Raw genomic sequence first — 57,671 nt, 5'->3', positions numbered from 1 at the left:
CCATCTGCTCGATGTCGTTGTCCGAAAGGCCGCCCGAGGCCTGGATGCGGATCTGCTGTTCCTTGCCGGTGCCCTTGTCCTTCGCAGAGACATTCACGATGCCGTTGGCGTCGATGTCGAAGGTCACCTCGATCTGCGGCACGCCGCGCCGCGCCGGCGGAATGCCGACGAGGTCGAACTGGCCGAGCAGCTTGTTGTCCTGCGCCATCTCGCGCTCGCCCTGGAACACGCGGATCGTCACCGCCTGCTGGTTGTCCTCGGCGGTCGAGTAGACCTGGCTCTTCTTGGTCGGGATCGTCGTGTTGCGGTCGATCATCTTGGTCATGATGCCGCCCAGCGTCTCGATGCCCAGCGAAAGCGGGGTCACGTCGAGCAGCAGCACGTCCTTGACGTCACCCTGCAGCACGCCGGCCTGGATCGCCGCGCCCATGGCGACGACTTCGTCCGGGTTCACGCCGGTGTGCGGATCCTTGCCGAAGAACTCCTTCACCACTTCACGCACGCGCGGCATGCGGGTCATGCCGCCCACGAGCACGACGTCGTCGATGTCCTTGGCGGTCACGCCCGCGTCAGCCAGCGCCTTGCGGCAGGGCTCGAGTGTGCGCTCGATCAGCTTGGCGACCAGCTTTTCGAGGTCCGAACGCGTCACCGTCTCGACGAGGTGCAGCGGGGTGGTGCTGCCACCTTCCATGCGCGCGGTGATGAAGGGCAGGTTGATCTCAGTCGTCTGCGCGCTCGAAAGCTCGATCTTGGCCTTTTCGGCAGCTTCCTTCAGGCGCTGCAGAGCCAGCTTGTCGGTGCGGAGATCCATGTTCTCCTTCGACTTGAACTTGTCCGCGAGGTGCTCGACCAGCACGTTGTCGAAGTCTTCACCGCCGAGGAAGGTGTCGCCGTTGGTCGACTTCACCTCGAACACGCCGTCGCCGATCTCGAGCACCGAGATGTCGAAGGTGCCGCCGCCAAGGTCGTAGACCGCGATGGTCTTGCCGTCCTGCTTGTCGAGGCCATAGGCGAGCGCGGCTGCGGTCGGCTCGTTGATGATGCGCAGCACTTCAAGGCCCGCGATCTGGCCGGCATCCTTGGTCGCCTGGCGCTGCGCGTCGTTGAAGTAGGCGGGTACGGTGATCACCGCCTGCGTCACGGTCTCGCCGAGGTAGCTTTCGGCGGTTTCCTTCATCTTCTGGAGGATGAAGGCCGAAATCTGCGAGGGGCTGTAGTCTTCGCCGCCCGCCTTGACCCATGCGTCGCCGTTCTTGCCCTTGACGATGCCATAGGGAACCAGCGCCATGTCCTTCTGGGTCATGGGATCCTCAAAGCGGCGGCCGATCAGGCGCTTCACCGCGAAGATCGTGTTGTCGGGATTGGTCACGGCCTGGCGCTTGGCCGGCTGCCCGATCAGGCGCTCGCCATCCTTGGTGAAAGCGACGATCGAGGGCGTCGTGCGCGCGCCTTCGGAATTTTCGATGACCTTCGAAGTGCCGCCGTCCATCACCGCGATGCAGCTGTTGGTCGTGCCGAGGTCGATACCGATAACTTTAGCCATGTCGTCCTGTTTCCTTGCCCTTTGGACGCTGCGGGTGCGGCCCCCCGAACCGGGCAAGCCTTCGTCTATGCAGCTCCTTCACAGGGCGATATAGGTCGCCTTCTTTCCGGGACAAGGCCTGCGCCTGCGCCTATATTACGTCTCGTTTCAAGACTGGAGAGAGCCTCGATGCCCCCCATCCGTTCCGCCGCCCTCATCCTTGCCGCCAGCGTGAGCCTGCTGGCACTGGCAGGCTGCAGCGGCAATGCCCCCGATGCCGCTGCATCGGCGTCGGCTTCGGCCTCGGCAAACGCCCTGGCGCCCGACAACGCGCCGAATGTCAGCGTGATCGAACCGGTGATCAAGCTGCCCGCAGTGCCCGGCAACCCGGGCGTGCTCTACTTCACCATCCAGCAGACGGCGGGCAAGGCCAACACCCTTGTCGCCGTCCACGTCGACGGCGCCGGCCGCGCGCAGATGCACCAAAGCAAGACCGAGAACGGAGTCTCCACGATGGAACCGGTCAACGCGGTCGAATTCAGCGAAAGCCAGCCCGCCGAGTTCAAGGCCGGTGGCTATCACGTCATGCTGTTCGATCTCGCCAATACGGTAAAGCCGGGCAAGGATGTCGAAGTCACCTTCACTCTCGCCAACGGCGACAAGGTCAGCACCTTCGCCAAGGTTGAAGAAACCGGCGCAATGGAAGGCATGATGGACCACATGTGAGCGTCCACACGCTTCCGCCCGGCGCCGAACGGTCCCTCACGCCGGACGAGCTGGTCTTAGCGCACAGCGTCTTCGGCGATGCCATCGATCTCGCGCCGGTGCGCATCCGCCGCCGGCGCTGGTTCCCGTTCCAGCCGCGCGGGACCGTCATGGCGCCGATGGGGCACATCCATTTCCATCCCGCCGGGCCGCATTACCGTGACGATTTCAGCACGGCTCCGCTCGGCCTGCAAAGCCTGTTCATCCACGAACTCGTCCACGTCTGGCAGAGCCAGCAGCGCGGCCGTTTCTACCTGCCGCTGATGCGCCACCCGTTCTGCCGCTACGAGTACCAGTTCAATCCGGCACGGCGCTTCTCCGCCTACGGTATCGAACAGCAGGCTGAACTGGTCGCGCACGCCTTTCTCGCAGCCCAAGGGGCACCGCACCCGGCGGCGCCCCCGCTTGCGTCACTGCAATCCGTCCTGCCGTTCCCAATTAGCCTCGCCTGACCAGCCTCAGCAGCGGACCTCGTACTCGTTGCCATAGCGGTCATGGCGATAGCAGCGGCCGTGCTTCTTGATCAGCGAGCCGCCCAGCGCGCCCGCCGCCGCGCCGATCGCGGCTCCGGTGCCGACATCGCCGCCGCTCGCACCGCCCAGCAAGGCGCCGGCTGCGGCGCCACCCAGCGCGCCCTCCCCGGCATAGTTGCGCGCGCAGCCCGCCGTGGAAAGCGCGGCAAGAGCCATGACTGGAAGAAGGAATTTGCGGTTCATCGTTCGGTCTCCTCAAGGCCCGCCTCAAGGTCACAAACGCCTGCCCGCAGTTCCGGTTCCGCCACGCGAAAGCCCGTCTGGCCGGATCTGGCGCGAATGCGCCCAGCCGTGGCATTTTTGCCGCGCAGGAGAAGGACCGCCGAAATGCCCCACGCCGTCGACACCCACACCATTCTCGATGCCGTCGCCGCCGCGCGCGGGGGCGTGCGCAATGTGTTTGACGACATCGACCCGACACGCCTCGCCCACATCTGTGTCGACATGCAGAACGGTTTCATGGAGGAAGGCTCGCCGGTCGAAGTCCCCATGGCGCGGGAGATCGTCGGCAACATCAACCGCATCAGCGCCGCCGTCCGCAAAGCAGGCGGGCACAACGTGTTCCTGCGCTTCACCACGCCCGATGCAGCAAGCTGGTCGGTTTTCGTCCGCCGCCTCGGTGAAGGCGCCGCCACCCACCGTGCCGCCTTCACGCCAGGCGCGCATTACCACGATTTCTGGCCCGCGCTCGATGTTCAGCCCGGCGATGCAGTCGTCGACAAGCACCGCTTCAGCGGCTTCACCCCCTGCACCAGCGACCTCGACGCCGTGCTCAAGGCGCGCGGGATCGATACCGTGGTGATCACCGGCACGCTCACCAACTGCTGCTGCGAAAGCACTGCGCGCGATGCGATGCAATTCAACTACCGCGTGCTGTTTGCAGGCGATGCCAATGCCGCGCTGACCGACGCCGAACACGCCGCCACGCTGCACAGCATGGCGTTCGTGTTCGCTGATCTTTACGATACGGACGAGGTCGTGGCGCTGCTGCGCTGAATAACCAAAGTTTTTACCCCAACCCGCTCATGCTGAGCTTGTCGAAGCATCAAGCACAACGGCAGCGCCAGCACCCTTCGACAAGCTCAGGGTGAGCGGATTGGGGGATTGGATCAAACGGAAATCAGCCTCAATCCGGCTTCTTCGCCACCGCCACCATCGCTGCGCGCAGCAGGCGGTCCTTGATCATGTAGCCGGCCTGCAGTTCCTGCAGCACCGTGCCCGGCTCCACATCGGCCGACGGAATCTCCAGCATGGCTTGATGCTGGTGCGGATCGAGCGGCAGGCCCTTGGCGGCAATCCGGCTGATGCCGTGGCTGGCGAACACCTTCTCGATCTCGCGGCCCGTGGCTTCCAGCCCCGCCACGAGGTTCTTCATCTTGTCGTCCTCGCGCAGCTCCGCCGGGATCGATTCGAGCGCGCGCGAGAGGTTGTCGGCGACCGACAGAATGTCGCGGGCGAACGAGGTCGCGGCATAGGCGCGCGTATCGGCCACTTCCTTTTCCATGCGGCGACGTACGTTCTGCGTCTCGGCCTTGGCATAGAGTACGTCCTGTTTGGCCGCCTCGAGATCGCTCTTCAGCGCCTCCACCACATCGGCCAGCGCATCGCCACCCTCCGTCAGTTCAGAGGGCACACCCTCCAGCTCGGCAGCCACTTCGGCATCCTGCGGGCGCGTGTCGTTCTCAGTCATTTTCTACCAAATCCGTCCTGGGTGATGATCCTGCTCAAGGATTGAGCCGTGAAATCAACCATGGGGACAACCCGCGCATAATTCAACCGCGTCGGTCCGATAACGCCGACAACGCCCACCACGCGCCCCTCCCCGTCGCGCCACGGCGCCGCGATCACCGAGGAGCCCGAAAGCGAGAACAGCCGGTTCTCGCTGCCGATGAAAATGCGCGCACTGTCCGCTTCGCGCGCGGCATCGAGCACGCCCGCGATGGCTTCCGCGCTTTCAAGTTCGTCGAGCAATTGCCGCACCCGTTCGATATCTCCAAGCGCGGCTTCATCGAGCAGATTGGCCTGCCCGCGCACCACCAGCACCGGCCGCTGCGCCGCGTCGCGGCTCCACACCGCAAGCCCTCTCTCGACCAGCGCAGCACTCGCAGTATCCAGCGCCGAGCGCCCACCCGCAATCTCCGCGCGGATGAGCTGCAGGGCCTCGCCCAGCGTACGGCCTGCCACGCGCGCCGTCAGGTAATTCCCCGCCTGCTCCAGCGTCACCGCACTGGCCGAGCCGGGCAGATCGATCACCCGGTTCTCGACGCTCCCGTCATCGCCCACCAGCACGACGAGTGCGCGCCCTTGCCCCAGTGGCACGAACGAAACCTGCGCCAGCCGAACCTCGCGCCGCGGCACCATGACCACGCCCGCCGCCGCCGAAAGATCGGACAGCGCCGAACTCGCCGCCGCCAGTGCCGCCTCGATCGTGCCGCCTTCCGCCAGCCCCCGCTCGATCTGCGCGCGGTCGGCCGCAGATGGCTCAGCCACTTGCATGATCCCGTCGACAAACAGCCTGAGGCCCACCTCCGTTGGCATCCGCCCCGCGCTGGTATGCGGCGCCGCCAGGAGCCCCGCATCCTGCAGTTCCTGCAAGACCGAACGGATCGAGGCAGGCGAAAGCGCCACGCCGCCGCTCCCGGCAAGGGTCCGCGAACCGACCGGATGGCCGCTGGCGATATAGCCTTCGACCACCAGCCGGAAGATTTCGCGAGCGCGCGTGGAAAGTTCGGTCAGACCGGGTCCTGCCATGCCCCATATCTAGGGCAGATTCGCCGGCCATGAAAGGGATCGGCGTCCCCGCCTTTTCGTGAGGAGGGGCCTTCCCTTCCACTACCGGCTGGCTAAAGGCTGCGGAAACATTGAGCAAAGGAAGTTCCCATGCGTCCCTCAGGCCGCGCCGCAGATGAAATGCGCGCCATCACTGTCGAAACCGGCTTCACCAAGCACGCCGAAGGCTCCGTGCTGATCGGCTTCGGCGATACCAAGGTGCTCGTCACGGCCTCGGTGGAAGAGCGCGTGCCGCCGTTCATGCGCGGCAAGGGCGAAGGCTGGGTCACGGCGGAATACTCGATGCTCCCCCGCGCCACCCACACGCGCGGCAGCCGTGAAGCGGCCAAGGGCAAGCAATCGGGTCGCACGCAGGAAATCCAGCGCCTGATCGGCCGCTCCTTGCGCGCCGTCACCGATCTCAAGAAGCTCGGCGAACGCCAGATTACCTTGGACTGCGACGTCATCCAGGCCGATGGCGGCACCCGCACCGCCTCGATCTCCGGCGCATGGATCGCGCTGCGCCTTGCCGTGCAGAAACTGATGGACGCGGGTGCGATCTCCGAAGACCCGCTCACCCGCAAGGTCGCCGCGATTTCCTGCGGTATCCATCAGGGCACCCCGGTGCTCGATCTCGACTACATCGAGGACAGCTCGGCCGATGCCGACGCCAATTTCGTGCTGATCGAGGGCGGCCATATCGCCGAAGTCCAGGCGACGGCGGAAGGCGCGACCTATGACGAGGAAGGCCTCCTGCGCCTCCTGCGCCTCGCCCGCATCGGCTGCGCCGAAATCTTCGCCGCGCAGGAAAAGGCCGTCTCGCGGTGACACGCCTGCTAGAGCCCGGAAAACTCGTCATCGCCACACACAACGCGGGCAAACTGCGCGAGATCCGGGCCCTGCTTGAACCTTACGGCATGGACTGCATTTCGGCCGGCGAACTCGGCCTGCCCGAGCCTGCCGAAACCGGCACGACTTTCGCCGAGAACGCGCTCATCAAGGCCCATGCCGCTGCAAGCGCGGCAGGCCTGCCCGCACTCGCCGATGATTCCGGCCTCTGCGTCGCGGCCCTCAATGGCGCCCCCGGCGTCTACACCGCCGACTGGGCCGAAGCCGCGCCCTTCGAAGGCGGTCCGGGCCGCGATTGGTACATGGCCATGGGCAAAGTCGAGGGCAAACTCGCCGAGCTCGGCGCCGATACCCCGCGCAACTGCTGGTTCGCCTGCGTCCTAGCGATCGCATGGCCTGATGGCCGCGAGGCCGTGTTCGAAGGCCGTGCCATGGGCACGCTCACCTGGCCGCCACGCGGCACGATGGGCTTCGGCTACGATCCCGTCTTCGTGCCCTCAGGCGATACGCGCACCTTCGCCGAGCTCGACCCCGCCGAGAAGCACAGGATCAGCCACCGCGCCGATGCTTTTTCGAAGCTCGTTTCTTCGGCGCTGACGGACTGACCGTCGCCGGAGCCGCTCCGGCTGGAGCAGTCGCGGCCTTGGCCAGCCGATCCGCCGCCTTGTAGTCGTAGACCTGCTGGCCGATGACATTGCCCGCCGGCAAGTAGCGGCAGACAAGATAATCACTGCGCGGATTGCTGGCGATCGCGCAGCCCACCTCGCGCGTGTCCTTCCACACGATCTGCGTGTAGTGGCCCACATCTGTCCATTGGCCGGTGGTCGAAACGTCGGGGAACTTGCTCCGCCTAAACAGCTTCCCCTCGTCGATGAAGAAGCCGATCATCTCCTCGGGCGTGTAATCGTCCTTGGTCCCGGTCCAGAGGTTCTCCCCCTCGCCGCCATCAGCCCCGACCGGGGCGTGCTCGAACATGTCGGAGGTTGCGAGCGTCTGCGCCCACTTCTTCGCATGCTCGGAAAGCTTCGCGCTCCACACAAGCGGCTTCAGTCCCAGCCGAATTCGCTCGGCGTTATGGGCTACGAGCAAACGAGGTCCCACTGTTTCCATCGGAGTGACGGCAACCTGCGCCGCCGCTGGCGATGCGGCAACAAGGCAAACGAAAGTAACGAGCCCAAGCGCTGCATGTTTCGGCATAACCGCTGTCCCCAAGGCTTTGGCCCTTGACTTTGCCCGCCCGACTCAGGCTGGAAAGAAGCATGGCCTTTGCCCTCTATATCCACTGGCCGTTCTGCCTCGCCAAGTGCCCATACTGCGATTTCAATAGCCATGTCCGTGAGGGCATCGACGCAGCCGAGTGGCAGCATGCGCTGCTTGCCGACATGGCCCATGAAGCCGCGCTGACCGGCGGGCGGGAGCTCACCTCGATCTTCTTCGGCGGCGGCACGCCTTCGCTGATGCCGCCAGCGCTGGTCACTGCGCTGATCGAAGCCGCAAGCCGTCACTGGCGTTTTGCCGATGACATCGAGATCACACTGGAGGCCAATCCCTCGTCAGTTGAAGCGGCCAACTTCGCGGCGCTGGCAGGTGCCGGTATCAACCGCGTCTCGCTCGGCCTGCAGGCGCTCGACGACAAGGCGCTCGCCTTCCTCGGCCGCCTCCACAATGCCTCCGAAGGCCTCGCCGCGCTGGACCTGGCGCAGCGCCATTTCGCCCGCGTCAGCTTCGATCTGATCTATGCCCGGCCCGATCACACGCCCGAATTGTGGGAGGCCGAACTTGCCCGCGCGCTCTCGCTTGGCACTGGTCACCTCTCGCTCTACCAGCTTACCATCGAGCCCGGCACCCGCTTCGCCACGCTGGTGCGCGAAGGCCGCTTTACCCCGCTCGACGACGACATGGCGGGCGATCTCTTCGCCCTCACCCGCGAGCGGACCGCTGCCGGCGGACTGCCCGCCTATGAGATCAGCAACCACGCCCGCCCCGGCGAGGAAAGCCGCCATAACCTCGTCTACTGGCGCTATCAGGACTACGTCGGCATCGGCCCCGGTGCCCACGGCCGGCGCGGCGGCTTCGCGACGGTGCGCCACAAGAAACCGGAAAACTATCTCAAAGCTGTCGCCGCCCAGCTCCACGGCATTGCCGAAATCCGCGAACTGGGTATCCGCGAGCAGGCCGCCGAAGCGATCCTCATGGGGCTGCGGCTTGGCGAAGGCATCGCCTCGGCTGTGCTGGCGCAGCGCTTCGGGCTTGCCGAAACTGACCTGATCGCCCCCGCCAAGCGCGCGTTCTACATCACGCAAGGCCTGCTCACCGAGCGCGGCGACCGCCTTGTCGTGACCGATGCCGGCATGCCGCTGCTCGATGGCCTACTCGGCGAGCTCGTCCCGGCCGGACTCGTGGCGGCATGAGCGTCGCTGACTTGCTCGAAGCCTGGGGCAACCACCTCGCCCTCGCCCGCCGCCGCTCCCCGCACACCGTCCGCGCCTATGTCGCCACTGCGGCGCGTTTTCTGGAAGTTCTGCCGCCTCCGCAGGACTGGTCCACACTCGCGAAGCTGGAAGTCGGCGACGTTCGCCGCCAGCTCGCTGAGCGCCGCGCCGATGGGCTCGGCAACGTATCAGCCGCGCGCGAACTGTCAGCGCTCAAGGCCTTCCTCGCCTTTGCCCGCACGCAAACCGGCGCGCCCGATGCGGCTACGCCCCGCCTGCGCGGCCCCCGCATCAAGAAGGGCCTGCCCCGCCCCGTCACGCCCGACGACGCGGTGAACCTCGCCGCGATGGTTGCGGACGAAGGCGTCGAACCATGGATCGGCGCCCGCGACCGCGCCGTCCTGTTGCTGCTCTACGGCGCAGGCCTGCGCATAGCCGAAGCGCTCTCGCTCACCGCCGCCGTCCTGCCATTGGGCGATGCACTCACCGTCACCGGCAAGGGCGGCCGCCAGCGGGTCGTCCCCATCCTGCCCATCGTGAAAGCGGCAGTGGAGGACTACGCCGCGAAGGTCCCCTACCCGCTCGAGCGCAGCGCTCCGCTGTTCCGCGGTGCCAAAGGCGGCCCGCTGGCGCAGGCGATGATCCAGCGCGCCGTCGCCCGGGCCCGCGTGGCCCTTGGTCTGCCGCCTACCACCACACCCCACGCGCTGCGCCACAGCTTTGCCACGCACCTGCTGGGCGCTGGCGCAGACCTCAGGAGCCTGCAGGAACTGCTCGGCCACGCCAGCCTGTCCTCGACCCAGATCTACACCAAAGTCGATGCCGCAACGCTGCTTGACGTCTACCGCTCAGCACATCCGCGCGCCTGAAACGCCGCTACTTCCCTGCCGCGCGCGGCAGCCGCAGCACCGCAAGCAGCCCGCCCAGATCTTCGCTCTCACCCAGCGTGATCGAACCGCCATAAAGCTCCGCCACGTCGCGCACAATCGCGAGGCCCAGCCCGGTCCCCGGCTTGCCAGTATCCAGCCGTGCCCCGCGTGCGAAGAGCTTGTCCTTGGCTTCGGCCGGAATGCCCATCCCGTCGTCCTCGATCCAGATCTCGCAATGCTTCGGATCATCGGGCAGCGCATCGATCGTCACGAAGACCGAACCACCGCCATATTTCGCCGCGTTCTCGATCAGGTTGCCGAGAATCTCGTCGAGGTCCTGCCGCTCGATCGCGACGCTCGCCTCGCGGTTGCCATCCATATCGAAGCGCACATGCGGATAGAGCCGCACCACCGCGCGCTCGACCGCCTCGGCGCTTTCACCCACGCTGGCGCGCGCCAGCCCCGTCGCGCGGCGCCCGACAGCACGCGCCCGCGCAAGGTGGTGGTCGACCTGCCGCCGCATCACCGCCGCCTCGCGGATCACCGTGTCCGAGAGGTCATCGGCCTTGGCCGTCGCCGCGTTCATCACCACAGTCAGCGGGGTCTTGAGCGCATGGGCGAGGTTGCCCGCATGCGTGCGCGCTTCCTCGGCCTGTCGCTCGGAGTGTTCAAGTAGACCGTTGATCTCCTCGACCAGCGGCTGGACTTCCAGCGGAAGCGGTTCGTCCACCCGCCGCGCCTGCCCTTCGCGCATGTCGGCAATCGCCCGGCGCACACGGCGCAGCGGGCCAAGGCCGTAGTACGTCTGCATCGCCGCCATCGCGATCAGGCCCAGCCCCAGCACCACGAACGACCAGATCAGGATCGCCCGGATGCGCCGGATCTGCGCGTCGAGATCGCTGCGGCTGGCGGCCACCGCGAACTGCCACTTGATCGGGCTCCCCGGTAGAATCACCGATCGCTCGATGATCCGCAGCCGTTCCTCGCCGAACTGCTCGCTGTCATAGACATGCGGATTGCCGTCGAAGTGATCGCCCTTCAGCTTCAGCGTGCGGTCCCACAGCGAGCGCGAGGGGAAGTCCTCATGCCCCTTGCCGCTGATCTGCCAGTAGAGCCCGCTGTTCGGCTCCAGAAACCGCTGGTCCCCCAAAGCGCGGTTGAAGAACACTTCGCCGTCCGGCCCTAGCTCTGCCGAACCGACCATGGCGGTCAGCATATAGCCCAGCTGATCGTCGAAGTTGCGCGTGGCGAGGCCGGTCATCGTCCGATCGAGCGCCAGACCACCGCCCAGCAACAGCACCGAAATCCACGCCACCGCAATCAGCAGCATGCGCCGCGAGAGCGAGCCTGTATGCGGGGCAGTCGATCGCGGCGCCTCGGCCTGCACGGCGGCAGTATCTTCCCCGGGGGCAATCACGCTGTGCTCCACGCCGTGCGCCCCCGGCCGGATCAGCCGCGCCCGCCTTGCGCGGGATCGTCGAGGCTGTAGCCGAGCCCGCGGATCGTGGTGATCACGTCAGGGCCCAGCTTCTTGCGGATGCGCGTCACGAACACTTCGATCGTGTTGGAATCGCGGTCGAAGTCCTGATCGTAAATGTGCTCGATCAGCTCGGTGCGGCTCACCACCTTACCCTTGTGATGGAGCAGGTACGAGAGCAACTTGTATTCCTGCGCGGTCAGCTTCACCGGCTCGCCGTCCAGCGTCACCCGGCCCGAACGCGTATCCAGCCGCACGCCGCCCGCAATCAGTTCCGACGAGGAATTGCCCGAAGCGCGGCGGATCAGCGCGCGCAGGCGGGCGATCAGTTCCTCGCTCTGGAAGGGCTTGGCAAGATAGTCATCCGCCCCCGCATCGAGGCCCGCCACCTTGTCCGACCAGCTGTCACGCGCGGTCAGCACCAGCACCGGGAACTTGCGCCCCTCCTTGCGCCACATGCCAAGCACGGTCAGCCCGTCGATCTCCGGCAAGCCCAGATCGAGGATCACCGCGTCGTAGTCCTCGGTGGAGCCCATGAAGTGCCCATCCTCGCCGTCGACCGAAAGATCGACGGCATAGCCATTGGCTTCGAGCGTGGACTTGAGCTGCTTGCCGAGGGTGGGTTCGTCCTCGACGATCAGAATGCGCATCGCTTGCCCCTTGCTGCGCCCGCTGCGGGCGGGACCACTATTCGCCCCAAGTGATGGAGCGGCAAACCTGAACGGTCAAGGAACGGGCCGTTCTGCTTCGCGCAAGACTGGGGGAATCAGTGCGATTCGCCCAGTATCTGGCCGGTGCGCGCGTCCACATCGACGAATACGACCCGTCCGTCCTGAATGAACTTGAGGCGGTAGGCCATCGCGGTCGGATCGTATTCGGGGCCGAGATACTGCATCCCGCGCTTCATCGGCAGCACGCGCGCCTCGATCTCGCGCAGCGAGCGCACGCTGCCATTGCGCAGATCGAGCCGTGCCTCGCGCTGCTCGTCGGCACGGCGCTGCTGCGCGTCCGCTGCTGGGGCAAATGAAACCAGAAGGCCAAGGGCGAAAAGTGTGGAAGTCCAACGCATGATGCGAAGCGCCATAGCCTGAGGCCTTTGAATAGCTTGTGAACGTGCGGGCTGAGGTCCCCACCCCATGACCGCTTCCCTGTGACGTCGTTATGGCAGATCAAGCGCGCCGGTGCCAAGCTCATACTGGACCTCGCGGCGCCTCCCCGCTAAGCGCGCCTCCATCATGGCAGCAGCACCGATCCTCAGCTGGGAAGGCCTCGGCCTCAACCAGGGCACCAGCTGGCTGTTCAAGGACCTCGATCTCCAGATCGGCCCGCGCGACAGGCTCGCGCTCATCGGCCGCAACGGCGCGGGCAAGACGACCCTGCTCAAGCTGATCGCGGGCCTCATCGATGCCGACAAGGGTACCCGCTCGGTCCAGCCGGGCACGCGCGTCGTCACGCTCGAGCAAGACCCGTTCTTCACCGGCTACGAAACGCTGATGGACTTCGCCCTTTCGGGCAAGGACGCCCCGCCGCGCCACGAAGTCGAATCCATCGCCGGCCAGCTCGGCATAGACCTCTCACGCCAAGCCGACAGCGCCTCGGGCGGTGAACGCCGCCGCGCCGCCCTTGCCCGCGCGCTCGCCAGCGAACCCGATCTCCTGCTGCTCGACGAGCCGACCAACCACCTCGATCTCGCCGCGATCGAATGGCTCGAAGGCTGGCTGCAGCGCTACACCGGCGCCTTCGTCGTCATCAGCCACGACCGCACTTTCCTCGAACGCCTGACCAGGGCCACCCTCTGGCTCGACCGCGGCGCGATCCGCCGCCGCGAAATCGGCTTCGGCGGCTATGAAGCGTGGATGGAAGCGGTCTACGCCGAAGAAGCCCGCGCCGCCGAAAAGCTCGACGCCAAGCTCAAGATCGAAGCCCACTGGCTCGAACGCGGCGTCACCGCGCGGCGCAAGCGCAACATGGGCCGGCTCGAAAAGCTCTGGGAAATGCGCGCCACCCGCGCCGCGATGATGAGCCCCCAGGGCACCGCCAAGATCAGCCTCGGCAGCGATGATGCCAAGAGCAAGGCGGTCATCGTCGCCGACAAGATCACCAAGCGCTTTGGCGAACGGGTTATCGTCAAGGACTTCAGCCTGCGCATCATGCGCAAGGACCGCATCGGCCTCGTCGGCGCAAATGGCGCGGGTAAGACAACGCTATTGAAGCTCCTCACCGGCGAGCTCGAGCCCGACAGCGGCAGCGTCACCCTCGCCAGAACGCTCACCCCGGTCATCATCGACCAGCAGCGCAGCCTGATGGCGCCCGACAAGCGCATTCGCGACGTGCTCGCCGAAGGCAGCGACTGGATTGACGTGCAGGGCGTGCGCAAGCACATCCACGGCTACCTCAAGGAATTCCTGTTCGATCCCGGCATGGTCGAAGCCCGCGTCGGCACGCTCTCGGGCGGCGAACGCTCGCGGCTCCTGCTCGCACGGGAATTCGCCCGCCCCTCCAGCCTCCTCGTGCTCGACGAGCCGACCAACGACCTCGATCTCGAAACGCTCGACCTCCTGCAGGAAGTGATTTCGGACTACGACGGCACCGTCCTCATCGTCAGCCACGACCGCGATTTCCTTGATCGCACCGTAACGATCACGCTCGGCATGGACGGCTCGGGCAAAGTCGACGTGGTCGCGGGCGGCTATGCCGATTGGGAAAAGCAGCGCAAGGCACGCCTCGCCGGCAAGCCCATTGCGCGCGAAACGGCCGACAAGCACGCCGCCGCACCGCCGCCTCCACCGCCGCCCAAAAAGGCCAAGCTCACCTACAAGGACCAGCGCGACTACGAGCTACTGCCAGACCGCATCGCGGAGCTTGAGAAGCTCATCGCCCGCGACGAAGCCGCGCTGGCCGATCCGGACCTTTACACCAAGAACCCCACCCGCTTCGCTGCCCTCACCGCCTCGCTGGACAAGGCCCGGGCGGAAAGGGACGCGGCGGAAGAACGCTGGCTCGAACTGGCGGAGATGGTGGAAGGTTAAGAGCACTCAGAGCAGTCGGAAGGACTGCAATCGCCGCATTTCCCCCATTCTTTATTGCGAGCTTAGAGAAGCAATCCAGAGCCGCGCAGGACCGCCCTGGATTGCTTCGTTACGTGCGACAAAGACGAAACGAGCCCCCCATCCCAGCATCGGATCGGCCGCGTACGTCTCTATTTGTCAGACAATTTTTTCCTAGCAGCCTCGCGCGCCGTCGCACGTAGTCCTGCAATACATAACGTCGCTATTAATGAGAACAAAATTGACAAAAATACCGCAACGGACCAATCTGGATTCTGCGCTTCATCGTTGTCAACGCTTCGCTTTGCTTCAACAACACTCTGCCGCATTATTTTTATAACATCGGACCGGTTTATCAGTACGGCTCCATTATCATCGCGTAGTTCAACAATATATTGCGCGCCACTTGCCAAACGAACGTAACTCAACGCGCTTATCCGGGAAGCATTCTCTTCCAGCCGCAATGGGCACCGGATGCATGACGCGGATTCGTCAGTGTAAAATGCAAGCGCTCCCCAATACAAACCATCGGGACCATATCGCCGATGAACGTAGCCAAAGTTCTTACCCTTTACACGTTGGACAGGCCCGACCTCCACCCCTTTGAGGAGAGCCAAAGCCTTAGCATATCTACTGTTATACTCTGATTGGGACGGGGAGAAAACAATCATTCCCAACCCAAAGAAAAGAATAAAGCAAACCAGATAACGCAACATACTACTACAAATCACAATGATGCAGCAAGAGCAAGTTATCAAAAGTATGGCGACTTCTATACTGCAGGAGATACCGAATTCGCGCGAATTTACCTATGGTGGGATTTTCAATCCATGTACATCTACAAGCCTCAGCATCACATGAACACCTAATTGGCCCCCTCACCCCGCCGCCAACCGCTCCGCCGTTCGCTCCTCGATCCGCTTCTCCAGCATGAACAGCGGCATCGTGCCTTCCTCCAGTATCCCATGGAACCACGGCAGGCTGAACTTGTCGCCCAAGGCCGCTTGCGCCTTCGTGCGCGCCTTCACCCACGCCGTGTGGCCGATCTTGTAACTGCACGCCTGCCCGATCAGCACGCAGTAGCGCTCAACCTCGCGCTGGCTGCGCGGCTGCGCGAAGCCGGTGGTCGCGACCATGTAGGCGGTCGCCTTCTCGCGGCTCCAGCGGTAGTGGTGGATGTCGGTATCGACCACCAGCCGCGCCGCACGGAACAGGAAGGATTGCAGATATCCGGCGCGCTCCAGCGGGGTGTAGCCGCCCAGTTCGTCCGCCAGCTGCTCGGCATAGAGCGCCCAGCCCTCGCCATGCGCCGAAAGGAAATAATCCTTGAGATACAGGGGTAGTGCGCCGCCCTTCTGCGCATAGCCGCCCTGCAGGTGGTGCCCCGGAATGCCCTCGTGATAGGTCAGTGAAGGCAGCGAATAGCGCGGCCAGTCGCCCACCGACTTGAGGTTGATCCAGTAGATCGCCGGGCGCGAGCCATCGAGGCTGGCGCTGTAGTAATAGCCGTTCGAAGCCCCGTCCTGAATCTCCACCGGCACGCGGCGGATTTCCAGCGGCTCGCTCGGATAGTTCGCAAAGGCCTGCGGCAGCTTCTTCGCCATCGCCGCGATCCCGGCATTGAGCGAAGCAATCAGGTCGCTGCGCCCCGCATCCGTATCCGGATAAAGCTGGTCCGGCGCATGGTTGAGCGCGGTCAGCCGCTCGCCCACGCTGCCCTTGGTATAGCCTGCCGCCTTGAGGATCGCATCGAGCTTGGCCGTAATGTCGGCCACCTGCTCGAGCCCGATCTTGTGGACTTCCTCCGGCGTCAGTTTGGTCGTCGTCGCCTCGGCCAGCGCCGCCGCATAGATCGCATCGCCGCCGCGCACGCGCCACGCGCCATCGCCCGCCGGGGTCTTGAGCCGCTGCGCCTTGATCAGCGCAATCTGCCGGTCGAGCGCGGGATAGACCATGTCCTTCACGATCTTCGCCGCCTGCCCGGCCCAGTCACCGGCAATGCCCTTGGCCGTCGTGCGCCGCGACAGCGAGAGCACCAGCGAACTTGCCTCGGGCGCCGGTGAACGCAGCTTGGCCAGTTGCCCCAGCGCCAGTTCAAGCGACCAGCGCGGCGCGATCAGCCCGCGCGCCGCCAGCCGCTTCTGCCCGGCGCTGTCCTCATCGAGCGCAAAGGCAAACGCCTTGAGCCGCGCCAGATAGGCCTCTGCATCCGCCGAAGTTTCCACCGGATGCTGGCTGTCGAGCATGTCAGGGACATCGAAATAGACGCCCTGCTGCTGCGTGATCGGATAGGGCTGCTGTACGCCGTCAATGCCGAAGGGCACGCCCGCCAGCCGCCGCTCGAACATATAGGCCAGGATCTCGCGCTGCCGCCGCACCGCGGGGCTGAGCGAAGCGGGATCAACGCCCCTCATCGCCGCAAGCCCTGCCCGGTCGAACGCTTCTCCCGCCGCACGCCCAGCTTCGCTCTTGTCATCAAGCCGCGAAAGCAGCGCGGCCCGAACACCCGTATCGAGTCCCAAGCCGGTCGCATGCTGCGGCGTCAGCAGCAGGTTGTCGTAAAACAGCTTGTCCGCCAGCGCGGCAAAGGCCGCGTCACCGGGGGCCGCAGCGCCCGCCGCAAAGGCCTTTGCAGGAAGCCAGGTGGCCAGCGTTGCCGTTGCTGCACCGGCCAGAAATTCGCGTCTTTCCATGGATTAGGCTCCCGTATCGGCTCATCCGATCGCTCGCACATCCCCCACGAGAGAGACAAGGTACAAGTCCTGCCGTTCTGGGGAAATCCTCATAACATGCCGTAGAACCCCGCCACCCGGTCCAGCGCCAGCTCCAGCACCAGCTTGCCGCTGCGCGCCGGCCACGCGAGCGCCTTCTCCGCCGCCGGGACGCCCTCGCCCGCACAGACCACGCGCCAGAGGATGTCTGCCAGTCCCGGTCCTGCCGCAGCAATCGCGCCATCGAAGCGCCGCTTTGCAGCAATCTGTCGTTCGCCCGGCGTCAGGCCCCGCTCGCCCCCGGCGATGCGCACCGGATCCCAGCGCATCGTGACCGACGGCGCCAGGTCCGCCCGCTCCCAGTCCGCGCGAAGCCGTTCGCCCGCAGCAAACTGGCGGTCATTCAGATGCCCGCGCGCATGGAGCCAGGACAGCGGCGATTCGGCGAGATTGACCTTGACGCTGCGCACCGCAGCACCTTTGGCACCGGGACGCACCCCATCCACCCGCCGCGGCCCTTCCTCGGTCAGTTCACGCTCCACCAGAAACTGCGCCATGGCACTCTCCCCAAGAAACAAATCAGGAACATGCGTGTTATTGCCGGAGAGTCGTTGCTGTAGGAAAGCACAAAACTTGCCGCAGCGCACAAAAGCTGTAAAAGTACGCATGAGGCCTCTGAAAGTGCCCCCAAGATGATCAACCGCATCCGCGATATCCGCCGTCAAAAGGGCCTGACCTTGGCCGATGTCGCCGCGCGCTGTGCGCCGCCGACAACAGCTCAAACCATCGGCCGTCTCGAGACGGGCATGCGCTCGCTCTCGCTCGGCTGGATGAACCGCATCGCCGCCGCGCTCGATGTCGATCCGCAATTGCTGGTAAAGGCAGAGGTTGACAGCGAGCCGCAGATCATCGCCCGCCTCGCCGCAACCGGCGCGGAAGCGCTGAGCAAGCCGATGTCCGCCGTCTTTCCGGTCGGCCCCGGATCCGCGCAGCTGGTGGTCATGACGGTCGAAGCGAGTGCCGGGGAGTACCGCGCTGGCGATCAGGTCTGGCTGCGGCAAGTCGGCCCGGATGATTTCGCCCGCGCGCTCAACCGCGATGTGCTCGCGCCCCGCCCCGGCGGCCGCTTCGCTTTCGGCCGCATGATCGACCGCGACGGCGACCGCGTCGCACTACTCCCCCCCGGCGTCGGCCAGCGGCAAGTGGTGATCGATCACCCCGCCTGGATCGGCGTGGCCGAGCTGCTCGTCCGCTCGCTCTGAACTTCGCGCATTGCCGGTGAAGCGCCGCCTGTTGTCGATTTCGACGCTCTATCCCGCGCCCGGTCGCACGGGTTTCGGCCGCTTCGTGGCGCGCCAGATGGAAACGCTCGCAGCACGCGGGGATTGGGACGTCACTATCATCAACCCCATCGGCCTGCCGCCCGCACCCTTCAGCGCGATGGGCCGCTACAAGCCGCTCGCCGCGATCCCGCCGGTCGAGGCAAGCGGACCGGTTACCGTTCATCATCCCCGTTTTCTGCTGATCCCCGGCCTTTCGGGTCGCTTCAATCCTTGGGCCATCACCCGCGCGGTCCTGCCACTCGCGCGCCGGCTTCATGCGGAAACCCCGTTCGATCTCGTCGATGCGCAATTCTTCTATCCCGATGGCCCCGCCGCCGCCGCCATCGCCGCAGCACTGGGCCTCCCCCACGCGATCAAGGCGCGCGGTTCGGACATCCACCTCTGGGGCGAGCGCCCGCCCGCCCTCATCCAGATGCGCCGCGCCGCTCGCAGCGCCGCCGCCGTTCTTTCGGTATCAGGTGCGCTTGCGCGCGATATGCAAACGCTTGGCCTCGAACCGCCCGGCGGCATCACCGTCCACTACACCGGCCTCGACCACGCGCGCTTCCAGCCGCTGCCCCGAGCCGAAGCCCGCGCGCGGCTGGCTGATCAGCTTCCCGGCCTCGCGCTGCGGCCCAACGACCGCCTTGCCGTCTGCGTCGGCGCGCTGATCGCCATCAAGGGCCAGGCCCTCGCCATCGAAGCGCTCACCGGCCTGCCGGGCGATATCCAGCTCGCGCTCGCCGGTACCGGCGCCGACCAAGCCGCACTGCGCGCCCACGCCGCCGCGCATGGTGTCGCCAGCCGCGTGCATTTCCTCGGCAACGTCAGCCACGATGTCCTGCCAGTGCTGCTCGCCGCCGCCGATGTCATGGTCCTGCCCTCGGAACGCGAAGGCCTTGCGAACGCGTGGATCGAGGCACTGGCTTGCGGCGCGCCATTGGTCATCCCGCCCGTCGGCGGCGCCCCCGAAGTGGTAGACCGCCCCGCCGCCGGCCGACTTGCCGAACGCACTCCGGCCGCCATAGCTGCCGCCATAACCGACCTGCTGGCAGCCCCGCCGGCCCAGACCGAAACCGCTGCCACCGCTGCCCGCTTCAGCTGGGACGCCAATGCCGCAGCGCTTGCTGCGATCTACGAGAAGGCTGCTTCAGGAAGCTGACGCCCCGCGAAGTGCTTCGACAGGCTCAGCACGAGCGGTGCAGGTAGAGGAAAACACCCCCAACCCCCGCTCATCCTGAGCTTGTCGAAGGATGTCCGCACGAGGGTCGAGCTCAAGCCCCCTCGCGCGCCAGCCGCTCCTGCTTGTCGAGCGCGCTCTCGGTCGGCACGAAGCTCTTGGAGGTGACCTTCAGCCAGATCAGGATCGGCGCGGCCATGTAGATCGAGCTGTAGGTCCCGACGAAAATGCCCAGCGTGATTGCCGCGGTGAAGCCGAAGATCACCCCCGGCCCCAGCAGCAGCAGCGCCGTCAGCGTGATCAGCATCGAAAGCGAGGTCGCCAAGGTGCGGTGCAGCGTCTCGTTGACCGAAAGATCGAGCAGTTCCGGCATCGGCATCTTGCGATACTTCTTCAGGTTCTCGCGGATGCGGTCGTAGACGACGATGGTATCGTTGAGCGAGTAACCGATCAGCGTCAGCAGAGCCGCGACAATCGTGAGGTCGAACTCGATCTGCGTCACCGCGAACATGCCCAAGGTCAGCGTCACGTCATGCACGAGGCTGAACAGCGCACCCACGCCGAACTGCCATTCGAACCGCAGCCAGATATAGGCCGCCACCGCCAGCGCCGCGAGGCCAAGCGACAGCACCGCGCTGTGCCACAGCTCGCCCGAAACCTTGCCCGAAACCGAGTCCACGCCGTCGACGCGCGCGTCGGCATGCTTGGCCTTGATGTCCGCCGTGATCGTGCGGGCCATCTTGTCCGAAAGACCGCTGTCGTGGTCCGCGCCTTCGGGCAGCTTCATGCGGATCGAGATTTCGTTGGGCTTGCCGTACCGCTGGATGATCGGCTCGCCGTAACCAAGCGCCTCGATCTCGCTGCGCAGCGGCGCAACGGGGGCTTCCGCGCTCTGGGTGAAGGTCACGCGGATCATTTGGCCGCCGATGAAATCGACGCCGAGGTTGAGCCCCTTGGTGAACACGAGGCCAAGGCTCGCCGCCATCAGCAGCAGGCTGATCACGTAGAACGGACCGCGCCAGCGCAGGAACTTGATGTTGGTGTTGTCGGGAACAAGCTTGAGGAGCTTCATGGCGGCTGGTTCCTTAGAGCGCGATTTCGGTGGGCCGCGCCTTGCGCAGCCACTGGGCGACCCACATGCGGGTCATGGTCACCGCGGTGAACACCGAGGTCGCGATACCGATGAGGAGTACAATGGCAAAGCCGCGCACAGGACCGGTGCCGAACGCCGCCATCGAAACCGCCGCGATCACGTTGGTGATGTTGGCATCGAAGATCGCGCGGCTGGCTTCCTTGTAGCCCATCTCGACCGCCTGGAACACGCGTCGGCCGCGGTGCCGCTCTTCGCGGATGCGTTCGTTGATCAGGACGTTGGCGTCCACCGCCGCGCCGATCGTCAGCACGAAACCAGCGATGCCCGGCAAGGTCAGCGTGGTGCCGATGAGGGCCATGATGCCAAGGATCATCAGCACGTTGAACACCAGCGCGATGCAGGCATACATCCCGAAGCGGCCATAGACCGCAAGGATGAACGCCACGAGCGCCAGCGTGCCGACCGCCATCGCGATCATGCCCTTGCGGATCGAATCCGCGCCAAGGTCCGGCCCAACGGTGCGCTCCTCGACAACCTTGAGGTCCACCGGCAGCGCGCCCGAGCGCAGCGAAATCGCAAGGTTGCTAGCCGCCTGCGTGGTGAAGTTGCCGGAAATCACCGCGCTGCCGCCCAGGATCGGCTCGTTGATATTCGGCGCAGACAGAACCTTGCCATCAAGGATGATCGCGAAGGGCTTGTTGACGTTCTGCGTCGTCAGCTTGGCAAAGCGCGCACCGCCTTCGGTATTGAAGGTGATCGCCACCTGCGGTTCGTTGGTCTGCTGGTTGTTGGTGACCTGCGCGTTGGTAAGCTGATCGCCGCGAATACCGCCGAGCCGCTTGACCGCGATCGAGCCGACCGGCGCGCCGTCCTTGCCCGCCGCGTAAGGCACGATCTCGCTGCCGGGAGGCGCCACGCCGCGCTGGATATCGCTCTGCAGAGCAGTCGTATCGACCAGCTTGAACTCGAGCTTGGCGGTCTGGCCCAGCAGGTTCTTGAGCGCCTGCGGGTCCTGCAGGCCGGGCACCTGCACCACGATGCGGTTGGGGCCCGAACGAATGATCGTCGGCTCGCGCGTGCCGAGCGCGTCGATGCGCTTGCGCACCACTTCCACGGCAGTTTCCATCGCCTGCGCGACGGCCAGATCAATGCCTTCAGGCGTCGGCGTCAGCACGAAGCGGTTGCCGTCGATCACATTGATCGTCCAGTCACGCGCTCCGGTCAGCCCTGCGCCATTGGTCAGCGGCAGGATCGCCTCGCGCACCGCGTCGACCTTGCTCGGGTCCTCGACGAGGAACGTCAGCGCGCCATCGCGGTTGGAAATGTCGCTGATGCGGATATCCGGATTGGCCTGCTTGAGCTTGTTGCGCACCGACTCGTCCATGCCCTCGATGCGCTGCTGGCGCACCTGGCTGGGATCGGCTTCGAGCAGGATGTGGCTGCCGCCCGCAAGGTCGAGCCCGAGATTGACCTTGGGCGCATAGATGCCGGCGGGGAGCGCGAGGCCCATCGTCGCTGTGATCGAGGGGATGGCGGCGGCGGCTGCCACCAGCGTGATCACCCAGAGCCAGATCACCTTCAAGCGCGAGAATTCAAGCATCGAAAGAAGTCTTCCTGAAGGGGGCCACACGCGTTCCGCTAGATGGGAACGCGGGCCGCAGCATCAATCGTTCGCGGGAGCGGTCCCGACGGGCGGGAGCACATCGCCGAGCGTCGCCCGCACCGCGCGCACGCGGACATTGGGGCCGAGCTCGAGATCGACGGTCTGGTCCTCGACCTTGATCACCTTGGCGATGAGGCCGCCTGCGGTCACCACCTGATCGCCCTTCTTGAGCGCCGCGATCTTCTCCTGCTGCTGCTTCTGACGGCGCATCTGCGGGCGCAGGATCAGGAAGTAGAAGATGCCCGCCATCGCGATCAGCGGGAGGAACTGCAGGTAGGCCGGCGGTTCGGCCTGAGCGGCGGCCGGGGCAGCAGCGGCAAGGAGGGAAAGCAGGGCAGGACCAGTCATGGCGGACACGGAAACTTTCGCTAAGGGCAGGTCTGGCGCAGGCGGCCAGCAATCGCAGGCGCGCTAGCAGTTTGGCATGGGTTAGGCAACTTTGCGCGGGCCATCTGCAATCAGCGATCAAGAAGCCTTGCGCTCCCGCCAAGCCCTGCCTATAGGCGCGCCTTCCGGTCGGGACGTAGCGCAGCCTGGTAGCGCATCACACTGGGGGTGTGGGGGTCGGAGGTTCGAATCCTCTCGTCCCGACCAATCATTTCAAGCGTCGCTCTTGCCCCCAAATGCAGCGCTTGGCCTCCCGGAACCTCCTGTTTTTTGTTGCGCTCCGCCGCAAGCGGCTACGCTGGTGGTTCGAATCCTCTCGTCCCGACCAATTTATCCCTCCCCTGAAAACAAGCCCGCAAACTGCTTGCGCAGCTCGGCTTTGAGCACCTTCCCCATCGCATTGCGCGGGAATTCGGGCACGATCCGGATCGCCTTGGGCTGCTTGAACCGCGCCAGCTTCTCCCGCGCCACGGCCTCAATGACCGCCGGATCGAGATCATCCCGCGCCGCCGTCACCACGGCGACAACGCCCTCCCCGAAATCGGGATGCGGCACGCCGATGATCGCGACGTCCGCTACGCCGTCCACTTCGGCGAGCACCATTTCCAGCTCGGCGGGATAGATGTTGAACCCGCCCGAGATAATGAGGTCCTTCGAGCGCCCCGCGATGGTCACCCGCCCGGTCTCGTCCTTGAAGCCGGTGTCCCCGGTCACGAAGAACCCATCCGGCCCGATCGCTTCCGCCGTCGCCTCGGGCCGCCGCCAGTATCCGGCGCAAAGGTTCGGTCCGCGAATCTCGATTTCACCAACCTCACCTGCGAGCAGTTCGGTTCGCGGCTCACCGCCAACAACGCGCAGTTCAACTCCCGGCAGCGGATAACCGACCGTACCCGGAATCCGTCCCTCCGGCGCATAGGGGTTGGAGGTGATCATAGCCGCCTCGGTCATCCCGTAGCGTTCGAGAATGCGGTGCCCCGTGCACGCCTCGATCTCGGCGAAGACGGAGGGTAGCAGCGGCGCCGAACCGCAGATCATCAAACGGATGTTCCGCACCGCCTCCCGCCCGAAGTCCGCCCGCTCCAGCAGCCGTGTGTAGAAAGTTGGCACGCCCATGAACACGCTGACGGTGGGCAGCAGTGTGACCACCTTGGCCGCATCGAACTTGCCCAGCAGATGCACCGTCGCAGCGCTGTAGAGCCCCAGATGCAGCGCCACGAACAGCCCATGCGCATGGAACAGCGGCAGGCTATGCAGGATGCTGTCGGCATCGCAAAACTGCCAGGTCTCGAACAGCGCCGCGACGTTTGAGGACAGGTTCCGGTGCATCAGCATCGCACCCTTGGGCCGCCCGGTCGTTCCTGATGTGAACAGGATCGCGGCCAGATCGGTTTCCGCCATGACCTCCACGCGCAGATCAGGCTCCAGCCCCGCCGCCAGCGCCGGAAGCGTCCCCGAACCATCCGGCTCCAGCGTCATCCGCATCGGCGTGTCACTGTCCGGCACCGCCGTCGCACTGCCGTGGACCAGCAGCACCGGCTCGGCATCCTCGATCAGCATGGCAAGCTCGCTGGCGGTATAGGCCGGGTTCACCGGCACCGCGATCGCGCCCGAGGCGAGCGCGGCCAGATAGGTCAGCGCAAAGCCAGGCGAGTTCTCCGCCTTGATCATCACCCGGTCGCCGCGCTGCACGCCAAGCTGCGTCAGCGCCGCGCGATATCTGCCAATCGCGGCAGGCAGCTCGCCAAACGTGCAGACCGTCTCCCCCTGCCACAGCCATGCGGGCTTCGCCTCATGCCCCGCATGGCGGCTCAGGAAAACGGCAACGAGATTGGCATTCATGGCGCGGCCCTCTCCGGCTGGTATGCCCTGCCCATAGAGCGCCGCAATGCCTGCCGCCAAGCCGGATCAGCGTTCCCCCAGCACCTTGGCCATCAGCGCTTCCATCCGCGCCACATCGACCGAGAGCACCACATCCGCCAGCCCCTCGTCCAGATGCGGCCGATAGGCATCGTGCCAGGTCAGCATGTCGCCATAGCCCGCGCCGAAATCGGTATTGAAATCATACCACAGCCGCTCGGACTTCGTGACGATCGAAGGATCCAGCCAGACCGCCACCGCAATCTCGTCCCACATCGGAAAGCCCGGCTCCATTCGCCGCAGGAACGCCGCCACCGGTGGGCGCGAGGCCTTCGCCAGCCGCTCCAGCAGCGCAGGCGAAAGCTGCGTCGCGGTCGAAGGATCGGATGGAATGATCGTCACCTTGGGCCAAGGCGCATGCGCGGCCATGCTCGCCGCCTCCGGATCGAAGCGGATATTGAACTCGCGCCGCGGCGTGTTGACGAACTCGCGCGCGAAGTCAGAGGCGGATTTGCCCTCCAGCACCTGCCTTGGCGCCAGACTGCCGCCCATAATGATCAGCTCCTTGACCAGCGAAGCGAACTCCGGATCGAGCCGCTGCGCCAGCGCCAGATTGGTGAGCGGACCCGAAGCAATGATCGTCACCGCATGCGGATGCGCGCGCACCGTGCGGATCAAGAACTGCGCGGCGGGTTCGTCCAGCGCCTTGAGCTTGGGATTGCCCCACGGCAGGTCCACTGGCTCGAACGGACCGTGATAAGGCGGCGTGGACTGCGCAGTAGGCTCGGCCCACTGCTTCATGAAGGCGCCTTTCCAGACCAGCTTGCCGTAGAGCGCTTCCCACCGTTCGGTGCGCGCCTCGCTGTTGAGCAGCGGAAAGGTCGCCCCTTCCGCCACCGGCACTTCGGTGCGCCCGAGCAGTTCGAGTCCGCGCAGCACCATCGCGGTCGCCCGGTTCGCCCAGACATTGCCCGAGACCGTCGTGATCCCCAACACCTCGACGCGGGGATCCTCCAGCAGCATCAGATGCGGGATCGCGAACCCCTCGTCATCGATGATCACCCGCCGCTTCGGCTCCGCCGCCCACGCGGGTACCATCGCCCCTAGCAACAGCGCCAGCGCGAGAAGGACCCGCCCCACGCCTTACTGCGCCTTGCTCGCGTCGGTGCGGTACTTGTCGAACCACGCGAGGATCGCCGAAGCCTTGGCCGCCGATTGCGAAGGCCGTGCGGTGAACCCGCCGTGGCTGGCGCCAGGCACCTTCACCAGCGCGGTCGGCACGCCGCGGATCTGCAGCGCGGCGTAGTACTGCTCGGATTCGCTCACCGGCGTGCGGTAGTCTTCACTCCCCACCACCACCATCGTCGGCGTTTTCACGTTGCCCACGAGCGAAAGCGGCGAGCGACTCCAGTAGGCCATCGGGTCTTCCCACGGCTGCTTGCGGAACCAGTACCGCGAGGTGAAGCCGGTGCCGTCCATCGTCAGCGCCTCGCTGATCCAGTTGATCACCGGCTTCTGCGTCACGGCTGCCTTGAAGCGGTCGGTCTTGCCGACGATCCAGCTCGTCAGCACGCCGCCGCCCGAACCGCCCGTCACGAACAGGTTGTCAGGATCGGCCACGCCCTTGGCAATCGCCGCATCCACCGCGCTCATCAGGTCGCCGTAGTCGTCGCTCGGATAGTTCTTGTCGATCGTGTTGGCGAATTCGTTACCATACGAAGTCGACCCGCGCGGATTGGTGAACAGCACCGCATAGCCATGCGCGGCATAAAGCTGATCGTCCGAGGAGAACACCGGCCCATAGGCGCTGTGCGGCCCGCCGTGGATCTCGAGGATCAGCGGCACCCGCTTGCCCGGCTGGTAGGACGGCGGGAGAACCAGCCACGCCCCGATCTTGCGGCCATCGCTCGCGGTTACATCCAGCGGCTCGACCCGGCCCATTGTCTTGCCCGCCATCAGCGTTGCGTTCAGCTGCGTTACCTGCCGCTTCCCGACAAACAGGTCCGCCGGGCGCGCACCGCCGCTCGCATCGCCGGTCCAGGCTATCACACCGCCCTTGGAAACGCTGAACTCGCCGCCGGTGTAAGGCCGGTCAAGTCCGCCGCCGGCCAGCCCCTCGGCCAGTACCGTCAGCTTGCCCGCAAGGTCCACGCGCGCCACCCTGCGCGCAGCCTTGTCGTCATAGGAGACGAAGAGCAAGCGCCCGTCCGCCGCCCATTGCACGTCCTCGATGCTGCGATCGAGCGCAGCCGTCAGCGCGCGCGGGTTCGAACCATCACGGTCCATCACATAGAGCACGTCTTCCTGATAGCTCCGTCGCGTATCGTCGTAGCCCAGATAGGCGATCTTGCTGCCATCGGGCGAGAGCACCGGGTTGTGATCCGGCCCATAGCGCTTGGTCAGTTGGCTGAGCGTCCCGTTCACCACATCGACCGCAAACACCTCGCTGTCATTCGGCTCGCGCTCCCAGTCCGCGCGGCGATTGGAGGAGAGCACCAGCGTGCGCCCGTCCAGCGAGAACGAAAGCGGCCCGGAAACGTCGAACTTGCCGAAGGTCAGCTGGCGCGGGGCACCGCCATCCGCCGCCACGATGAAGGCCTGATCGAACCCGGGCTTCAGATAACCGCCGCCGTCCGCGCGATAGGTCACGCGGTCGATCACCTCGAGCGGCTCGGCCCATTTCGCACCCTCGGGCTTCGCCGGTGCGCTGCCGAACTTCGTCGCCTCACCCGGCACGAGCATCACGTAGGCGATCTGCTTGCCATCGGGCGACCATGCCAGGCTGGAGGGCGAATCCGGCAGCCCCGTAATCCGCGCGGTGGCGCCGCTCTCCATCCAGCGTACATAGAGCTGCGGCGAGCCGCCTTCCTCGGCACCGACATAGGCCAGCCGCTTGCCATCGGGCGACCAGACCGGTGAGAACTGCGAGCCCGACCCCGCCAGTGGCACCTGCTCGCCGGTCTTCACATCGACCAGCCAGATCGCCGAGCGCATCTTGTCGGCCATGACATCGCCCGACTTGCGGACATAAGCCACGCGCGACCCATCTGGGCTGATCTGCGGGCTGGAGGCCATTTCCAGCCCGAACAGGTCCGAACCGGTGAACAGCCGCGAAGGCTGCTCGGTTGTTGCAGCTGGTGCGTTCTGGGCCACGGCGGGCAGCGAAGTCGATAGCAGCAGGAGGGCAAGCGTCTGGCGAAGCATGGATAATTCCCGGATGGTGGAGCTATGCGCCACCCTTGGCCCGCCGGGCCGCACCGGCGCAAGAGGTGTTTTACTCGCCTGCAACAGCTTCAATCGCAGCAAGATGCCGCGCGACTGCTTCAGGCGGCAGGAACGAGCCGGTGAAGCTGTTCCGCGCCACTCGAGCCAGATCCCCGTGCGAAAGCCCCCGCGCCTCGGCCACCGCCTTGTAATTGTCGAGCACATAACCGCCGAAATAGGCCGGATCGTCCGAATTGACCGTGGCCTTCAGCCCCGCTGCCAGCATCCGGTCGAGCGGATGCGCCGCCAGATCGTCCACCACGCACAGCTTGAGATTGGAGAGCGGACAGACCGTCAACGTCATCCCCTCGCGCGCCAGCCGCTCGACCAGCGCGGCATCCTCAAGCGCCCGGTTGCCATGATCGATCCGGTCGACCCCCAGCACATCGAGCGCCTCGTGGACATAGTCGGGAGGCCCCTCCTCCCCCGCATGCGCGGTGAGCTTGAGGCCCTTGGCCCGCGCCGCCGCAAACACCCGCGCGAACTTGCTCGGCGGATGGCCGAGCTCGCTGGAATCGAGCCCCACCGCCGTGATCCGGTCGAGCCATGGTTCGGCCATCGCCAGCGTCTCGAACGCCGCGTCCTCGCTCAGGTGCCGCAGGAAGCTCATGATCAGCCGCGATGTGATCCCCAACCGCGCCTCCGCATCGGCCATCGCCGCGAGCAGACCCTCGATTACTGTACCGAACGCGATGCCCCGGTCGGTGTGCGTCTGCGGATCGAACATGATCTCGGCATGGACAACCCCGTCCGCTGCCACCCGCTCGAAATAGGCCATCGCCAGATCGCGGAAATCCGCCTCGGTCTGAAGGACACCGGCGCCTGCGTAGTAGATGTCGAGAAAGTCTTGCAGGTTCGAAAAGGCATAGGCTGCCCGCACGTCCTCGACGCTGGCGAAGGGAATGCGCACTCCGTTGCGCTCCGCCAGCGCGAACATCAGCTCCGGCTCGAGGCTCCCCTCGATATGGAGGTGGAGCTCCGCCTTGGGCAGCTTCCGGATGAAGTCTTCAAGCGTGTCCATGGCCCGCATCCCTGTCCCAAACGCAGCGACCCAGAACATAAGTCTGTTGCACCGCCCGGTCATCGCCCAGTACCTGCAGTGCAAACAACCGCTCCGCCAGTGAAGCCCCGGCCGTCCGCCGCGCCATCAGCGGCGTCGCGGCATCGTCGAGTACCACGAAATCGGCTTCCTGACCCTCCGCCAGCATGCCCACTTCGCCATCGATATGCAGCAGCCGCGCCGACCCGCCTGTCGCCAGCCAGAGCGCGCGGAATGGATCGAGCACATAGCCGTGCGGCAATCCGGCCTGATACGCCAGACCACCATTATGCAGCAGCGAAAGCGATGTTCCCGCGCCGATATCGCTGCCCAGACCCAGCCGCACCCCATGCCGCTCGGCCTGCCCGAAATCGAACATACCGGAGCCGAGGAAGAAGTTGGAACTCGGGCATACCGCGATCCCCGCGCCCGTCTCCGCCAGCCTAGCGCAAGACCGGTCCGGCAGATGCACGCCATGCGCGAACACGGAGCGATCCGTGACCAGCCCGAAGCGGTCATAGGCATCGAGATAATCGACCGCCTCGGCAAACCGCGCCGCCACGGCTGCGATCTCCGCCTTGTTTTCGGCCAGATGGGTATGCAGCAACACACCCGGATGCGCTGCCAGCAATTCCCCTGCGACAGCCAACTGCTCGTCGCTTGAAGTCAGCGCATAACGCGGCGTCACCGCATAGCCCAAGCGCCCGCGCCCATGCCACTTGGCGATCAGCGCCGCACTCTCGGTCCTCGCTTCCCGAACGCTATCGCGCAGACCATCCGGCCCAAGGTCCATCAGCACCTTGCCGCAGATCATGCGCAAATCGCGCGCCTCCGCCGCCGCAAAGAACGCCTCGACCGAAGCGGCGTGCACGGTGCCGAACACCAGCGCGCTCGTTGTGCCTTGCCGCAGCAGCTCATCGAGGAATTCCTCTGCCACAGCTGCCGCGTGGACCGGGTGGGCAAAGGCCTTTTCCGCCGGAAAGATATGCCGCTCCAGCCAGTCGAGCAGCTGTTCCCCATGGCTCGCGATCCGGCCAAGCTGCGGATAATGCACATGCGCATCGATCATGCCGGGGACGATCAGGCCCTCCAGCCGCTCCACTGCAAGCCCGGGAAAGCGCGGCGCCATATTCGAGTACGCTCCTCGCGCCACGATCCGCCCGCCGTCAATCACCAGCAGCCCATCGGCCTCATGGCGCACAGCGTCCGGTCCTTCCGCCGGATCATGCGACAGGCTCAGGATTTCCCCGCGAAAGCCCTTCATGCAGCGGCTGCCCGAACTGCCTGAACCTGCGGCAACTGCAGCAGCTGCGCCAGCAGCGCGACCGCGATCACATCCGGCTCCTTGCCCGTCACCCCCGGCAGCCCGATCGGACACGTCAGCCGCCCGCGCGCTTCCGCCGAAACCCCGTCCCGCTCCAGCCGCGCCAGAAACCGCGCCCGCTTGGTCATCGAACCGATCAAGCCGGTGAACGCCAGTGGTGCGCGCGAAAGCGCCGCCAACGTGAGCCGATAATCGAGTGCATGGTCATGGGTCAGGATCACCACCGCCGCATCGTCCGGCGCCTCTGCGACGCAGCCTGCAATCGCCTCGTCAGCCACCACCGTCACGCCTGCAATGTTGGCGAGTTCATCCCGCACATCGAACCACGCCAGCCGGATCGGCAGCCCCTCGACATGCCGCGCAATCGCCTGCCCGACATGCCCCGCGCCAAGCAGGTACACTGGCCGCCGATACCCCCCGATCACTTCGGCGATCCGCGCGCCCACGCCAGGCTTGTCACCACGCGCTGAAACCGGAATCGGCGGGCAATCATCGACCTGCCGGGCAATCCCCTGCTCGCCCAGCATGCTCACCAGCACCCGGCCTTCCGCCGCCTCGGCCAGCCAGCTAAGCGCCGCCCGGTCCACATGCTCCACCAGCAGCCGCACCCGGCCGCCGCAGCACTGGCCCAACAGCGGCCCCAGCGGATAGTCCTGCACCCGCCACGTGCCCGGCGCATGGTCCAGCACCGCCCGCGCCTGCTCCACCGCGCGAAACTCCAGCGCGCCGCCGCCGATGGTGCCAAAGAGCGCGTCCGGCGTCACCAGCATCCGCGTCCCGGCCCCGCGCGGTGCGGAACCTTCGGTCGCCAGCACGCTGACCATCGCGACAGGCCCAATCCCCGCCAGACGCGCAAGATCGCTCAGCCACATGGTCACGCGCGCAAACTCGCAAGCGCGCGCAGCACCGCCTCGGGCGTTGCCGGCGCATCCAGCTTCGGGAGTTCGCGCACCTCCGGAGCCGTCGCCGCAATCGCCGCCGAGATCGCACAGAAAACCGAGTTCGCCAGCATCAGCGGCGGTTCGCCCACCGCCTTCGAGCGGTGGATCGTCGGCTTGACGTTCTCGCCGTCCCACAAGTCGATCCGCATCCGCTTGGGCCGGTCAGACGCGGTCGGCACCTTGTAGGTCGCGGGCGAATGGTTGAGCAGGCGGCCCTTGGCGTCCCACTCCACCACTTCGGTCGTCAGCCAGCCCTGCCCCTGCACGAAGCCACCCTCGATCTGCCCCCGATCGATGGCCGGATTGAGCGAGCGCCCGACGTCGTGGAGAATATCGACAGCCAGCACCTTGTGCTCACCCGTCAGCCTGTCGACGACGACCTCCGAAACCGCCGCACCATAAGCGAAGTAGTAGAAAGGGCGCCCCCGGTGTGCGGCGCGATCGTATTCGATCTCCGGCGTCGCATAGAACCCGGTCGACGAGAGCGAAATCCGGCCCAGCCACGCCTTGCGCGCCGCTTCGGCAAACGAAAGCCGCGTCTCACCCGCGATCACGCCCTCAGCAGTGAACCGCACCTCGTCCTCCGCGCAGCCGAACGCCCCGGCGAGAAAATCCGCCATCCGCTCCCGGATCGCCATGGCCGCGCGCCATGCCGCCATGCCATTGAGGTCCGCGCCCGAACTGGCCGCCGTCGCAGACGTATTGGGCACCTTGTCGGTCCGCGTCGCGGTGATCCGCACCGTATCGACACCCACGCCGAACACATCGGCTACGATTTGCGCGATCTTGATGTGCAGCCCCTGCCCCATCTCGGTCCCGCCATGGTTCGCCTGGATCGAGCCATCGGCATAGACATGGACCAGTGACCCGGCCTGATTGAGGTGCGTGGTAGTAAAGCTGATCCCGAACTTCACCGGCGTCAGCGCGATACCCTTCTTGAGTAGCGGCGAGCCCGCATTGAACGCGGCAATCGCCTCGCGCCGAGCATCGTAGCGCGAGGTTTCCCGAAGCCGCGCTATCATTTGCGGGGCAATGTTGTCCTCGATTGTCATGCCATAAGGCGTCATATCGCGCCCCGGCCCGTAGAGGTTGCGCTGCCGGACATCGAGCGGATCGAGCCCCAGCCGCGCCGCGACATGGTCGCATACACGTTCGATCGCCAACATCCCCTGCGGCCCCCCGAAACCACGGAACGCCGTCGCCGATACCGTGTTCGTCTTCAGCCGCTCCGAAAGGATTTCGACATCCGGCAGGAAATAGCAGTTGTCGGCATGGAACATCGTCCGGTCGTTGATGCCTGGGGACAAGTCCATCGTCGCCCCGCAGCGCCCGCCGAAGCGCAGTTTCACCGCCGAGAGCTGCCCCTCGCCATTGTGCCCGACCTCGTAATCGACCTCGAAGTCATGCCGCTTGCCGGTCACGATCATGTCGTCGTCGCGGTCGCAGCGGAACTTTGCGGGCCGCCCGGTATGGTGCACCACCAGCGCCGCCGCCGCCGCAAACAGCGCCGCCTGGCTTTCTTTGCCACCAAATGCCCCGCCCATGCGCCGCACTTCGACGGTGACGTCAGCGCTGCTCTTGCCCAGCAGATGCGCTACCAGATGCTGCACTTCGCTCGGGTGCTGGCTGGAAGAGACGACATGGATCTGCCCGTCCTCCCCCGGCCGCGCATGCGCGACCTGCCCCTCCAGATAGAAGTGATCCTGCGCGCCGATCTTCAGCGAACCTGCCAGCCGGTGCTCTGCCCCCGCGAGCGCAGCGTCTGCATCACCGCGCGCCATGCACTGGTCCGCCTCGATCCGCGAACCCGCCGCGCGGGCCTGCTCGACGGTAATCGCGGCCTCGAGCGGTTCGTAGGTTACCTTGCCCAGCCGCGCCGCCTTGCGCGCCGCCATCCGCGTCTCCGCCGCCACCAGAAACACCGGCTGGCCATGGCTCACCACTTCGCCGTCGGCCAGCACACGATCGTCATGCGCAATTGGCCCGACGTTGTTCTCGCCCGGAATATCCGCCGCCGTGTAGACCGCAACGACGCCCGGATAGGCCCGCACCGCCTCCAGATCGATGCTGACAATCAGCGCCCGCGCTTCGCTCGAAAGCCCGAACGCGAGATGCAGCGTCCCCGGCAGCTCAGGCTCGTCGTCGACATAGCGCGCGAGCCCAGCGACGTGCAGGTGCGCGCTGTCATGCGCCAGTGCCGGCATGGCCGCTTCGGGCCAGAGCGGGTTCCCTTCGGCCATCAGCAGGCCTCCACGTCGAGCACCGACGTCGCTACGCCCCGCTCGCGGTGCCACAGCCGCCAAAGCAGTGCCGAAGCGACCTCGATCCGATAGGCGGCGCTACCGCGCACATCGGTGAGCGGGCTGAAATCGGCCTTCAGCGCCTCGACCGCCGTTCCAATAGTCGCCTCGCTAAACGGCTGGCCGACCAGCGCCGCCTCGCATCCCGCAGCGCGCCGAGGCGTTGCCGCCATGCCGCCGAACGCCACTCGCGCCGACTGGATGACACCCGCCTCGAGTGTCAGCGCAAATGCGCCCAGCACCGCAGAGATATCGCTGTCAAACCGCCGCGAAAGCTTGGAGACACAGACCACCGTGCCCGACGCCGGACGCGGCACGAACACGCTTTCGACAAATTCGCCCGGCTTGCGGTCCTGCTTACCGTAGTCGAGGAAATAGGCCTCCAGCGGCATTGTCCGCCGCCCCGCGGACGACCGCAGCGTCAGTTCCGCCCCCAAGGCGATGAGCGCCGGCGGACCGTCGCCGATGGGGGAGCCATTGGCGATATTGCCGCAGACCGTGGCCGAAGAGCGCACTTGCAGCCCCCCGATCCGCCGCACCAGTTCGCCCAGATCCGGATGAAGCCCAGCCAGAACCCCATGCGCCTCGGCATAGCGTACGCCCGCACCGAGCTGCACGCCTTCCGGCGTTTCCTCGATGGCCTTCAGGTCCGCGACATCGCCGATGAAGACGACAGTCTGCAAATCCCGCAGCCCCTTGGTCACCCACAAGCCGACGTCGGTCGCCCCTGCCACGATCCGCGCATCGGGATGCGCCGCCAGCACTTCGACAAGTTCGTCCGAAGTGCGCGGCACAAACCACTGCCGCCCCTCGAAAATACTGCTCGCCATCGCGTCACCGGCCAGCCTCGACAGCCCGGCCAGCACTGCCGCATCGTCCTGCGTGAGCGACGACACCGCCTCTCCTGCTTCAAGGATCGGCCCATAACCGGTGCAGCGGCACAAGTTGCCTGCAATGGCATCCGCCACCGGCAGTTCGCTCCCCAGCGCCCCGATCGCACGCCCATGCAGCGACATCACGAACCCCGGCGTGCAGAACCCGCACTGGGAACTTCCGTTCGCCGCCATGCACGCCTGAAGCGGGTTAAGCTTGCCGCCAACAGTCAGGCTCTCGACCGTCATCACCGCCTTGCCATGCACCATCGGCAGAAACAGAATGCAGGCATTCACCGCCCGCCATTGCACGCGTTCGCCCATGGCCTCGCCCACAAGCACCGTGCAGGCCCCGCAATCACCCTCTGCGCAGCCTTCCTTGGTGCCCGTCCGCCGCAGCGGCCCGCGCAGCAGGTCGAGCAGCGTGCCCGTCGGATCGGGCGCCGCCAATTCGACCACCTCGCCATCGAGCAGGAAGCGCACCGCCACGGTTCAGCTCCCCCGGTAGGTCGAATAGGCAAAGGGCGAGAGGAGCAGCGGCACGTGGTAGTGCCCCTCTTCCGAGACGCCGAACGCGATGCGCACGTCACCGAGGAACGGCGGATCGGGCAGCGCGACCCCCTTACCCGCAAAGTATTCCGCCACCGCAAAGGTCAGTGCGTAGCGCCCCGGCGCGAGGTCCGGCAGGCCCGGACAGCGCCCATCTGCATTGGTTTCGCCCGCGAACAGCGCCTCGCCATCCGCGTCTTCCAGCCACAGTTGCATGCCCGCGGCAGGCTTGCCGTGCATCGTATCGAGCACATGCGTCGAAAGCGTCGTCATCAGGGTGCTCCTGCTTCGATCCAGCGGCCCAGCGCCTCACGCTCGGCCTTGGTCATTCCGGTCGTGTTGCCCAGCGGCATGATCTCGGCATTGACCGCCACCTTCTTCACCCGCGCCACGAACTGGCGGGCGTGTTCATGGCTATCGAGCATCACGCCCAGCGGCGGCGCGGTCACGAGATCGCTGGTCGGTTTCTCGGCATGACAAGATACGCAATGCTTCTGGAAGATCGGCTCGACACTGGCCCAGTCCGTCGAGCCGCTTTCGGCGCGCTTGGCTCCGGCCTTCTCGGCGGAAACATAGGTGACGCTTGCCAGCGCCAACACCGCCGCGACGAGGATCGCCCGCCCCAGCGGACGCCCCTTGTGCCGCAAGTTGAACACGTGCCGCACCGCCACGCCCGTCGCGCCCAGCAGTGCCAGCACCAGCCACGGCCGGTCCGCGCCAAAGGTCATCGCGTAGTGGTGGCTGATCATGATGAACAGCACCGGCAAGGTCATGTAATTGTTGTGCAAGGAACGCGCCTTGGCCGCCTTGCCGAGCGCCGGATCGGGCACTTCGCCCTTGATCAGCGCCGCCACCACCTTGCGCTGGTTGGGGATGATCACGAAGAACACGTTGCCGACCATCGCCGTCCCGATGATCGCGCCGACGTGCAGATAGGCCCCGCGCGCGCTGAACACCTGACACAGCCCCCAGGCCGCCGCAACAAGCAAGGCAAACCACACCGCGCCAAGCGCCCGGTCATCGCGCCCCAGCGGAGAGCGGCACAAGCCATCATAGACCAGCCACCCCGCGACCAGCGCCGCCGCCCCGATCCCGGAGGCCTGCAGCGGCGTAAGTGCCGCCTTGGCCGGATCGATCAGGAAACTCGCGGCGCCAACCCAGTAAACCAGCACCAGCAGCGAAAAGCCGGTGATCCACGTGGTATAGGCCTCCCACATGAACCAGTGCAGGTCTTCCGGCATCTCGCGCGGCGCGACCTGATACTTCTGCTTGTGATAAAATCCGCCGCCGTGGACCGACCACACCTCGCCGGAAGCCTCACCGGCCTTGGGCGTCACCAGATGGTTGTCGAGCCAGACAAAGTAGAACGATGAGCCGATCCACGCGATGCCCGCCGTCAGGTGGAACCAGCGGATCGCCAGATTCAGCCATTCCGCGAGATCGATGTTCAGGGCTATATTCATCGCGCATCCTCCAAGCGGAGCCGCACGATTTCGCTGATCTGCGCAATCGCCGTCGCGATTTCCGTCTCACGATCATGCGCCAGCCGCACTCCCATCGCCGCAAGAATCCCCGCCTTGTCGGTCAGCCGCACGCAGATGATGAAGGGAAACCCGAACCGTTCCCGATAAGCTGCATTCAGCGCATGGAACTGCGCAAACTCCGCCTCGGTCAGCCGGTCCAGCCCCGCACTCGCCTGCTCTGCCGCTGAGGCCTCGGTCAGCGTCTTGTCGATGGCAGCCTTCCCCGCCAGCTCCGGGTGCGCACGGATCAGGGCGAGCTGTTCCTCAGGCGTTGCCGCATATACAACCGCCATAAGATCCGCATGCCGGTCTCCGCTCGAAGGCAGCGCATCCGCACGCGCCTCGATCCAGGGGCTATGCTCGAACAGCGCCGTCACGAGATTGCTCCCTCAAGGCTGACATGGGCAGAGACGACCTTCCAACCGTCGGAAAACTTCACCCAGCTCTGGCTCTGCCGTCCGCGCCGTTCAGAGCCCTCACGGAAAAACTCCGCATCCGCTGTGGCAAAAGCATCGCCGTAAACGGTGATCGCCACATGCCCCAGCCGCCGCTGCGGTGATCCGCCGCGCCCCTTGCGGAACTCGCGGATGGCCTCGATCCCCCACAGCACTTCGCCCACGCCAAAGCGGTTGGTCGTCGGTGAATCGTGAAAGAGCGCGTCCATCGCGAGCAGATCGTCGGCCATCAGCGCGCGCTCGTACTCGTGGAACGCCGCGGTCACTTCGGCGAGCAGGACCGGATCGTTCACCGTCATGCCGGATGCTCCGCCAGCCAATGCCGCGCGATATCGATCCGACGCGCAATCCACGCGTCGCCGCTCGCCATGACATGATCGACAAACCGTGCCACCGCCCGCGCCCGCCCCGGACGACCCGCAATCCGCCCGTGCAGGCCAATCGACATCATCCGGCCACCTTCCTCGCGCAATTGCTCAAAGGTATCGTGCAAGTACCTGAAAAACTGCTCGCCTTCGGTGAACCCATTGAGCGCCACGATCTTCATGTCGTTGGCATCGAGCGAATAAGGCATGATCAGCTGCGGCTTGCCATGCCGCCGGTCCCAGTAGGGCACATCATCGGCATAGCTGTCCGCATCGTAGAGAAAGCCGCCCTCCTCCACCACCAGCCGAGCAGTGTTCGGCGATGTCCGCCCCTGATACCAGCCCAGCGGCCGCTCCCCGGTCAACTCGGTATGCAGCGCAATCGCCTTGGCAATGTGCTCGCGCTCCACGTCTTCCGGCACATACTGGTAGTCGATCCAGCGATAGCCGTGGCTCGCTACCTCCCAATCCGCCTTCAGCATCGCCTCGACCGCCGCCGGATTGGCCGCCATCGCCGCTGCCACGCCGAACACCGTCACCGGCACGGCGCGCTCGCTGAACAGCCGGTGCAGCCGCCAGAACCCGGCGCGGCTGCCGTATTCATAGAGGCTTTCCATCGCCATGGCTCGCGCCGGATGGCTCGCGGCGCCGACCATTTCGGAAAGGAACGATTCCGAACCCTTGTCGCCATTGAGGACAGAGTTTTCCGCGCCTTCCTCGTAATTGATCACGAACTGCACGGCGACCTTGGCCCCGCCCGGCCAGCGCGCGTCCGGCGGTGTCGCCCCATAGCCGACGAGGTCCCGCTCGGAGGTCATGCCGCCTCCCACGCCGCTAGCGCCGCCGGCACCGCCGCGCCCAGCGGAACCGCATGTCCGGCTGCTGTCAGGCACGCTTCCAGCGCCGCCAGCGTCAGCAGCACCTTGTGCTTCATCGCGTTGTAGCCCATCGCGCCCAGCCGCCAGATCTTGCCTTGCAGCGGGCCGAACGCGGTGCCGATCTCGATCTCGAAATGCGCGCGCATCGCGGTGCGGATCGCCTCGCCATCCACGCCCGCCGGGATGTAAACGCCCGTCACATTGGTCATCCGGTGCGCGTCATCGCCATAGACGGTGAGGCCCATCGCGCGCACCCCCGCCGTCATCGCCGCGCCCGCCTTGCGGTGCCGGGCGAAGCGCGCTTCAAGCCCCTCGCCCAGCGCCACCCGCGCGCATTCGCGCGCGGCATAGAGCATCGAGGTCGCTTCGGTATGGTGGTTGAGCCGCTTCTCCGACCAGTAGTCCATGATCATCGCCAGATCGAAATAGTTGGACGGAATGCGCGGCCCCACCCCATCGGCGATGTCCGCGCGCCTGATCCCCTGCTCGACATGCCGCCGCGCGAAGATGCGCTCCGCGGCGCGGTCCGAAATCGTGATCGGCGCGCTGCCCGAAGGCCCGCCAAGGCACTTCTGAAGGCCCCCGGTCACCACATCGACGCCCCACCGGTCCGCCGCGATCTCCATGCCGCCCAAAGTCGCGCAGGCATCGACGTAGAGATAGGCCCCCGCCGCCTTGCACAAATCGCCCAGCCCATCGAGCGGCTGCGCCATCGTGGTCGAGGTATCGCCGTGCACTGTGGCGACCACCTTCGGGCCATACCGCTCAATCGTCTCGGCGATCGCCTCCAGCGGGACGACTTCGCCCCACGGTACGCTGACCTGCTCGATCTTCGCGCCCAGCCGCGTGAGGATTTCGGTCAGGAGCAGCCCGAAGCGCCCGAAGTTCACCACCAGCACCGTGTCACCGGGCTCGACAAGGCTCACCAGCGACGCCTCGATGGCCGCGCGCGCGGTACCGTCGATAAGCATCGTCCACTGATTCGCGGTCCCGAACACCGGGCGATAAAGCGCCATGACCTGGTTCATGAACCCGGTCATTTCCGGATCGAACTGGCCGAGCAGGTCCGCTGACATCGCGCGCAGCACGCGCGGGTGGGCGTTGACCGGGCCCGGCCCCATCAGCAGGCGCTGCGGCGGATCGATCTCGCCGAACAAGGTGGGATCAAGCGTCACATTTCGCTCCCAAAAGTCTGATAAAGCCGGACATTACCGCCAGCGCCGCTTCGGCATCCGCTGGCTCGACATGCTCGACCGGATTGTGGCTCACTCCGCCCCTGCAACGCAGGAACAGCATGGCGGTGGGGCAGAGCGCAGCCATGATCATCGCATCGTGCCCCGCGCCGGACACCAGCCGGAACGGACGGTGCCCCGCTTCTGCCGTTGCGGCATCGAGCAGGTCCATCAGCGCCGGATCGCAAGGGCTTGCTGGCAGATCGTGTACCTGCCGCACCGACAGCCCCAGGTCGCGCCGCCCAGCAATCCCACGGAACCTGCGCAGGATATCTTCCGCCGCCCGGTCCCGCACCGCCGCATCGCCCGCGCGCACATCAAGCGTGAACCGGCTGCGCCCCGCGATAACGTTGGCCGCGCCCGAAGGCACCTCGACCACGCCCACCGTGGCGACGAGATCGGCTGGCCCCGCCGTCGCCACCTCTTCAGCAGCGAGCACCATTTCCGCCATGCCTGCCACCGCATCGCGCCTCAGGGCCATCGCCGTGGTTCCCGCATGGCCCGCAGTGCCGCACAGCCCGATCTCGAACCGCAATTGCGCCGCGATCCCGGTCACGGTGCCCAGCGCCAGCCCTTCGGCTTCCAGCACCGGCCCCTGCTCGATATGGGCCTCAAGATAGCCAAGGATCTCGCCCGCCTCGCGTCTCGCCGATGGGTAAGCCGCAAGATCGAGCAGATCGCCCAGCCGCACGCCATCGCGGTCGGCCACGTCCAGCGTCGCGGGATCAAGTGTCCCTGCAACGGCGCGGCTGGTCAGCATGGCGGCAGGAAAGCGGCTCCCCTCCTCGTCGCCAAAGGCGTAGACCTCGATCGCGAACGGCAGGCGCACATCGCTCGCGGCCAACGCCGCAACCGCTTCGATCCCCAGCATGACCCCCAGCGGCCCGTCATAGGCCCCGGCATTTCGCACGCTGTCGATATGGCTGCCGATCACCAATGCCCGAGCGCCAGGCTCACGCCCCTCATAACGCCCGATCAGGTTCGCAGCTGCATCGCGCCAAACGGTCATGCCCGCCTCGGCCATCCACGCCGTAATCTGCTCCTGCGCCGCGTGGTAGGCAGGCGAGAGATACGTGCGCGTCAGCCCCTCGGCACTGTCGCTGAAAGGCTGAACGGCAAGCGCATCGCAGCGCGCAACGGCCCGGGCGCCGCCGCTCACCATGCCGCCACCCCGCCATCGCTGCGCGGATCGGTCGCGCCATCCAGCCGTCCATCCGGATGGCGCACGATCGCCCCGGCATGCCCCATTGTTGCGGTCAGCGGCCCGACCCGCTCCACCGCATGCCCCGCCGCTTCGAGCGCAGCATAAAGCTCGGGCGAAAAGCCATCCTCCAGCTTGAGCGTGGTCGACTGATCGCCCCAGGTTCGCCCCAGCAGCCAGCGCGGCGCGCTGATCGCTTCCTGCAAGTCTGTGCCGAACCGGGCGTACCGGCTGAACAGCGCCGCCTGCGTCTGCGGCTGCCCTTCCCCGCCCATCGTGCCATAGGCCATCACCCGCCCATCATCGAACTTCGCCAGCGCGGGATTGAGCGTGTGGAACGGCTTGCGATAGGGTTTGAGGGCATTCCAGCCGCTCTCTGCCAGCCGGAAGCTGCTGCCCCGGTTCTGCCACGTGATTCCGGTCTTCGGCAGCACCAGCCCCGAGCCGAACTCGAAATAGGTCGACTGGATCGCGCTTGCGACGCGCCCCTCGCCGTCAGCGGCGCCAAACCAGCAGGTATCGCCCCACTGCGGCGGCTGCGGCCACGGCAGCGCACACGCCGGATCGATCTTGGCCGCCAGCGCATCAAGCGCCGCCGCATCATCCAGCAGGCCCTGAAAATCGAACGCTGTGAAATCCGGATCGCCGACATGCCGGTCGCGTAGCAGGAACGCCTGCTTGGTCGCCTCGACCAGCCCATGGACATGGTCGAACCCGTCCGCAGCGTCCGCCCGCAGCCGGTCGAAAAGCGCTAGGATCATAAGCGAGGCAAAGCCCTGCGTCGGCGGTGCAGAGTTCCAGAGCTGCGCATCCTTCAACCGCACCGTCAGCGGTTCGGGCCGCGTCGCGACATGCGCCGCAAGGTCCGCTGCCGAGACCGGGCTACCAAGCGCTACAAGATCCGCCGCAATGTCCGCCGCGAGCGCGCCGGTGTAGAAGCTCTCGAGGCCCTCGTCACAAAGCCGCCGCAAGGTTTCCGCCAGTGCAGGCTGGCGCAGCACATCATCGCGGCGCAGCGGGCGCCCTTCAGGCTCGAAGATCGCTGCGTAGGAACCCGGCTGGACACGCAGTTCCGGGCCCTTCGCCTCGGCGATAGCAGCCTGACCCGCGGTAACTGCAACACCTGCTTCGGCATAGGCAATCGCATCGCGCAGCAGCCGGTCCAGCGGCCGCGAGCCGCCCGCGCCCGCCAGCGCCGCCGCCCAGCCCGAAATCGTCCCTGCGACCGTATTGGCCGCGAGCGGTCCGCGAAACGGCACTGCCTCCAGCCCGGCGTACATCGCAAGCGAGATCGCCCCCGCCGCCCCGCCGCAGCCATGGATGCCATGCACCGCGCCATCCGGCTCATGGATCACCCAGAACCCGTCCCCGCCGATCCCGGTCATATGCGGATAGACGACCGCAAGGCACGCCGCGACCGCCACGGTCGCCTCCACCGCATTGCCGCCATCCTGCAGCACGGACAGCCCCGCCTCCGCCGCCAGCCGATGCGGCGCGGTGACGATGCCCTTGCGGCCCGAGACGGTTGTCAGCCCCATCAGTTCGGCAGCGCTGCGACAAAGGCGCGCACCACATGCGCCGAGTTGGCCGAGGCGAGATGCTCGAAGACATATTCCATGTTCTTGTGCGGATCGCCGCCCGCAAGGTCCGAAAGGCTGCGGAACACGATCGCCGGTACCGCGTTGCTCATCGCCACCTGCATCACCGCGGCGCTTTCCATATCAAGCACCCGCGCCTTCCACGCGCGCTGCAGGTAGATGCGGAACGCGGCGTTGTCGGCATAGATGCCCGCGGTCACGCCCGTACCGCCAACCTGCACCTTGGGCATGCGCGGCAGGCATAGCGCTGAGCCCGCACGCATCTTGTCCGATGGGGGCACGCAACGTTCGAGCGTGATCGTGGGCACCACCTTCTTCGCCAGCGCCAGCAACTCGGCGTCGACCGGTATGCGGTACACCCGCTTCATCGGCGCGCTCGGCGTCGTTATCAGCGTCCCGCGCGGGAAGATGAAGTTCCAGTTTGCGGGCGAATCCGCATCGCCCTTGTCCGGCGGCATCCATCCCGTCTTGGTCTTCCGCGCGAACGAACCTTCAAGATACTGGCCCCAGTTTTCCGGCACCACGACATCGCCGATGGAAAGCGCCGGATCGACCCCGCCCGCGATCCCCGAAAACACGATCCGCTTCACATTGAACCGGTCGAGCACCAGCTGCGTGCTCATCGCCGCGTTCACCACGCTGACGCCGCTTTGCATCAACACGACCGGTTTGCCCTCAAGCGACCCCGTCAGGAAAGTATTGCCGTTGATCGTGTGTTCCTTGGCATCCTTGATCGTCGGCACGAGCGAATGCCATTCGGGATAGAACGCCGTCATCACCACCGTGCGCGGGGTGTCGTCGAGCTTCTGCGCCCAAGCTGGGGGCGCCAGCAGCGCTGCGATAGCGAGGAGAACAAGACGGATCATGCAGCAGCCATCCAGGCAAAGCGCGCCACGAACAGCGCGGCGAGCGTGTAGAGAAACCAGTCCTTCGTCGTGGCCTGCCCCTTGAGCAGCTTGAGCAAGGCATGGGCAGTGATGCCGAAGGCAAGGCCATTGGCGATCGAGAAGGTCAGCGGGATCATCGCGACGGTCAGGAACGCCGGGATCGCCGCCATCGGGTCCTCCCAGTCGACTTCGGTCAGCGGCAGCAGCATAAGCCCGCCGACCACGACGAGCGCCGGCGCCGTCGCTGCCAGCGGCACGAGGCTCGCATAAGGCGCGACGAACATCGTCGCGAGGAACAGCAGCCCGCAGACCACCGCCGTCAGCCCGGTGCGCCCGCCTGCCTGTACGCCCGCCGCGCTTTCGACATAGCTCGTCACGGTCGAGGTGCCTGCCATCGCGCCGACCATCGTCGCGACCGCATCCGTCATCAGGATGCGGTTGAGCCCCGGGATCTTCCCCGCCGCGTCCATCAGCCCGGCGCGCTTGGTCACCGCGACCAATGTGCCAATATTGTCGAACAAATCGACGAAGAGGAACACGAAGAGGATTTCCAGCAGCCCCAGCCCGGCCTTCCCAGAAAGACCGAAAACGCCCGGAATATCGAGCTTGAATGCCGTCGCCGTCAGTGCCGCTAGGCTGTAGGGCTCGGTCGGCGCATGGACCTGGCCCATCACCCAGCCGGCCAGCGTCGTCAGCACGATGCCGATCAGCATCGCGGCGCGCACGTTCCACACCGAAAGCGTACCGATCACGACGAGGCCGAACAGGGCCAGCGCGGGCCCCGGCTGCGTCACGCTGCCCAGAGCCACGAACGTTGCGGGATTGGCCACCACGATCCCCGCATCCTTCAACCCGATAAAGCCGATGAACAGCCCGATGCCGCCCGCCACCGCCGCAAACAGGTGCTGCGGGATCACCGAGACGATCAGCTGCCGCACCCCCGTCAAGGTCAGGATCAGGAAGGCAACGCCCGAAATGAACACGCAGCCGAGCGCCACCGGCCAGGGCACGCCCATCTGCTGCACCACGGTGAAGCTGAAATAGGCGTTGAGCCCCATGCCCGGCGCCAGCGCCAGCGGGGTGTTCGCCACCACGCCCATCAGGATTGAAGCAAAGGCCGCCGCAAAGCACGTCGCCGCCGCCACCGAGGCGACTGGCAATCCGGCCTGCCCGAGGATCGCCGGATTGACCAGCACGATGTAAGCCATCGTCAGGAAGGTGGTGAACCCTGCCAGCACTTCGGTGCGCACATCGGTGCCGCGCTCGCTGAGTTTGAACCGGGCCTCCAGCATTCCCCCAGTGTTTTCGGCCGTGGCCGCTTCGCCCGTCATGTCATTTCCCCCGCATAAGCCCCGGCCGGCATGCTCACGCCGGTCACGCCCCGTTCTTCAAGTTCATGCGCCAGCCGCAGCAGCGCGCCTTCCCCGCCCCGCTTGCCGATCAGTTGCAAGCCCAACGGGAGCGCGCCCGGACGCTTGAGCGGCACCGCCAGCACAGGAAGGCCCGTAAACGTGATTGACTGGGTATGGATGCCCAGATTGGACCGCGCCGGGCTAGGCTCGCCGTCGATCAGGATCATGGGATCCGCGATCAGCGGGGCGGCACAAGGCGCGGACGGTGCGAGCAGTACATCGAAGTCCGATACCAGTGCTTCGATCCGCGCCACATACTCGGTCCGGAACGCCAGGGCGCGCTCGTACAGCGCATCGGGCAGCAATGCTCCCGCGATCAGCCTGTCGCGCACCGCCGGATCATAGCCGAACGGATCGGCCTTGAGCGCCTCGCGGTGCAAATGGCCGCCTTCATACGCGGTGATGACGAAGGCCGCACTGCGCGCCCTCGGGACGTCCGGCAGGACAAGCAGCGGGGCATCGGGAGCAATCGCATCAATCGCGGCAAGCTGCGCCGGATCGGCATTCTCGCGGAAACGCCCCCCGAGCCGAGCGATCTTTGGCGCGACAGCACGGGGCTGAACGGCGCCGCCGCGCAGCACTTCCCACACCAACGCCAGATCGCCAAGGTCAGCCGCAAATGGCCCGATCTCGTCAAAGCTTTCGGCAAACGGGAACGTTCCGGCCACCGGCAGATCGCCGCGTGCTGGCCGCAGGCCATAGAGCCCGCACAGGCTTGCGGGTACGCGCACCGAACCGTTGGTGTCCGACCCCAACGCCAGCGGGACCAGCCCCGCCGCCACGGCTGCCGCTGATCCGCCGGAAGATCCACCAGCCAGACGCGCGGGATCATGCGGATTGCGCGTCGTCCCATAATCCGCGTTCACCGTGGCAAAACCATAGGCAAAGGCGTCCATATTGACCGTCGCACAAAGCACCGCGCCCGCTGCCTGCAACCGTCGCACCGCTTCGGCATCTGCCGCAGCCGCAGGCCCCTTGGCCCGTGCCGCCGAGCCCGCAGTGGTCGGCAAACCTTCAACGTCGAACAAGTCCTTCACCGCATAGGGCACGCCCGCCAGCTGCCCGGCGTCTTCCCCCCGCGCGATCCTGGCGTCGACCGCCCATGCTTCCGCCATCGCCCGCTCGGCCAGTACGCGGGTCACCGCCACATGCCTGTCGGCGCGCAAGGCATCGAGCGTGCGCGCTGCAACCGATGCAGCGCTGATGTCGCCCGAACGCACCGCAGCGGCAATGGCAGTTGCCGTCCTCATGCGCCGCCCTCGCCCAGTGCGATCCGCGCATGCTGCGTCAGCAGGGCAAGGTTGGCCTTTACGCCCGGACGGCATTCTTCCGGCACCGGCAGATCGATCTCCCCAGCCCGCGCCAGCATTGCGGCTTCATCCTGCGGCGGGAGCGGCAGTGCCGCAGCCGCAGCCGCCGCATCCAGTTCCTGCCGCCAGCGCCCTGCCAGCCACGCGCAGACGAACAGCTGCAACTGGTGGAAGATCATCAAGGGCAGGATCACCATGCCCACCTGCGCCGGAGCAAACAGTGCGCCCGCCATCGGCACGCCGGAAACGAGGCTCTTCTTCGAACCGCAGAACAGGAGCACGATGGCATCCTCGCGCTCAAGCCCCGCCGCCCGCGCAGCCACACCGTTCACCGCGATCACGATGGCGAGCATCACGGCAGAGGCCAGCAGCAGCACGCCGAGATCGAACGGCCCGACGCGCTGCCACACCCCGTTCACGACTGCCGCGCTGAACGCCGAATAGACCACGAGCAGCACCGAGGAGCGGTCCACCGGCTGGAGCAGCTTCTTGTGGCCATCGATCCAGGTGCCGATCACCGGCCGCAGCAAGTGCCCCGCCAGGAACGGCAGCAGCAACTGCGTCCCGATCTTCTGCACAGAGGCCCAATCGTCCATCCCGGCGTTCCCGCCCGAATGGATGAACACGGCTACCAGCAGCGGCGTCAGCACGATGCCGAGTAGATTCGAGAGCGAGGCACTGCACACCGCCGCCGCGACATTGCCGCCCGCCATCGCGGTAAAGGCAATCGAGCTCTGCACCGTCGAGGGCAGCAGCGCGAGGAACAGCAGCCCCACCGCCAGCGAGGGATCGATCACCCGCCCCGTCAGCGCCGCCGCCGCCAACCCCAGCGCCGGAAACAGGATGTAGGTGAAGGCCAGCGCCATCAGATGCAGCCGCCAGTGCCCGATCCCCGCAAGGACCGCTTCGCGCGATAGCTTGGCCCCGTGGAGGAAGAACAGCAGCACGATCGCACCGTCCGCCGCAATGTCGAACGCCGTCAGCACACCCCCGCGTGCGGGCAGCACGCTGGCCGCCACGACACAGCCCACCAGCCACAGCAGGAACGGATCGACCTTGGGTATCGTGATGCGCATGGCCATGGGTCCCGCCGCTATGCCGCGCCGCACCCTACCGAGCGAGCGCAATGAACCGGACGGTTTGTTGCAAAAAAGAGAGCGCTCGTCACCACTTGGCTATGCTCCATCCCCGGCGAGTACCGGCTCCTCGTCCGCCGTTTCGTGCGGCAGGATCAGGTTGAGCACGATCGCCATGATCGCCGCCGGCAGCACGCCCGAAGACAGCAGCATCCGCGCTGTCTCCGGCAAGTGCGCCAGCGCGGTCGGCTCAAGCTGCAGGCCCAGCGCCAGTGACAGGCTCACCCCGAACACCAGCATGTTGCGCTGGTTCCACGTGACGCCCGAGAGCATGGAAAGCGCCGCCGAAGCGACCATGCCGAACATCACGATCACCCCGCCGCCCAGCACTTCGATGGGGATCGTGGTGATCACCGCACCGATCTTGGGCACCAGTCCGCAGACGATCAGGAACAGCGCGCCAAGCGTCACCACGTGGCGGCTCATCATCCCCGTGATCGCGATCAGGCCGACGTTCTGGCTGAATGTGGTGTTGGGCATCGCGCCGAAGATCGCGGCCAGCGCCGTCCCCGCACCGTCCGCCGCCACCGCGCCCTTGAGTTCGGCATCGGTGGCAGGGCGCCCCGCCGTCCCCTCGCAGATTGCCTCGACATCACCGATGGACTCGATCGAGGAAACGAACCCCGTGAGCACGAAACCCAGCACCGCCGAAGCTGAGATAGCAAAGCCGAAGTGAAACGGCTGCGGGACCATGACCAGCGGCGCGGCGCCCACCGCAGCAAACGAAATCCGCCCGATCGCCAGTGCGACAAGATAGCCCGCCAACAACCCTAGCAGCACAGATGCCGTCGACCAGATCCCACGCGCGAAGAACTTGAGGCCGAGCGTCGCCAAAACCACCACCCCGGCCAGCAGCCAGCTTGTCCCTGCACCGAACGCGGGTGTACCCACCGCAGGCACACCGCCCGCCGCGTATTGCACCCCGATCCGCATCAGTGAGAGACCGATCATCAGCACGACAAGCCCGGTGATCATCGGCGGCAAGGCAAACCGCACGCGCCCGACGAAGACGCTGAGCGCGCCATGTACCAGCCCGCCGATGAGCGCCGCCGTGGTCAATTCCGCCATCGCGCCGACGCCGCGCCCCGCCACAATCGGGATCATCACCGGGATAAATGCAAAGCTCGTTCCCTGCACCAATGGCAGCCGCGCGCCGATGGGGCCAAAGCCGACCGTCTGCATCAAGGTGGCGATCCCGGCGAAGAGCATAGCCATCTGGATCATGTAGATGAGTTCCGAAGGGTCCGCCGAACCAAACCCGAAGCCCGCCGCCCCTGCGACGATAATCGGCGGGGTGAGGTTCGAAACAAACATCGCCAGCACGTGCTGGATGCCCAGAGGAAGCGCGAGAGCCATGCCGGGAAAGAAGTCCGGGTCACGGGCCTGGGAGCGGCTGACCGAAACAGGCAATGGCACGGCAGGCAGTCTCCTATCCGGTTGCGATCAGCCGATCGAGCGAGCGGCGCGCCGCCGCAAGAATGGACGCACGCGGCGACTGCACGAGGTCGCCCCGGCGCACGACGGCGCGCCCTTCGACGAACAGGTCGCGCACGCCCACAGGCGGCGCAAGCACCAGCCCCGCAACGAGATCCCACGCGCCGGTCGAGGCGATATCGGCCATGTCCCACACCGCCACGTCAGCGCGCAGGCCCGGCTTCAGCTGGCCCAGATCAGGCCGCCCCAGCACCGCCGCACCGCCGCGCGTCGCCAGCCGCAGCGCCTCGCGCGCGGCAAACGCGGTCGCGCCATGGGTCACCCGCTGGAGCAACAGCGCCTGCCGGGCTTCGCCGAGCAGGTTCGCGGTATCGTTCGAAGCCGAACCATCGACTCCCAACCCCACCGGAACACCCGCATCAACCATCGCTCTTACCGGGGCCACGCCCGAACCCAAGCGGCAGTTGGAACCGGGACAATGTGCGACGCCGGTCTTGCTCCGCGCAAACAGATCGATCTCGCCGTGGTCGAGCTGAACGCAGTGCGCATGCCACACATCGGGCCCGGTCCAGCCCAGTTCCTCGGCATATTGCCCCGGCCGGCAGCCGAACCGCTCGAGACTGAAGGCAACGTCATCGGCATCCTCAGCGAGATGCGTGTGCAGCATCACGCCCTTGTCGCGCGCCAGCAGGGCCGCATCGCGCATCAGTTCCCGGCTCACCGAAAACGGCGAACAAGGCGCCACGCCCACGCGCACCATCGCGCCATCTGCGGCATCGTGGAACCGGTCGATCACGCGGATGCAGTCGGCAAGAATCGCATCCTCGCGCTCGACGAGGCTGTCGGGCGGCAGCCCGCCTGCGCTCTCGCCCACGCTCATGCTCCCCCGTGTCGCGTGGAAGCGCACCCCGATCCCGGCGGCGGCATGGATGGTGTCGTCGAGCGTCACGCCATTGGGGAACAGGTAGAGATGGTCGCTGCTCAGCGAGCAGCCGGATAGCGCCAGTTCCGCCAGCCCCAACTGCGTCGCAGCGAACACGTCATCGGGCGTGTAGCGAGCCCAGACCGGATAGAGCCGCTTCAGCCAGCCGAACAGCGAAGCCTCGGTCGCCCCCGGCAAAGCGCGGGTCAGCGTCTGATACAAGTGGTGGTGCGTGTTGATCAGTCCCGGCGTCACCACGCAGCCGGCCGCTTCGACGATCTCGTCGGCATGGCCGGCCAGCGGCGTCAGTTCCGCCGTCGTGCCCACCGCGAGAACCACCCCATCGCGCAGCGCCACTGCACCGCCGGCAATTTCGCTGCCCGCATCGTCCATCGCGGCGACCACCGCCGCATTGCGGATCAGCGTCAGCGCCATGTCAGCTGCGCCCCGTCATTTCGGCGGGCTCGCTTCGTACTTGTCCCAGTGCGTGGTGATCTCGTCGACCACCTTTCCGCCCACCGCATAGAGGCTCTCGAGCGCCGCGGTCATCCCGGCATAACCCTGGTTCTCGCCGAGCAGATAGGGCGCGGGATCAATTCCCGGCGGCGGCATCGTGAAGTTGCTACCCGCGCGCAGCACCAGTACCCGGTCGCGGTCCGCCCTACCCACTTTGGTCAGGTATTCGATGGACTGGAACGTCCCTGTTTCCTCCATCGCGGAAGTCACGAACTCACCCTTCCCACGCGTCCAGAACTTCGTCCAATCGTTGGCCCACCGCGTCATCTTCGCGCCGTGCCAGAACGTCATCGCCGCCAGATTGTCGCCCTTCAGCACGAAAGGCGGCTTCTGCGCATTGGGGTAGCCGTTGAAAGCCTTGCGCGCCTCGGCAATCCGCGCGTCGTCGGGCAGCGGAATGTCCTTGGTGAGCGCAAAGGCCCAGTCCTGCAGCGCGGGATTTAGCTCGAACATCTCGCCGTTGACCGGCTCGAGCGGCGTCTTGTCCATCGGCCCCTTGCTGTGTAGCGCGAAATAGCCGCTGCTCCAGTCCTTGGGAATCTCGCGCGCATCGATCTCGTGCGCGATGTCGCCATCGATCAGGTAGCGCGCCCATGCCGCCGAACCGACCGAAGCATCCTCCGGATCGATCCCGGCAATCCCCGCGACGAGCCAATAGGCCTTTGACAGATCGAGCCGGTCATCCAGCCCCAGCGCCAGCGTGGCGGTCGCCGACTTGATCGAACCCATGCCGGTCACGATCGCCAGCACGCCTGTTTCGGGATCATAGGCGAGATTGTGCCAGCCTTGCGGGAACTCCAGCGTTTCGCTCAGGTGGCGGCGCTCTTTCCAGAGCTGGAATTCGCCCGGCTTGTCGCCGGTATCCTTGCCGATCTCGAACATGGTGACGACGACCACGCGCACCGGAAGCTTTGCTGCACAGGGCCGAGCCGGAATGCAGGACTTGACCGCCGAAAGCGTAGCGGCGTCTGCGACGGGCGCCGCTTTGGCAATTGTGGGAGCCAGCAAGGCCGCGGCAAAGCTTGCGAGAGGCGCAAGAAAGCGCATGGGTCGGATCACCCTGAAATCATGTCAGAAAGGTGCGAGGGACGACACCTGCCGCCCCTCGCCCATTGCGCTCGGTCAGAACTTATAGACGACCGAGGCCTGCCAGTTGCGCGGACGCTCGGGCAGCGCGATCGTGCTGCCGAAGAGTTCCGTGAAGTTGGCGCGGAAGTACTTTGCATCCGTCGCGTTCTTCATGACCGCACGGAACAGCCACCGGCCGGTGGTGTAAGAAGCGCTGAGATCGACCAGCGTGTAGGCAGGGAGCCTGACGACCTGCGACTGACCCGAGAACACCGACGGCACATGCGTGATGCTGCCGGCGAACGCGAGGCCGTTGTCGAACGAGTAGGTCGCGGTCGCCGAGTAGAGATCCTCGGGGATACCGGCGCGGCGCGAAGCATTGCGGTTGGGGATCGGCACCAGACCGATCGGCTGACCGCCGAGGAAGAGCGCCGGATCAATGCCCTTCAGGTCCTCGATACCGAAGAAGCTGAAAAGCGACCCATCGCCGATTGCCGTCAGGTTCTCGACCTTGGTCTTGGTGTAGTTGGCCGAGACAAGGAAGTGCTTGTCGACCGACCAGCGCAGTTCGGCCTCGATACCCCTGGTCTCGACCGCCTGATTGGTAACGATGGCCTGCGCATTCCGGTCCACGCGGGTCTGCTTGTAGACGGAGACCGCCGCGTACAGGCGGTTATTCAGCCAAGACCCCTTGATGCCGCCTTCATAGAGCTTCGAAGCGCTGATGAACGCGCCCGACAGCGCGTCAGCCACGGTGATCTCCGCGCCCTGGCCGGCGATGATCGTCGACTGGCGAGAGATGGTCGCGTAGGGAATCAGACCCAGCGGCAACTTGTAGTTTGCGCTGGCCGACCACGACCAACCGCCCTTCGACGTCTTGGCCGATCCTGCCCCGCCCGGAAACTCGAGTTTGTCGGCTCGGTCCGCTGTCGTCACCCGGACGTGGTCGTAGCGGGCACCCAACGTGAGATCCAGACCGAAGTTGAAATCGAGGTTGGTAAGGCCAGCGAACCCGAGGTCGGTATAATGGCCGACGTTGTAGTTCGCGTAGTTGCAGTCGCACTCGGTCGAGAGCAGGCGATCCGAAAGCGCATTGTAGCCCTTGGTCAGATCGACGCGGTTGAAATACTCGTAGAAGAAGTCATCACCGTGCTTGAAATTGGTGTAGCGGATCGAGGGCGAGAGTTCGATTGAGAACTTGCCGATATCGGTCTTGAAAACCTTCGAGACAACAATGCGATCTTCAATGACATAGGATTTGTGAAATTGTGAGAAACCATACTGGTTCTCATTGTCATTCTTGTAACCATCGTAGAAGAACTGGTTCTTGATCTCGAGATCATTGCCAGCATCGAAGATGAGATCAAGATACGCTGTGTTGGCGATGTTGTTGAGCTTGTCGTCTTCTGCCGTCAGCGTGTTGCGGCGGCTGAGCTTCGCAGTACCGACATTAGACAGACGCATGGCCGGATTGGTGAAGCAGGCCGCGGTGATCGACGATGCAAACGGGTTTCCGCCGCAAGCAAAGCCGCCAAATGGATTGAGGTTGGCAACACGCGCTTCGGCAGCAGAGATTTGACCGTCGCCATTGGTATCAAGCGGCTGCGCATCACCGGTGATATAGTTGCCGTTGTCGATCAGATCCTGCGTCAGGCGGTTCCAGCCACCGTTTTGCTGGCCCTTGAAGTTGTGGTGCATGCCGCCGAACTCGAGGCGCAGATTGGGCGTGAGGTCGGTATCGAAGGCCGCCTGCAGGATCGTCTGGCGGGTCGACATGTTGCGATAGTAGCTGCCCGAGTCTTCAATCTGGGCGTAGAGGCTGTAGCCGAATTCCTGGTTGCCGATCTTGCCCGGACCGCGCACCTGCGCGCTGAGCACGTTGCGGGCCCAGCTGCCACTGGTGTACGAGAGCTGGCCCTCGGGGCTGTCGAGGAACTTGCCGCCGGCCGCACGCGCCGTCAGCGGCACGAAGTTGATGTAGCCGCCGGTCTTCGACGGACCATAGATCGGCGAAGCCGGCCCACGCACGATGTCGACGCGGTCGGACGCGCCGATCGGGGTCGGGTAGTTGCCGGGGTTGTCGAGGCGGCGGATACCGCGGAAGTAGACTTCGCCAGGGGTGCCGCGAATGTCGAGCGCGCCGCCGACGCCGAAGAACGAGTTGGTGAACACGCCTGGCGATTGCGAAACGAGGTCGTAGATTTCGGTGATGCCGAAGCGCTCGATCTGCTCCTTCGAGACGGTCGAGGCCGAGCGCGGGGTCTCGACGAGGTTCTTGTCGAAACCGAAGATCGAGCCGACGTCCTTGACCGGCAGCGCGTTCAGCGAGCCGACAACGACGATTTCTTCCTTCTTGGGCTCATCGGCTGCAGGCGCTTCCTGCGCGAAGGCGGGCGCGGTGAGCGCGGTGCAACCAAGCAGCGCCACAAGGCCTTTCATAAAGTGACGGGGCGCAGAAAACCGCGCTGAATTGTTCGGGTGAAGCATCGAGTAGACCCCCTGGGACGCAAAAGGCGCACTGCCTTCACCTGCCGTGAAGGCTGCCATGCGCGTGGTTGAACCGCGCCTCTCCCGCAAACCACCGGACATCTTCCCCGCCGTCATGCCGCTGTTCGCAGCATCCCCTCGGCCGGGCGCGCCCGCTTTTTTATGATGCCACCGCAGCGGCAATTCGTATTACGCTCTTAAGACACCTTCTTTGCCCGCGCCAGACGCTCGGCCTCATACGTTGCAAATTGGTGTTCAAGATTGACTTGCAGCCGCGCCTTCTCGTTGCCCGCCAGATACTTGGCGCAAGAAGGTGTGGCAAAATCAGCACAGACGAGCACGGGCACCAGCTTGACCGGATCGGCCCACAGCGCCTCGCCGGGCACGAAGGAATACTGCAATCCTGCCCGCGCAATCTGCTTGAGCTCCGGATAGGTCAGTCCCTGCTCGCGCACCGCGCGGACATATTCGTTGGTCATGTCCGAGCGCAGGACGCCCTCGTCGTCGGTCGAAAGCGCCACCGGGACACCATGCGCGCGATAGAGGTTCAGCGGATGATCCGCACCCTTCACGCCGAGGATCACTGCATTGCTGGTGAGGTTGATCTCGACTGCGATCCCCTCTTGCGCCATGCGCGCCATGGTGTCTTCGGCCTTGTCCTCGAAGGCGATGCCGGTGCCGTGACCGATCCGTCTCGCTCCCACCGCCACGGCCTGCGCGATATGGTCCTTGAGGTCGGCCGGCGGCACCTGACCCAGCGTCACTTCGCCGGCATGGAGCGTGAGCTTCACGCGCGGGTACTTTGCGGCAAGGAAGCGGATCATCGCCATGTGGAGCGCATAGTCACGCCGCGCCAGCCACGCGTCTTCAGGCATCACGATGTTGACGCCGACATAGCGCGGATCGGCATCGGCCATCATGAAGCCGAGGATCAGCGAGCGGTAGACCTGCCGGGGCGGCAGCGCCCGCAGCGCCTGAAACAGGTAGTGCACCGCGACGTTGCAGGCGGCTTCGGCAGCAGGCGTGCCGCAGGCCATGGCCCTGGCTGAAGCCGCCTCGTCGGCATCGAGTTCGGCCCTCGCCTTCGGAATCAGCGGGGCAAATTGCTTCGCTTCGCCAGCATGGACCGCCGACAGTTGAGCCTCTGCAATCGGTGCATCACCCGCCGCACGCACCACGGAAACCAGCGTCACCGTGTTGTGATCCAGCTCGAGGTACGAAACGTTGTCCCCCGCTGCGATGCGCCGCGTGGCGGACAGCATCTGCGCGGTCTCACCACCCATTTTCCCGAAGCGATCGAACGAGCGGAAAAACTGGGTGTGGCCAGAGGCATCGTTCTGCCCCACCCCGCGCTGGAAGCCGCGCGTCGACATCGCGTCGATCAGGCGGTCCATGCCGAATTCGTTATTGGCGGCGAACGTCTCGATCGCGCGCTCGGCCGGGCACGGCGGCGGTTCCACGCTGAGACCCGTCCCGTCGACGCAGAAGCCTTTGGCCGCAGCCCAGGTCAGGTAATCCTCGGCATAGATCGCGCCGCCGAGGTGATTGTGGAGATCGCCGCCCTTGGGCATGCCGCGCAGCAGCACGCGCAGCGTCGGCGGGCTTTCGCGCGCTGCCTCGATGAGCTTGGCGACGGCGGCCTCGCGCGCAGTGTCGTTGAGGACAGGTTGGGCCAAGGCAGGCGCAGCAGACAGTCCCGCGCCGAGCGCGCAGCTTGTCGTTGCCAACCATCCCCCTGCCCAGCGACCCAACTCAAGACCCCGTTCTTTGCACTGCGCCATTTTTTTGCACTGCAGCGTGACTATGGCCTTGACGTGTATCGCGCAAATGCAATGAATCGCGCAAGGTGTTGCGAAAATTAGGCAGGGTATAACGAGTGCCGGCATTCTCCCGTTTTCTGCGCTATTTCCTCGCGGTCGGCCGTCTCGGCTCGATCCGCAAGGCGGCGGACGAGCTCAATGTCTCGGCCTCCGCGATCGACCGGCAGATCCTCAATGTCGAGGCCGAGATCGGCATGCCGCTGTTCGAGCGCTTGCCCACCGGCCTGCGCCTTACCGCAGCGGGCGAGATCATGATGGCCGCCGGCGGACGCTGGCAGAAAAGCCTTGCCGAGGTGCGCGCGCAGATCGAGGACTTGCGCGGGCTCAAGCGCGGCCATGTCGAGATCGCGGTGATCGATGCGCTGGCCAAGGGCGTGATCCCCGCCGCAGTCCACGCCCTGCAGAGCCGCTACCCCGGCATCACCATCGAACTCAAGGTCGCATCCAACGATCAGGTGCGCCGCATGATCGCCACGGGCGAAGTCGATTTCGGCGTGTTCTTCGGCCCGGAATCCTATCGTGACATCACGGTGCGCGCCTTCGTGGAAGTCCACCTCGGCTTCATCACGCCCGCCGGCCACCCCTTCGGCGAGCAGGCCGAGGCGCGGTTTTCCGCCTGCGTCGGTTCGCCCGTGGTGGTGCCTTCCAGCCCGCTGGCGGTCAACCAGCAGATCGCCGTGCTTGAAGGCACCACGCGGCTGACGCTGGAGCGCAAGGCGGCCAGCAACAACATCCAGATGATCACCAGCCTCGTAATGGAAGGTGTCGGCATCGGCATTCTCACCTCGCTCGACGTCGTGACCGAAGTGCGCGCAGGCCTGCTTTCGTTCACCCGCATTTCCGATCCGGTGCTGCGCCCGATGACGCTCGCGCTGTGCACTGCCTCCGCCCGCCCGCCGAGCTATGCCGCCGATATCGTGCTGGGCGAAATCCAGAGCGCCTTCGGCCAACTGGCATGGCCCGGACCGAACGCCAGCATTTCCGGTTGAAAACGCCCCCCTGGCGCAATTGCGGTCCGCGCGGTGAACCGGTAACGGCTCTGCTTTGCCGCCCGACAAACGGACCTGCCATGACCGAAGCTGCCGCCCCCGTGCTGAACTACATTGCTTACGAGGATTTCCTCAGCAGCGTGCGCAAGCTGTCGCGGCTTCTGGCCGAGGACAGCTGGAAGGCGGACTTCATCATCGGCATCGGCCGCGGCGGCCTCGTCCCCGCAGTCTACATCAGCCATGAACTGCAAGTGCCGATGCTCTCGATCGACCATTCGTCGAAAGTTCCCGGCTTTGCCGACGAACTGCTCGGCAAGGTAGCAGACAAGTCCACCACGGGAACCAAGCTGCTGTTCGTCGATGACATCAACGACAGCGGCGGCACGATCGTCTACATCCGCAATCTGCTGGCGGAAAACGGCTGCAATCCTGACAATTTGCGTTTCGCCGTGCTCAAGGACAATTGCCGCTCGAAGGCGCGCGTCGACTACACCGCCGAAGTGATCGACCGCGCGGAAGACAAGCGCTGGTTCGTCTTCCCCTGGGAAGCGGTGATGACGGCGGAAACGCTGGCTGAGGAAGCACAAGCGGTTCCCGAGCGGCTGGGCGGCTAACCGCCGAACTTGAACCCGTTCATTACCGCCCACGTCAGCGCAGCGACCACCACAATCCCCGCCAATGCTGCGACTGGCGACCACTTCACATCAGGGGTCGCTTCGCCTTTCGCGCGGTCGCGCTTGCCGGTGATCATCGGCCCGATCAGGTTCTGCGCATTGAGCACCTGATAGTAGCCGATCGCCAGCACATGGAGGCCGATCACCGCCAGCGCCGCCTTGAATACGCTTTCGTGCCATTCGGATGCCATGCGGCCCTGATCAAAACTCACCCAATCGGCCAGCGGCCCGGATTCGATCCCGTCGACATCGACCGCAAAGAGGCCTGCCAGCGTGATGGTGAGCACCACGGCGAGCAGCGCCACCACACTCCAACCGCCGAGCGGATTGTGCCCGTCAGATGGAGCTTCGGGATCGTGGGTCTTGAGGTAGGCCATTATCGCGCCCGGCCCCTTCAGAAACTGAGCAAAGCGCGCAGTGCGGCCACCGGCAAAGCCCCAGAAAATCCGGAACACGACCAGCGCGAAGATGGCGTATCCCGCTTGCCGGTGGCGATCCATTTCGTGGTTCTCGCCGCTCCACCAGGCGAAGAAGAACAGCGTAATCAGGCTCCAGTGGAACACCCGCACGAACGGGTCCCACACCTTTACGGTCTCGCTTTCGGTGCTCATCGGGCGCCTATTCCTCGGCGCGGAACTGCCGGTGGCAGGCCGCGCAGGTGCCGCCGACAACCTTGAACTGCGCCAACACTGCTGCCGTATTCCCCGAACCCGCTATCCCGGCCAGCTTGTCTGCTTCAGCGACCAACTTGCCGGCAGCGGCATCGAAAGTGGGCTTCTGTGTCCAGATCGCAGGGAGCGCGTCGGTCTTCACACCGGAAGACGGCCCGGTCCCCGCCGGAAACAACCCGCCCTGCAGCCTTGCAGTGGCCGCCAAAGTGCGTGCCGCGGCCAGCAGCTTGGCCTTGTCCGCCCCGGCGCCAAGCTCGTCCTTGAGCGCCTTCATCGCGCCGCCCATTTTCTTGAAGTTCGCCTGCCGCGTCGCGATTGTCTCGGCAGG

At 65.7% G+C, this 57,671-nt stretch carries 53 protein-coding genes and 1 tRNA gene (1 of these 54 running past the window's edge); 13 read left to right on the top strand and 41 right to left on the bottom strand.

Annotation, left to right across the window (positions count from 1 at the left end; genetic code table 11):
• Positions 1-1,543, bottom strand: the 5' portion of a protein-coding gene (dnaK, locus tag IP83_RS05590; RefSeq protein WP_054121227.1) for a molecular chaperone DnaK. The gene continues 365 nt to the left of window position 1, outside the view; only the first 1,543 of its 1,908 coding nucleotides appear in the window; it begins with the start codon at positions 1,541-1,543; the stop codon falls past the left edge of the window.
• A gap of 168 nt (positions 1,544-1,711) precedes the next feature.
• Here dnaK and IP83_RS05585 point away from each other — a divergent pair, with 168 nt between their 5' ends.
• Positions 1,712-2,248 carry a copper chaperone PCu(A)C gene (locus IP83_RS05585; RefSeq protein ID WP_054121226.1) on the top strand — a complete coding sequence of 179 codons (537 nt, stop codon included), beginning with the start codon at positions 1,712-1,714 and terminating at the stop codon, positions 2,246-2,248.
• A complete protein-coding gene (locus IP83_RS05580; protein ID WP_054121225.1) occupies positions 2,245-2,739 on the top strand; it encodes a hypothetical protein in 495 nt (164 codons plus the stop codon). Before IP83_RS05585 ends, IP83_RS05580 begins: the two co-directional genes overlap by 4 nt.
• A 6-nt stretch (positions 2,740-2,745) precedes the next feature.
• On the opposite strand, the gene IP83_RS05575 is transcribed toward IP83_RS05580, so the two are convergent.
• The gene (locus IP83_RS05575) at positions 2,746-3,003 is read right to left on the bottom strand and encodes a YMGG-like glycine zipper-containing protein (RefSeq protein ID WP_054121224.1); all 258 of its coding nucleotides are present in this window, start codon (positions 3,001-3,003) and stop codon (positions 2,746-2,748) included.
• Positions 3,004-3,147: 144 nt separating this feature from the next.
• Between IP83_RS05575 and IP83_RS05570 the strand changes: the two genes are divergently transcribed.
• Positions 3,148-3,816, top strand: a complete 669-nt coding sequence (locus tag IP83_RS05570; RefSeq protein WP_054121223.1) for a cysteine hydrolase family protein — start codon at positions 3,148-3,150, stop codon at positions 3,814-3,816.
• A gap of 130 nt (positions 3,817-3,946) precedes the next feature.
• On the opposite strand, the gene IP83_RS05565 is transcribed toward IP83_RS05570, so the two are convergent.
• The gene (locus IP83_RS05565) at positions 3,947-4,510 is read right to left on the bottom strand and encodes a nucleotide exchange factor GrpE (protein ID WP_054121222.1); all 564 of its coding nucleotides are present in this window, start codon (positions 4,508-4,510) and stop codon (positions 3,947-3,949) included.
• Positions 4,507-5,571 carry a heat-inducible transcriptional repressor HrcA gene (gene hrcA / locus IP83_RS05560; protein ID WP_054121221.1) on the bottom strand — a complete coding sequence of 355 codons (1,065 nt, stop codon included), beginning with the start codon at positions 5,569-5,571 and terminating at the stop codon, positions 4,507-4,509. Before hrcA ends, IP83_RS05565 begins: the two co-directional genes overlap by 4 nt.
• A gap of 129 nt (positions 5,572-5,700) precedes the next feature.
• On the opposite strand from hrcA, the gene rph reads away from it, so the two are divergent.
• The gene (gene rph / locus IP83_RS05555) at positions 5,701-6,417 is read left to right on the top strand and encodes a ribonuclease PH (protein WP_054121220.1); all 717 of its coding nucleotides are present in this window, start codon (positions 5,701-5,703) and stop codon (positions 6,415-6,417) included.
• Positions 6,414-7,043: an RdgB/HAM1 family non-canonical purine NTP pyrophosphatase gene (rdgB, locus tag IP83_RS05550; protein WP_054121219.1), complete on the top strand. Its 630-nt coding sequence runs from the start codon at positions 6,414-6,416 to the stop codon at positions 7,041-7,043. Before rph ends, rdgB begins: the two co-directional genes overlap by 4 nt.
• Here rdgB and IP83_RS05545 read toward each other — a convergent pair.
• Positions 6,988-7,527, bottom strand: coding sequence for a CAP domain-containing protein (locus tag IP83_RS05545; RefSeq protein WP_231624917.1), 540 nt, complete (start codon positions 7,525-7,527; stop codon positions 6,988-6,990). The genes rdgB and IP83_RS05545 overlap by 56 nt on opposite strands.
• A gap of 170 nt (positions 7,528-7,697) precedes the next feature.
• On the opposite strand from IP83_RS05545, the gene hemW reads away from it, so the two are divergent.
• Complete coding sequence (gene hemW / locus IP83_RS05540; protein WP_054121218.1) at positions 7,698-8,849, top strand: radical SAM family heme chaperone HemW; 1,152 nt, start codon at positions 7,698-7,700, stop codon at positions 8,847-8,849.
• Positions 8,846-9,739: a tyrosine recombinase XerC gene (locus IP83_RS05535; protein ID WP_054121217.1), complete on the top strand. Its 894-nt coding sequence runs from the start codon at positions 8,846-8,848 to the stop codon at positions 9,737-9,739. The genes hemW and IP83_RS05535 overlap by 4 nt, the downstream gene beginning before the upstream one ends.
• Positions 9,740-9,746: 7 nt before the next feature.
• On the opposite strand, the gene IP83_RS05530 is transcribed toward IP83_RS05535, so the two are convergent.
• From IP83_RS05530 to IP83_RS05520, 3 genes are all read right to left on the bottom strand, one after another.
• Entirely contained in the window at positions 9,747-11,069 is a 1,323-nt protein-coding gene (locus tag IP83_RS05530; RefSeq protein ID WP_082364514.1) for a HAMP domain-containing sensor histidine kinase, read from the bottom strand.
• 119 nt (positions 11,070-11,188) lie between these two features.
• A complete protein-coding gene (locus IP83_RS05525; protein ID WP_054121216.1) occupies positions 11,189-11,866 on the bottom strand; it encodes a response regulator transcription factor in 678 nt (225 codons plus the stop codon).
• 116 nt (positions 11,867-11,982) lie between these two features.
• The gene (locus IP83_RS05520) at positions 11,983-12,285 is read right to left on the bottom strand and encodes a PepSY domain-containing protein (RefSeq protein ID WP_143146713.1); all 303 of its coding nucleotides are present in this window, start codon (positions 12,283-12,285) and stop codon (positions 11,983-11,985) included.
• Between the two features lie 166 nt (positions 12,286-12,451).
• On the opposite strand from IP83_RS05520, the gene IP83_RS05515 reads away from it, so the two are divergent.
• A complete protein-coding gene (locus IP83_RS05515; protein ID WP_054121214.1) occupies positions 12,452-14,245 on the top strand; it encodes an ABC-F family ATP-binding cassette domain-containing protein in 1,794 nt (597 codons plus the stop codon).
• A 170-nt stretch (positions 14,246-14,415) separates the two neighbouring features.
• Here IP83_RS05515 and IP83_RS20820 read toward each other — a convergent pair whose 3' ends face one another.
• From IP83_RS20820 to IP83_RS05505, 3 genes are all read right to left on the bottom strand, one after another.
• Entirely contained in the window at positions 14,416-14,691 is a 276-nt protein-coding gene (locus tag IP83_RS20820) for a hypothetical protein (RefSeq protein WP_156309591.1), read from the bottom strand.
• Positions 14,692-15,141: 450 nt separating this feature from the next.
• Complete coding sequence (locus IP83_RS05510) at positions 15,142-16,956, bottom strand: DUF885 family protein (RefSeq protein WP_054121213.1); 1,815 nt, start codon at positions 16,954-16,956, stop codon at positions 15,142-15,144.
• 89 nt (positions 16,957-17,045) lie between these two features.
• Complete coding sequence (locus IP83_RS05505) at positions 17,046-17,531, bottom strand: DUF6456 domain-containing protein (protein ID WP_054121212.1); 486 nt, start codon at positions 17,529-17,531, stop codon at positions 17,046-17,048.
• Positions 17,532-17,666: 135 nt separating this feature from the next.
• On the opposite strand from IP83_RS05505, the gene IP83_RS05500 reads away from it, so the two are divergent.
• Positions 17,667-18,236 carry a helix-turn-helix domain-containing protein gene (locus tag IP83_RS05500; protein ID WP_054121211.1) on the top strand — a complete coding sequence of 190 codons (570 nt, stop codon included), beginning with the start codon at positions 17,667-17,669 and terminating at the stop codon, positions 18,234-18,236.
• A gap of 31 nt (positions 18,237-18,267) precedes the next feature.
• Entirely contained in the window at positions 18,268-19,458 is a 1,191-nt protein-coding gene (locus IP83_RS05495) for a glycosyltransferase (RefSeq protein WP_231624916.1), read from the top strand.
• A 112-nt stretch (positions 19,459-19,570) separates the two neighbouring features.
• Here the strand turns inward: IP83_RS05495 and secF are convergent, their stop codons facing one another.
• The 3 genes from secF to yajC all read right to left on the bottom strand — a co-directional run bounded on the left by secF (position 19,571) and on the right by yajC (position 22,580).
• Positions 19,571-20,548 carry a protein translocase subunit SecF gene (gene secF / locus IP83_RS05490; protein ID WP_054121209.1) on the bottom strand — a complete coding sequence of 326 codons (978 nt, stop codon included), beginning with the start codon at positions 20,546-20,548 and terminating at the stop codon, positions 19,571-19,573.
• A 13-nt stretch (positions 20,549-20,561) separates the two neighbouring features.
• Entirely contained in the window at positions 20,562-22,169 is a 1,608-nt protein-coding gene (secD, locus tag IP83_RS05485; protein WP_054121208.1) for a protein translocase subunit SecD, read from the bottom strand.
• A 63-nt stretch (positions 22,170-22,232) separates the two neighbouring features.
• Entirely contained in the window at positions 22,233-22,580 is a 348-nt protein-coding gene (gene yajC, locus IP83_RS05480; protein WP_054121207.1) for a preprotein translocase subunit YajC, read from the bottom strand.
• Between the two features lie 169 nt (positions 22,581-22,749).
• Between yajC and IP83_RS05475 the strand changes: the two genes are divergently transcribed.
• Positions 22,750-22,826 (top strand) — tRNA-Pro (locus IP83_RS05475).
• A 123-nt stretch (positions 22,827-22,949) separates the two neighbouring features.
• Here IP83_RS05475 and IP83_RS05470 read toward each other — a convergent pair.
• The 25 genes from IP83_RS05470 to IP83_RS05350 all read right to left on the bottom strand — a co-directional run bounded on the left by IP83_RS05470 (position 22,950) and on the right by IP83_RS05350 (position 54,865).
• Positions 22,950-24,518 (bottom strand): AMP-binding protein, encoded by a 1,569-nt coding sequence (locus IP83_RS05470; RefSeq protein WP_156309590.1) that lies wholly within the window; start codon positions 24,516-24,518, stop codon positions 22,950-22,952.
• 6 nt (positions 24,519-24,524) lie between these two features.
• Positions 24,525-25,616, bottom strand: coding sequence for a nucleoside hydrolase (locus IP83_RS05465; protein ID WP_369816996.1), 1,092 nt, complete (start codon positions 25,614-25,616; stop codon positions 24,525-24,527).
• A 3-nt stretch (positions 25,617-25,619) separates the two neighbouring features.
• Positions 25,620-27,680 carry a S9 family peptidase gene (locus tag IP83_RS05460; protein WP_054121204.1) on the bottom strand — a complete coding sequence of 687 codons (2,061 nt, stop codon included), beginning with the start codon at positions 27,678-27,680 and terminating at the stop codon, positions 25,620-25,622.
• Positions 27,681-27,750: 70 nt separating this feature from the next.
• Positions 27,751-28,761 carry an adenosine deaminase gene (locus IP83_RS05455; RefSeq protein ID WP_054121203.1) on the bottom strand — a complete coding sequence of 337 codons (1,011 nt, stop codon included), beginning with the start codon at positions 28,759-28,761 and terminating at the stop codon, positions 27,751-27,753.
• Positions 28,748-30,043: a guanine deaminase gene (gene guaD, locus IP83_RS05450; protein ID WP_054121202.1), complete on the bottom strand. Its 1,296-nt coding sequence runs from the start codon at positions 30,041-30,043 to the stop codon at positions 28,748-28,750. Before guaD ends, IP83_RS05455 begins: the two co-directional genes overlap by 14 nt.
• Positions 30,040-30,975 carry a xanthine dehydrogenase accessory protein XdhC gene (xdhC, locus tag IP83_RS05445; protein WP_156309589.1) on the bottom strand — a complete coding sequence of 312 codons (936 nt, stop codon included), beginning with the start codon at positions 30,973-30,975 and terminating at the stop codon, positions 30,040-30,042. The genes guaD and xdhC overlap by 4 nt, the downstream gene beginning before the upstream one ends.
• Before the next feature lie 2 nt (positions 30,976-30,977).
• Positions 30,978-33,284: a xanthine dehydrogenase molybdopterin binding subunit gene (gene xdhB, locus IP83_RS05440; RefSeq protein WP_054121200.1), complete on the bottom strand. Its 2,307-nt coding sequence runs from the start codon at positions 33,282-33,284 to the stop codon at positions 30,978-30,980.
• Positions 33,284-34,705, bottom strand: coding sequence for a xanthine dehydrogenase small subunit (gene xdhA, locus IP83_RS05435; protein ID WP_054121199.1), 1,422 nt, complete (start codon positions 34,703-34,705; stop codon positions 33,284-33,286). Before xdhA ends, xdhB begins: the two co-directional genes overlap by 1 nt.
• Before the next feature lie 3 nt (positions 34,706-34,708).
• Positions 34,709-35,038, bottom strand: a complete 330-nt coding sequence (gene uraH, locus IP83_RS05430; protein WP_197274284.1) for a hydroxyisourate hydrolase — start codon at positions 35,036-35,038, stop codon at positions 34,709-34,711.
• Entirely contained in the window at positions 35,038-36,228 is a 1,191-nt protein-coding gene (locus tag IP83_RS05425; protein ID WP_197274283.1) for a urate hydroxylase PuuD, read from the bottom strand. The genes uraH and IP83_RS05425 overlap by 1 nt, the downstream gene beginning before the upstream one ends.
• Entirely contained in the window at positions 36,225-36,665 is a 441-nt protein-coding gene (uraD, locus tag IP83_RS05420; protein ID WP_054121197.1) for a 2-oxo-4-hydroxy-4-carboxy-5-ureidoimidazoline decarboxylase, read from the bottom strand. The genes IP83_RS05425 and uraD overlap by 4 nt, the downstream gene beginning before the upstream one ends.
• Positions 36,662-37,042, bottom strand: a complete 381-nt coding sequence (gene hpxZ, locus IP83_RS05415; RefSeq protein WP_054121196.1) for an oxalurate catabolism protein HpxZ — start codon at positions 37,040-37,042, stop codon at positions 36,662-36,664. The genes uraD and hpxZ overlap by 4 nt, the downstream gene beginning before the upstream one ends.
• On the bottom strand, positions 37,039-37,926 hold the full coding sequence (gene puuE / locus IP83_RS05410; RefSeq protein ID WP_054121195.1) for an allantoinase PuuE: 888 nt from the start codon (positions 37,924-37,926) through the stop codon (positions 37,039-37,041). Before puuE ends, hpxZ begins: the two co-directional genes overlap by 4 nt.
• A complete protein-coding gene (locus tag IP83_RS05405; protein WP_082364512.1) occupies positions 37,923-39,107 on the bottom strand; it encodes an alanine--glyoxylate aminotransferase family protein in 1,185 nt (394 codons plus the stop codon). The genes puuE and IP83_RS05405 overlap by 4 nt, the downstream gene beginning before the upstream one ends.
• A 43-nt stretch (positions 39,108-39,150) precedes the next feature.
• On the bottom strand, positions 39,151-40,380 hold the full coding sequence (locus IP83_RS05400) for an allantoate amidohydrolase (RefSeq protein ID WP_054121193.1): 1,230 nt from the start codon (positions 40,378-40,380) through the stop codon (positions 39,151-39,153).
• Entirely contained in the window at positions 40,374-41,957 is a 1,584-nt protein-coding gene (locus tag IP83_RS05395; protein ID WP_054121192.1) for a gamma-glutamyltransferase family protein, read from the bottom strand. Before IP83_RS05395 ends, IP83_RS05400 begins: the two co-directional genes overlap by 7 nt.
• A complete protein-coding gene (locus tag IP83_RS05390) occupies positions 41,957-42,883 on the bottom strand; it encodes a 5'-methylthioadenosine/S-adenosylhomocysteine nucleosidase (protein ID WP_054121191.1) in 927 nt (308 codons plus the stop codon). Before IP83_RS05390 ends, IP83_RS05395 begins: the two co-directional genes overlap by 1 nt.
• Positions 42,880-44,235, bottom strand: coding sequence for an NCS2 family permease (locus IP83_RS05385; RefSeq protein WP_054121190.1), 1,356 nt, complete (start codon positions 44,233-44,235; stop codon positions 42,880-42,882). Before IP83_RS05385 ends, IP83_RS05390 begins: the two co-directional genes overlap by 4 nt.
• Positions 44,232-45,566, bottom strand: coding sequence for an AtzE family amidohydrolase (locus IP83_RS05380; RefSeq protein WP_054121189.1), 1,335 nt, complete (start codon positions 45,564-45,566; stop codon positions 44,232-44,234). The genes IP83_RS05385 and IP83_RS05380 overlap by 4 nt, the downstream gene beginning before the upstream one ends.
• Positions 45,563-46,702, bottom strand: a complete 1,140-nt coding sequence (locus tag IP83_RS05375) for a bile acid:sodium symporter family protein (protein ID WP_054121188.1) — start codon at positions 46,700-46,702, stop codon at positions 45,563-45,565. Before IP83_RS05375 ends, IP83_RS05380 begins: the two co-directional genes overlap by 4 nt.
• Before the next feature lie 99 nt (positions 46,703-46,801).
• The gene (locus IP83_RS05370; protein WP_082364506.1) at positions 46,802-48,118 is read right to left on the bottom strand and encodes a uracil-xanthine permease family protein; all 1,317 of its coding nucleotides are present in this window, start codon (positions 48,116-48,118) and stop codon (positions 46,802-46,804) included.
• Positions 48,119-48,191: 73 nt separating this feature from the next.
• Positions 48,192-49,553, bottom strand: a complete 1,362-nt coding sequence (locus IP83_RS05365; RefSeq protein ID WP_054121186.1) for an 8-oxoguanine deaminase — start codon at positions 49,551-49,553, stop codon at positions 48,192-48,194.
• Positions 49,554-49,568: 15 nt separating this feature from the next.
• Entirely contained in the window at positions 49,569-50,642 is a 1,074-nt protein-coding gene (locus IP83_RS05360; protein ID WP_231624915.1) for a purine nucleoside permease, read from the bottom strand.
• Between the two features lie 114 nt (positions 50,643-50,756).
• The gene (locus tag IP83_RS05355; protein WP_054121185.1) at positions 50,757-53,141 is read right to left on the bottom strand and encodes a TonB-dependent siderophore receptor; all 2,385 of its coding nucleotides are present in this window, start codon (positions 53,139-53,141) and stop codon (positions 50,757-50,759) included.
• A gap of 245 nt (positions 53,142-53,386) precedes the next feature.
• Positions 53,387-54,865, bottom strand: coding sequence for an adenosine deaminase (locus tag IP83_RS05350; protein WP_197274282.1), 1,479 nt, complete (start codon positions 54,863-54,865; stop codon positions 53,387-53,389).
• 200 nt (positions 54,866-55,065) lie between these two features.
• Here IP83_RS05350 and IP83_RS05345 point away from each other — a divergent pair, with 200 nt between their 5' ends.
• Positions 55,066-55,998 carry a LysR family transcriptional regulator gene (locus IP83_RS05345; protein ID WP_054121184.1) on the top strand — a complete coding sequence of 311 codons (933 nt, stop codon included), beginning with the start codon at positions 55,066-55,068 and terminating at the stop codon, positions 55,996-55,998.
• Positions 55,999-56,078: 80 nt separating this feature from the next.
• The gene (locus tag IP83_RS05340; RefSeq protein ID WP_054121183.1) at positions 56,079-56,612 is read left to right on the top strand and encodes a phosphoribosyltransferase; all 534 of its coding nucleotides are present in this window, start codon (positions 56,079-56,081) and stop codon (positions 56,610-56,612) included.
• Here the strand turns inward: IP83_RS05340 and IP83_RS05335 are convergent.
• Together IP83_RS05335 and IP83_RS05330 are read right to left on the bottom strand one after the other, a co-directional pair.
• Positions 56,609-57,283, bottom strand: coding sequence for a cytochrome b/b6 domain-containing protein (locus IP83_RS05335; RefSeq protein ID WP_054121182.1), 675 nt, complete (start codon positions 57,281-57,283; stop codon positions 56,609-56,611). The genes IP83_RS05340 and IP83_RS05335 overlap by 4 nt on opposite strands.
• 7 nt (positions 57,284-57,290) lie before the next feature.
• Positions 57,291-57,671 (bottom strand): cytochrome c (locus tag IP83_RS05330; protein WP_054121181.1); only part of this gene is annotated, 381 nt, incomplete at its 5' end.

This window comes from Novosphingobium sp. AAP93, from assembly GCF_001296055.1.
Lineage (GTDB): Bacteria > Pseudomonadota > Alphaproteobacteria > Sphingomonadales > Sphingomonadaceae > Novosphingobium.
Note: the sequence above shows the minus strand (reverse complement) of the source record. Positions and strands in the feature narration are given on the sequence as shown.

Bases quoted from the DNA above. Each gene is read 5' to 3' on its own strand.
- IP83_RS05585 (WP_054121226.1), top strand. From the start codon at position 1,712: ATGCCCCCCATCCGTTCCGCCGCCCTCATCCTTGCCGCCAGCGTGAGC.
- IP83_RS05575 (WP_054121224.1), bottom strand. From the start codon at position 3,003: ATGAACCGCAAATTCCTTCTTCCAGTCATGGCTCTTGCCGCGCTTTCC.
- IP83_RS05570 (WP_054121223.1), top strand. From the start codon at position 3,148: ATGCCCCACGCCGTCGACACCCACACCATTCTCGATGCCGTCGCCGCC.
- IP83_RS05565 (WP_054121222.1), bottom strand. From the start codon at position 4,510: ATGACTGAGAACGACACGCGCCCGCAGGATGCCGAAGTGGCTGCCGAG.
- hrcA (WP_054121221.1), bottom strand. From the start codon at position 5,571: ATGGCAGGACCCGGTCTGACCGAACTTTCCACGCGCGCTCGCGAAATC.
- rph (WP_054121220.1), top strand. From the start codon at position 5,701: ATGCGTCCCTCAGGCCGCGCCGCAGATGAAATGCGCGCCATCACTGTC.
- hemW (WP_054121218.1), top strand. From the start codon at position 7,698: ATGGCCTTTGCCCTCTATATCCACTGGCCGTTCTGCCTCGCCAAGTGC.
- IP83_RS05535 (WP_054121217.1), top strand. From the start codon at position 8,846: ATGAGCGTCGCTGACTTGCTCGAAGCCTGGGGCAACCACCTCGCCCTC.
- IP83_RS05530 (WP_082364514.1), bottom strand. From the start codon at position 11,069: ATGCTGCTGATTGCGGTGGCGTGGATTTCGGTGCTGTTGCTGGGCGGT.
- IP83_RS05525 (WP_054121216.1), bottom strand. From the start codon at position 11,866: ATGCGCATTCTGATCGTCGAGGACGAACCCACCCTCGGCAAGCAGCTC.
- IP83_RS05520 (WP_143146713.1), bottom strand. From the start codon at position 12,285: ATGCGTTGGACTTCCACACTTTTCGCCCTTGGCCTTCTGGTTTCATTT.
- IP83_RS05515 (WP_054121214.1), top strand. From the start codon at position 12,452: ATGGCAGCAGCACCGATCCTCAGCTGGGAAGGCCTCGGCCTCAACCAG.
- IP83_RS05510 (WP_054121213.1), bottom strand. From the start codon at position 16,956: ATGGAAAGACGCGAATTTCTGGCCGGTGCAGCAACGGCAACGCTGGCC.
- IP83_RS05505 (WP_054121212.1), bottom strand. From the start codon at position 17,531: ATGGCGCAGTTTCTGGTGGAGCGTGAACTGACCGAGGAAGGGCCGCGG.
- IP83_RS05500 (WP_054121211.1), top strand. From the start codon at position 17,667: ATGATCAACCGCATCCGCGATATCCGCCGTCAAAAGGGCCTGACCTTG.
- secF (WP_054121209.1), bottom strand. From the start codon at position 20,548: ATGAAGCTCCTCAAGCTTGTTCCCGACAACACCAACATCAAGTTCCTG.
- secD (WP_054121208.1), bottom strand. From the start codon at position 22,169: ATGCTTGAATTCTCGCGCTTGAAGGTGATCTGGCTCTGGGTGATCACG.
- yajC (WP_054121207.1), bottom strand. From the start codon at position 22,580: ATGACTGGTCCTGCCCTGCTTTCCCTCCTTGCCGCTGCTGCCCCGGCC.
- IP83_RS05460 (WP_054121204.1), bottom strand. From the start codon at position 27,680: ATGCTTCGCCAGACGCTTGCCCTCCTGCTGCTATCGACTTCGCTGCCC.
- IP83_RS05455 (WP_054121203.1), bottom strand. From the start codon at position 28,761: ATGGACACGCTTGAAGACTTCATCCGGAAGCTGCCCAAGGCGGAGCTC.
- guaD (WP_054121202.1), bottom strand. From the start codon at position 30,043: ATGAAGGGCTTTCGCGGGGAAATCCTGAGCCTGTCGCATGATCCGGCG.
- xdhC (WP_156309589.1), bottom strand. From the start codon at position 30,975: ATGTGGCTGAGCGATCTTGCGCGTCTGGCGGGGATTGGGCCTGTCGCG.
- xdhB (WP_054121200.1), bottom strand. From the start codon at position 33,284: ATGGCCGAAGGGAACCCGCTCTGGCCCGAAGCGGCCATGCCGGCACTG.
- uraH (WP_197274284.1), bottom strand. From the start codon at position 35,038: ATGACGACGCTTTCGACGCATGTGCTCGATACGATGCACGGCAAGCCT.
- IP83_RS05425 (WP_197274283.1), bottom strand. From the start codon at position 36,228: ATGAATATAGCCCTGAACATCGATCTCGCGGAATGGCTGAATCTGGCG.
- hpxZ (WP_054121196.1), bottom strand. From the start codon at position 37,042: ATGACGGTGAACGATCCGGTCCTGCTCGCCGAAGTGACCGCGGCGTTC.
- puuE (WP_054121195.1), bottom strand. From the start codon at position 37,926: ATGACCTCCGAGCGGGACCTCGTCGGCTATGGGGCGACACCGCCGGAC.
- IP83_RS05405 (WP_082364512.1), bottom strand. From the start codon at position 39,107: ATGGGGCCGGGCCCGGTCAACGCCCACCCGCGCGTGCTGCGCGCGATG.
- IP83_RS05400 (WP_054121193.1), bottom strand. From the start codon at position 40,380: ATGGTGAGCGGCGGCGCCCGGGCCGTTGCGCGCTGCGATGCGCTTGCC.
- IP83_RS05395 (WP_054121192.1), bottom strand. From the start codon at position 41,957: ATGGGGCTGACAACCGTCTCGGGCCGCAAGGGCATCGTCACCGCGCCG.
- IP83_RS05390 (WP_054121191.1), bottom strand. From the start codon at position 42,883: ATGATCCGTCTTGTTCTCCTCGCTATCGCAGCGCTGCTGGCGCCCCCA.
- IP83_RS05385 (WP_054121190.1), bottom strand. From the start codon at position 44,235: ATGACGGGCGAAGCGGCCACGGCCGAAAACACTGGGGGAATGCTGGAG.
- IP83_RS05380 (WP_054121189.1), bottom strand. From the start codon at position 45,566: ATGAGGACGGCAACTGCCATTGCCGCTGCGGTGCGTTCGGGCGACATC.
- IP83_RS05375 (WP_054121188.1), bottom strand. From the start codon at position 46,702: ATGCGCATCACGATACCCAAGGTCGATCCGTTCCTGCTGTGGCTGGTG.
- IP83_RS05370 (WP_082364506.1), bottom strand. From the start codon at position 48,118: ATGGCTCTCGCGCTTCCTCTGGGCATCCAGCACGTGCTGGCGATGTTT.
- IP83_RS05365 (WP_054121186.1), bottom strand. From the start codon at position 49,553: ATGGCGCTGACGCTGATCCGCAATGCGGCGGTGGTCGCCGCGATGGAC.
- IP83_RS05355 (WP_054121185.1), bottom strand. From the start codon at position 53,141: ATGAAAGGCCTTGTGGCGCTGCTTGGTTGCACCGCGCTCACCGCGCCC.
- IP83_RS05340 (WP_054121183.1), top strand. From the start codon at position 56,079: ATGACCGAAGCTGCCGCCCCCGTGCTGAACTACATTGCTTACGAGGAT.
- IP83_RS05335 (WP_054121182.1), bottom strand. From the start codon at position 57,283: ATGAGCACCGAAAGCGAGACCGTAAAGGTGTGGGACCCGTTCGTGCGG.